This is a genomic window from Massilia sp. W12 (genome assembly GCF_037300705.1).
Taxonomy (GTDB): Bacteria; Pseudomonadota; Gammaproteobacteria; order Burkholderiales; family Burkholderiaceae_D; genus JACPVY01.
On the sequence record NZ_CP147776.1, the window covers coordinates 2,591,436 to 2,649,106 of the forward strand.

The window sequence follows — 57,671 nt, forward strand, 5'->3', positions numbered from 1 at the left end:
AGCCTCAGCCCTGTATCAGGCGCCCGGCCAGGCAAGGTTGAATATGCGCAGTAATCCATGTATTCCGCGCGGCGCCAATTTCATGCGCCGGCGCCAGCCTCACGCCGCCATTTCCTTGCGCCGCTTGAGTTGATCCAGGCAGTGCAATGCCGGCGCGGGCAGGCCCATGCGGGCGAAGGGTTCGTCCTCTTCCAGCTGACCATGATCGATCAAGAGACGCAGTTTGCTGATCTGGTCAGCCTGTTGCAGCACGCGCCCCAGCGCGGCTTGCATCACCGGATGATCCAACTGCCCGAGATGGGCGATGACTTGCTCCACGCTGGCCGGAAACTCCCAGGATTTGGCGATGCGCGAGGAAATCAAGCGCACTTTTTGCATGAATTGCAAACAGAATTCGTCCGAATCGGGTAAAAACTGCCCCTGGTAGGCGCGGTCTATCATGCGGAAGGTGACAATCAGGCCGACGTTTTGCATCAAGCCCGAGAGAAAACTCTCAAACGGGTCCGCCCCCTGCGCCGGGCCGAGAATGCTGCAGGCGTCGGCGCACAACTCGGCTTGCGCCCAGATGTGCGGCGCCGCCTGTTTGGCGAAACGCCCGGCTTGCATATTGATAATGGGACGGAACGCCACCCGCGCCACCAGTAAGCGCAAGCCATTCTGACCAAGCAGCATAATCGCGCTTTCCAGGCTGGCGATCGGTTTCGCCGGGCGGTAAAACGGGCTGTTGGCTTCATGAATCACTTCCGCCACCAACACCACGTCATGCGCAATTTGACGCGCCAGCTCATGCGCTGACATCTCTTCATCGCGCAAGCTGCGCAAAAGTTGCGGGATCACCGCCGGCACGCGCGGCACCAGATTACTGCCGCCGCCTTCGGAATCCGCCAGCATCTGCATGGCTTGCAGGATTTTTTTATCCAGCACCGATTCCGGCAATGGGGTGCGTCCCTGCTGACCGATCAACCAGCGGTAATACAATTGATCCACATCCAGCGTATGCAGGATGCGCAATGTCTGTTCGGGGTCGCTTTGCGCGGATTGCTCCAGCTCCTGCTCCAACACAGGCTCTGCAGGCTCCTCGTCACGTCCCATCAAGCGGCTTAGCCAATTACCCATCGAAGATTGACCCTCGCAATATGGATACAAACATATTGCGCGATTTACCCTGCCTTGACAAGCCAGCAGAACAAATTCAAGTCAAAGCGGATGGTTTTGGCTGCCGCAGAGGTGACTTAAGCCGCCACAATTTGCAAGGGCGATTGCGGTTTGAGCCAGGCATTGGCCCAGTCCAGGCTTTGCTCGGTGCTGCCCAGCGGAATGTATTCCGCCGCCAGATAGCCGGGATAGCCCAGTTCTTCAATCAGCTTAAACAGATAGGGGAAGTTGATTTCGCCTGTGCCCGGCTGATGGCGGCCCGGATTATCGGCAAACTGGATATGCGCAATCCGTTCTATATGCGCACTCAAGATATTGCCCAGATCGCCTTCCGCCCTTTGCGCGTGATAAATATCATATTCAATGAATAGATTCGGCTGTTGCAGCATGTCCAGATATTGCAGCGCCTGGCGCGTGGTGTTGAGCAGGAAGCCGGGGACATTGTAGGGATTGATCGGCTCAATCAAGGTCTTGATGCCGCATTTCTGCATGCGCTCGCAGGTGTAGCGCAGATTATCCAGGAAGCATTGCTCAGCCTGCGCGAACGTCACGCCTTCCGGCACAATCCCGGCCAGCACATTGAGTTGCCGCACACCCAGCGTTTGCGCGTACACCAGCCCCAATTCCACCCCGGCGCGGTATTCATCGATGCGTCCCGGGTGACAGGCAATGCCGCGTTCGCCTGCGTCCCAATTGCCGGCGGGCAGATTGTGCAAAATCATTTGCAGTTGATTTTCCTGCAACATCTCGCGCAATTGCATCGCCGGCCAGGCGTAAGGCAGTTGCATTTCCACATACTCGAAGCCGGCGCGGCGCGCGGCGGCAAAGCGCTGCAGCATGGGGACTTCGGTAAACATCAAGGTCAGATTGGCGGCAAATTTCAGCATGATGGTCTCCTGGCGGAAGTGATGCTTGAAGATGCTTCAAAAAACCCGGCAGCTTTTGCATGGCGGCGCAAGCTGTGCCGCCATTCGGGGTATCTTCATGCCTGCCCGGTCTTACCTGAGTTTCGACATTCTGGGAGGTTGGGGCCGGGCGCTGATTCAGCAAGCAGGTTTTTGGAAGTTCCCTGGTGGTGGAATCATTATTGCACACAGGCAAGCATTTGCACAGGGAATTTATTGCCGCAAGGCAATAAACCCCATGCGCATCAGACCATGGTTCTTATTCATGCTTTTTTTGCAGCATGTTTTGGCAAACGTGTTTCGCTTTGCAATAATGCCGCCAGAGCGGGCTTGCGCGCTGTGAGCGCCGGCTGCACACTGGAAGTATGTGTTGCGCGCGCGCTCTGCGGAGCGCGTTTGCGCTCCTGCGGTTTGCCATTTTGCTGCACAGCAGGGACAGGCGTACCGCCTCCAGCCGCACGCTTGGCGCCATGAACGCCGGGTTTCGGATGCGAAGCTGTCCCCGCCTTTGGGGCCGGGCGGGCCGGTTGCGGGCCGGGATGGGCTTTGTTTGGCGCGCCAGTCCTGCCCCCGGCTGGGCCGCCGTTTGCGCCTTTGAGCGGAGCCGCGTTCTGGGCTGGCGCAGCTTTCGCCGGCGCCTTGCTGCGGCCACTATTCTGTCCCTGGCGCCGCTCATTGCTGCGCAATTGAATCGGCTGCGGGGTGGCGTTGCGATCCGGCTCGAAGCCTGACAACACTTCTTGCGGCAAGGTCTGGCGGATCAGTTTTTCAATGTCTTTTAACAAATGCGCTTCATCCACGCACACCAGGGACACGGCGCAGCCGCTGGCGCCGGCGCGTCCGGTGCGGCCGATGCGGTGCACATAGTCTTGCGGCACATTCGGCAAATCATAGTTCACCACTTGCGGCAGTTGATCAATATCAATCCCGCGTGCGGCGATATCAGTGGCCACCAGCACACGCACGCTGCCGTCTTTAAAGCCGCTCAAAGCGCGTGTGCGCGCTGACTGACTTTTATTGCCGTGCAAAGCGGCGCCTTCGATGCCATCGCGCGCCAATTGTTCAACCAGGCGGTTGGCGCCGTGTTTGGTGCGGGTAAACACCAGCACCTGGCGCCAATCGCGGCTTTTAATCAGATGCGCCAGCATGGCGTGTTTTTTATCGCGATCCACCGGGTGGATGATTTGCTGCACCACAGCGGCGGTGGCGTTGCGCGGGGCCACATCAATCATTTCCGGCGCGCGCAGCAAACCGGCGGCCAGGCTTCTGATTTCATCTGAGAAGGTGGCGGAAAAGAGCAGATTTTGACGCTTTGCCGGCAACACCGCCAGCACGCGCTTGATATCGCGGATAAACCCCATGTCCAGCATGCGGTCGGCCTCATCCAGCACCAGAATTTCCACATAATCAAGATTGAGCGCTTTTTGCTGCAGCAAATCGAGCAAGCGGCCCGGTGTCGCGACCAGGATATCAACGCCTTTTTGCAGGGTCTGAATTTGCGGTTGCATGCCCACGCCGCCAAAAATCACGGTGGACTTTAAGCGTAAATATTTGCCATACACGCGCACGCTTTCTTCGACCTGGGCCGCGAGTTCGCGGGTGGGGGTCAAAATCAGGGCGCGCGGGCCGGGCTGGCGTGCGCCATCGGCCAGTAATTGCAAAATCGGTAAAGTAAAGCCGGCGGTTTTGCCGGTGCCGGTCTGGGCCCCGGCCAATAGATCCACGCCGCGCAATACAGCGGGAATCGCTTGCGCCTGGATCGGAGTCGGCGCGTCATAAGCCTGTTCGCTGATGGCGCGCAACAGCGCCTCACGCAAACCGAGAGCAGAAAATGTCATCAGTTCTTCTAATTAAAAGGAATGGGGGAATGAAGCGGCCCGGATCAGTTGCGATCCGGGCAAAGTTTATTGCTTGCGGGTTTATGCGTAAGGCGAGAGCAAACCCACCATCTGCGCATAAATCTTCGGGCTGGCGGCAATCACATTGCCTTTTTGCAGGTGCTCCGCCTCGCCGGTGAAGTCGCCCACGATGCCGCCGGCTTCCTGCACCATCAAAGCGCCGGCCGCCATGTCCCACACTTTCAGGCCTTTTTCAAAAAAGCCATCCAGCCGGCCGCAAGCGACCCAGGCCAGATCCAGCGCCGCCGAGCCTTCACGGCGCAAGCCCTGGGTTTTTTCCAGCATCAGGCGGTACATTTTGACGAATTCGTCCATGGTCTTGGCGTCGCCCGGGCCGATTCCGGTCGAAATCAGGGCCTGGCTGATTTTGTCGCGCCGGTTGACGCGCAAACGCTTGTCGTTCAGATACGCGCCGGCGCCCTTGGTGGCGGTGAATAAATCATTGCGGTTGGGGTCGTAAATCACGCCCTGGGTGATCACGCCATTGTGTTGCAGCGCGATCGAGACGCAATATTGCGGGAAGCCATGGAGGAAATTGGTGGTGCCGTCGAGCGGATCGATGATCCAGACAAAAGGCGATTCGTCATGCAGATTGGCGGAGGGGCCGCTTTCCTCGCCCAAAATCGCATGATCCGGATAGGCTTTGAGCAGAATTTCGATAATCGCCTGTTCTGCGGCTTTATCGATCTCGGTCACAAAATCATTGGGATTTTTCTCCGACACTTGCAAACGGTCGAGGTCGAAGGAAGCGCGATTGATAATCGCGCCGGCGCGGCGTGCGGCTTTAACCGCAGTATTGAGCATTGGGTGCATGACAATTCCGTAAAAGAGCATAAGCAGGACAGGTGTCCGGCTGCGGCGGGCATTTGCTGTGCTATTCTGCACAAGGCCGCAAAACGCAGTATTTTAAATCAAGATGAGCGAACCCCATACATCTCTTTTCAATCGGATACGATTTGTGCTGGTGCAGACCAGTCACCCCGGCAATATCGGCGCTGCCGCGCGCGCGCTGAAAACCATGGGCTTTTGTGCGCCTGGCAGTCTGGTGCTGGTGCAGCCGCGCTTTGCCGACGCTTTGCAACACGAAGAAGCCTTGGCTTTCGCCAGCGGCGCGCAGGATGTGTTAGCCGGCGCGCGCGTGGTGGAAACCGTGGCGCAAGCGCTGGAAGGCTGTCATTTCACCGCCGCGCTGTCTGCGCGCCTGCGCGAATTTTCGCCGCCGGTGTGTGCGCCGCGCCAGTTAGCGCAGGATTTAGCACAGCAAATGCGGCAACAAGAGCAGCTGCAAGCGGCGATTTTATTTGGCAGCGAGCGCTATGGTCTGCCGAATCAGGTGGTGCAAGACTGTAATGTGCTGGTGAATATTCCCGCCAATCCGGCTTATTCTTCGCTCAATCTGGCGCAGGCGGTGCAATTGCTGGCCTGGGAAATGCGCATGGCCGCCGACAGTGAACAAAACCTGCAAGCGCCGCGCCTGCCCGGTTTTTCCGGCGCGCCCGCCAGCGCACAGCAGGTCGAAGGTATGTACCAGCACCTGGAACAAGCCTTGATCACACTCGGTTTTTTAGATGCTGATCATCCGAAAAAACTGATGCCGCGCCTCAAACGCCTGTTCGGCAGAACCGGGCTGGAGGTGGAAGAAGTGAATATTCTGCGCGGCATCGCCAGCCATATCCTGCAAACCCGTAAAAAACCGGATTAAGGCGCCAGGTCCAGGAGCCTGTCGGGGTTAGAGAATCGTAGCGAAAAAGCAGCAGGGCGAGGATAGATTTTGCCGACTTTGCAGCGTCAATAGCGGGACTATTGATCAAAAAGACGGTGAAATATGGCCCGTTCTGATGGTTTTGCAGTAGATTTTTTCTAAGTCTGACAGGCTCCTAGGCCGGCGGCGTCTGCGCATCCAGCTGCAAGCCGCTCATAGCGTATGGCGCGGGGTCGCCTGCGATAATGCGCGCCAGAATCTGCCGCTCGCGCCGCACAATCGTGTGCACGAAAGCATGCGGCGCGCGCATCGCTTTGAAGGTGGCGAAGCCGCGCTCTAAAAATGCCTGTAAATGATGCAGATTCGCCAGGCGCGCCGGGCCGCGCATCATCTTCAGGGTGGTGGCCAGGAAACGGATGCGCACCAAATCGCATAAAGCCAGGCCCAATTCCTGCACCAGCGTGATTTGCAAACTGCGCTGCTCGTGGGTGGTGACGGCAAAATAGGCTTGCAGATATTGCGCTTCATCAAACTGCTCGCCCAGCCTTTGCGCCATGGCGGCATCCATTTGCTCTGATAAAGCGTCCAGCGTCACCGCATCAGTGATCGCCTGCAAAGCAGCAACCGGCAATAAGCGCTCCAAGGTGGGAATAATGCGTTCGACATCGCTGTCGCGCTGGGTCAGATCTTGCGGGCTGTAGAGTTCCTGCAGGAAAAACTCAGCCGCCGCGCCGGTGTCGGGGGCCGCCAGCAAATCGGCGTGGGTCAGGCTCAAGCGCGCAGATTGAAAACGCTTGAGCGCGCAACGGGCAGCATCAGTCTGTGCATCCATGCGCGCCTGCAAGCGCAAGCTTTTCACGGCGGCCAATTCGCGCCGCAAGACGGGGATCAAATCGGATTTTTGCATGTGGGCTTTGTACCAGAAATGTCTAGATGTCTGGCTCTATTTTCAACCCATGGCCGCGATTGCCCGGTAAAGTACACTGTTGGCAATATAAAACCCCGAAAATCTCAGGCAAACACCCATGGCAAGTCGCAGAACTTTTCTGAAACTGGGGCTTGCAGCCGGCCTTGTGCTGGCTGCAGGCGGCGCGCTGTATCGCAGCCGCAATCCATCTTCGTTTTCCCGCACCCCGCTTGACGCCAATGCCGACACGGTCTTGCGCGCCATCATCCCCGCCCTGCTGGCCGGCGCGATTCCCGCTGAAGGGCCGGCGCGTCAGGCGGCGCTTGAGAGTGCGCTCAAAGGCGTGCATCTGGCCGTCTCCGGCCTGCCTTTTCATGCGCAAAAAGAAGTTGGCGATCTGTTCGGCCTGCTCTCGCTGGGCCTGGGACGGCGTTTGCTGGGCGGTTTGAGCAATGACTGGCGCGAGGCCGGCGTGGCAGAAGTCAGCGCCATGCTGCAAAACTGGCGCAACCACCGCACGCAAACCTTGCAAACCGCATACCACGCCTTGCACGACTTGGTGCTCGGGCCTTGGTATGGCAATCCCGATAACTGGGCGGCGATAGGCTATCCCGGCCCGATGAAAGAGCTGTCAACTTGAGCGCTAAGGAATACAGATGAATCAAACACGTAACAGCGCGGTTGACAAAGAACCCGAAGTCAAGGGCATTATTCCCGATCCGATCAAAGCCGGTCTGGCGCAAGGCTGGAAAGTGGTGGACGCCGCCACTCTGGATGCGGATCAAACGCTGCAAGCCGATGTGGTGATTATCGGCAGCGGGGCCGGCGGCGGCGTCACGGCGGAAACTCTGGCCCTGGCCGGTCTATCGGTCTTGATTGTGGAAGAAGGCGCGCTCAAATCTTCTTCCGATTTCAAAATGCGCGAGGCGCAAGCCTATCCGCAGCTGTATCAGGAATCGGCGGCGCGCAAAACCGCAGATAAGGGCATCAATATATTGCAAGGGCGCAGTGTAGGCGGCTCAACCACAGTGAACTGGACATCCAGCTTTCGCACGCCGCAGCCGACTTTGGACTGGTGGCGCAGCCATTACGCCTTGAACGACTACACCTCAGACAGCCTGGCGCCCTGGTTTTTAATGATGGAAGAGCGCTTGAACGTCTCGACCTGGCTGACGCCGCCGAATGAAAACAATGATATTTTGAAGCGCGGTTGCGCCAAACTCGGGATTCCGGCAGCCGCCATTATGCGCAATGTGCGCGGCTGCTGGAATCTGGGTTATTGCGGCATGGGCTGTCCCACCAACGCCAAGCAATCGATGCTGATCACCACCATTCCTTCCGCGCTGGCGGCAGGCGCGCGCCTGTACACCCACACCCGCGCAGAACGCTTGCTGTTCGCCAAGGATCAGGTTCAGGCGCTGGAATGCGTGGCGCTCAAGGCTGATGGCCTGGAATTATCGGGACGCAAACTCACGATTCGCGCAAAACACTATGTGCTGGCCGGCGGCGGCATCAACAACCCCGCATTATTGCTGCGCTCGGGGGCGCCTGATCCGAATCACATGGTGGGCAAGCGCACCTTCTTGCACCCGACCGTGATTTCCGCCGCCCTGTTCAAGCAAAAAGTGGAAGGCTTTGCCGGCGCGCCGCAAACCATTTATTCCGACCATTTCTTAGGCATTGATCCTATTGACGGGCCGATAGGCTATAAATTGGAAGCGCCGCCGCTGCATCCGCTGCTGCTCTCCAGCACCATGAACGGCTTTGGCAATCAACACGCCGAGCTGATGCGGCAATTCCCGCACACCCAGGTTGTGCTGGCGCTGCTGCGCGATGGTTTTCATGAGCAATCGGCGGGCGGTGCGGTGGATCTGCGCAGCGATGGCTCGCCAGTGCTGAACTATCCCTTGAATGACTACATCTGGGATGGGGTGAGACGCGCATTCCTGAATATGGCGGAAATTCAATTCGCCGCCGGCGCCACGCAGGTCATGCCAACCCATGAAATGGCCAGGCTCTACACCTCCTGGGCCGAGGCGAAAAAGGAAATTCAAGCCCTGCCCTATGAAACCTTGCGCGCGCGCGTGGTTTCCGCGCACGTTATGGGCGGCTGCGCCATGTCCGGCAATGCCAACCAGGGGGTGGTCGATGGCAATGGCCGCTACTATGGCGTATCCAATCTCTCGGTGCATGACGGCTCGATTTTCCCCACCTCGATCGGGGCCAATCCGCAACTCTCGATTTATGGCGTGACAGCACGCATGGCGGCGGGCTTGGCGAAACAATTGAGCGGGAAGGACGCGCCCAAACTCAAGGCCCAGGCAGCATGATCGCACGTTTTTTACGCCGGCTATTGTGGCTGCAAGCCCTGGCCATACTGGCCTTGGCCGGCTGGCTCTTGTGGTTGGGGCTGGGCTGGTTGACAGCCAGCCTGCTGGCGCTGGCCGGCCTGATTGCTGTACGCATCTTGATCACCCTGCAAAATTTTGTGCTTGCCTGGCATTATGGCCGGGGCCAGACGCGCCCGGCGCACAGCAAGCTCACGCTGTGGCAAAAACTCCGCTTATTCGCCGGCGAATGGAGCGCCACGCTCAGTTCCTCGTCCTGGCTGATGATCAGCCACATGTTCAGCGAACGCGACAAAATGGAAGACCAGGGTTTGCCGGTGTTGCTGGTGCATGGCTGGGCTTGCAACAGCGGCTATTGGAGCCATCTCAGCCGGCGTTTGATGGCGCAAGGCATACGCCATTACGCCCTGGATCTGGAACCGGCCCTGGCTCCAATCGACGCCTACACCCCTTTGCTTGCGGCCAAAATCGATGCCGTGCTGGCCAAAAGCGGGGCCAAACAAGTGATTATCGTGGCGCACAGCATGGGCGGCTTGGCCACGCGCGCCTATTTGCGCGCACACGGCGCGGCCAAAATCGCGCATGTGATCACGCTCGGCAGTCCGCACCATGGCACTGGCCTTGCGAATTTCGGCATGGGTGAAAACTCGCGCCAGATGCGCTATCACAAACAAAGCGGCCCCAGTCCCTGGCTGCAAACCCTGGCCGCCAGTGAAACGAAAGACACGCGCGCCCTGTTCACCTCAATCTGGTCGCGCGATGACAATATCATCTCGCCGCAAAATTCCAGCGAATTGCCGGGCGCGCGCAATATCGCCCTGCATGGCATGGGCCATGTGGCGCTGGCCCTGCATCCGCAGGTGCAAGATGTGTTATTGCAGGAAATCGCCCATATCCGCAGCGCTGCTGAGCGCAACTGATACACGGGCGTCATGCAGATCCATGCATGACGCCCGCTGCCAGCGCATAAAAACATCCCAAGCGCAACGCAAAAAAATTTCCATGAGGCAAAATATTTGCTTGCATCGGCCGACACATATCCTTACAATGTTGACATACTGCAACGAACGAAGCAAAACTCTTGACGGGCCAGCAGTAAAACATAAGCGCATGATTGCACTGATCAAATTCAATTGATGGTGCGCATATTTGCGCATGTCATATCCATCCAGTTTGTGTTTCACCCCGAATATGTAGATAGCGCAAGCGCATGATTGCATGCATTGGGCGCAATTGCTGACGTATGAACTCTTTTCATGCGCAGAAACCGGATTTATGTTGCATCTGTTTTAAAGCAGCAAATAAGGCATCCCCCGGCAGCAACTTTGTTAACACTCTTTTTATGAGAACCCATATGCACAATTTTAAAAAAATCGCTCTTGCCTCCCTGCTCTCCGGTTTCGCTGCATTCGCACAAGCAGAAACAGTCAATTTTGAAGATGTCACGCGCTTTTCTACCGGTAATTTCACTTCCGGCAGCTTTTCTTTCTTTATGTCCGGAACCGCTTCGGTGATTTATAACGCCCAATACTGCGGCCCCAGCTGTCCGGTGAATGGCAGCAATATCGCCCTGATGCCATATGGCAATCTGAGCAACCAGCTTGGTTATTTGCGCATGAGTAAAGCAGATGGCTCGACCTTCAGCTTGAACAGCTTTGATGGCGCCGCTTCGTTCAATTTCAATGAATCAGGCACAAAGCACTATATTCCGCTGCAAATCGATGCAGTTGGCATCACGGCCAATGGCGCGCAAGTGACGCAATCCTTTGCGATTGATCGCGATACCCCGAGCGGCCCGCTGGCTTTCACCAATTTCACCTTTAACAGCGCATTCTCCAATCTGTCGTCTGTCACCTTCAGCGCAAGCGGCTCGTCCCATCCTTTTTACAATGGTTTAGCCATTGATAATATTAATACTGCCGCAGCAGTGCCGGAAGCAGAAACCTATGCCATGATGCTGGCTGGCCTGGCTGCTTTGGGTTTATTCTCCAAGCGCAAGAAAAGCGCCTGATTCACATTTCAGATGCTGAATAAAAAACGCCGGTTTATACCGGCGTTTTTTTCGCAATAAAATCTTGCGTAACAGCATCTATTCAGAGGACTTGTCTCAACGAATTAGAACGTCTGCGATCCTCTTGCATATCCCCTGTGCCAATTCCTTTATTGATCCACTGCTGTCGGACGCTGGCTTATCACGACACGCAAGCCAGCCGCCCCTGATGGCCCGAATCCGGCTGAATAATCACATTTAATGCATTACGCCCACCGGCTTCACACTGCCGCAATCATTAGCCAACCATTTCCCTTGCAAATTGACTGTATGCGTGGTCGATTTGCCCTGATGGCTGGAGGTGGTGTTCGACACCACGCTGTACTGGCTTGCACTGATCAAGCTGACTTCGCCTTCAGTTTTGGAAGGCGGCTTGCTGCACACTGTGCTGAATTTCATCTTGCCGTTGACCGCGTTCTCGATCTTGGTGCTGCACTTATCCCGGGTTTCCACCAAGCCTTTGCGCTGCTTGACCATGTCCGGCGTCAGGCAGATTTTCATAACCATGCCATCCTTGCCCATCTTTGGCAGCGGCATACCTTGCTTGGCCATCATTTCCTCAATCATTTTGCGCTGTTCGGGCGGCACATTTTGCAAATGCTTGCGCGCCTCTTCCATCGACTTGTTTTCTGCACTGTCGCTGGATTGCATCTTCGATGTCACTTCCCACAAACCGGGATTGACAGTATCAGCAGCCTGCGCCAGCGAGAGACAAGCGCCCGCGCCAAGCATGAAAGCGGCAACAGAAATCAGATATCTCATCACAACTCCCTGCAAGATGGAAATTCAGCAAGAATACCGTAAAACCGGGGCAAAATTGAGATTCAGCATACGCACTCGCCAGCCTGACCGCCGGTAAATCACAGTGTCAAAACGGCGCCAATATGCAACTGCCCGCCTTGCACCACATCAGCGCGCAAACCACCCCGGCCCACCCAATATTTGACCACTTGCGGCGCGCTGATTGCCGGCCCGGCCAGTAAATCGCCGACGATGGAACAGGGTTCGCATAACTCCACTCCGCGCAACACCAGCTCGCCAAGCTGGAATTGCTTACCGACCAAATCATTGAGCCTGACACCGCGCGTGACCAGATTGCGGCGGATCACGGACGGCTCATAAGCACGCCCGTACAGCTGACAAAAGGCTTCCAGTTCTTCGGCTTCGACCAGCGTAATGTTCTGTCCCGGCTCATCCTGCTTGCCATAATTACGATCGCCGGCAATGCCCTTGCCGGCGTCCACTTGCACGCTGTGCTGTGCAGTCAAGGGCGCACCATGTGCGGCGCTGATAAAAATGTGTTCAATCATCTCTTGCATCCCTGGGAAAGCCTGAAAAAGTGTATGCCGGCAGATAAAAACAAGCTGAAGCCCGGCCAGCTGCACAATAACATGCACTCATGCCAATTCACGATCCCGGCGCACACCCAGACCCATCTTTTTCAAGCATATGCGCGCAAGACACGGTTTTGTCATGTTTGCTCCCTATGATCTGCCATTTTCAACGCCCCCGGCATTCAACATCATGCGCGAATTCCTTTGCCTGAGCCTGCTCAGCACCCTGCTTACCGCCTGTGGCGGCAGCCAAACCACCCAAGCCAGCACATCTGCAGCAAACAGCGCCGCGCCTGCCCCGGCATATGCAGTCAGCACAGTCAGTTTTGATCTGGAAACCGAAAACCTCAGCGAAAGCATGGGCGATATGGATGATCCGGCGATCTGGCTGCATCCGCAAGAGAGCGCCAAGAGTCTGGTGGTCAGCGCGATCAAAGATGGCGGCATGCGCGTATATGATCTGCAAGGCAAATTGCTGCAAAGCATCGCCCCCGGCGCGCTCAATCACGACAGCAAGGGGAAAAGCCGCTACAACAATGTGGACATCGTGTACGGCTTTAAACTGGATGACAATTCGGTAGTCGATCTGGCCATCGCCACCGACCGTGGCCAGGACTTGATCCGGGTTTGGAAAATCGACCCGCAAAGCGCCCTGCCCTTAATCGACATCACCTCTGCCGCGCCACTGCGCCTGTTCCCCGGCGCGCCGGCGGAAGGCCGGGAACAGGACGCCGCCAGCGATGTGGCCATGAGCGTCTCCAAACAGCATACCGGCTATGGCATCGCCCACTATTCAGACAAGGCCAGCGGCAAGCATTTTGTGCTGGTGAATCAGCGCAAACAGGCGCGCATTAAACAATTTGAATTGATCGCAGAAGCCGGCGGCAAGGTGAATGTGGCGGCCCTGGCCGGGCGCGACTGGCGCTTTCCCTACACCTGGCGCGGGCAAAACCTGCGTGAAAGCAATGAACAGGACGCCAGCCGCGACTGGAGTCCGCAATTTGAAGGCATGGTGGTGGATCAGCGCAATGGCATGCTGTACGCCGGCCAGGAAGATGTCGGCATCTGGCGGATTGACTTGAAAAGCGGTCAGGCCGACACCCAGCCGGTGTACGAAACGCGCGGCAGCGGACGCGAGAGCTACAGCCAGAACGGGGCCGTGGTGAAACACAGCTTTTTCAACCCGGACAGTAAAATCAGCCGTGACCTGGAAGGCTTGAGCATTTATTACGGCCCCAATGGCGGCGGCTATCTGATTGCCTCCAGCCAGGGCGGCGCACACGGCGAAGCGCCGAATCTGAGCGATGCGCCACATGACGACAGCTTTACGGTGTTTTCCATAAATGGCGCAGCGAAACCCGTTTTGCTGCAAGGCTTCCGCCTGAACCAGGGCAGTCAAGGCAATCCCGAAGGGGTGCAGGAATGTGACGGCGCGGATGTGCTGGCCTTCCAGCTGCCGGGCTATCCTTATGGCCTGCTGGTGACGCAAGATGGTTATAACGACGACTTGAACCAGCTCAATGGCACAGTCAAACAAACCAATCTGAAATTCACCAGCTGGGAAAAAATCGCCAATGCGCTCAAGCTGGAAAAGTACAACAACTTCGATCCGCGCAAATTCTGATCCACACCCGGACGACAGACTGCCAAGCCGGCCTCTGACAGGGCAGGCTTGGCGCAGGCCGCAAACAGGCGTTTGGTGTGCATCCGACGGGCAGGCGCCGCCAGCAGCGAGGCATCCGGCCAGCTTGATAGCGCTTGCAGGCGCGGCTTTTGCCACGAATAGCCCTTGTCGCGCGCCACAGACTTGTTCGCCGCTGAATGCGCTCCCACCGCAGATGGCGAGCAGAGTCTTGGGCGGCGTGTCAGGCACAGCGGGGCAGACTGACGGCTGGACTGCCTCATTCCAGCGCGGAAACTGCCGGGCCGTATGCGGCGCCTGTATGCGCTTGCCGCCTGATGCGGCACAACAGGCGCAGCAGGCGCGAGCCATACTATAATGGCCGATTGCGCATTCCATCCGTACAACCCATGCAAGCCAATATTCCCTTGCCCAAAGCAGGCCAGCGTTTCGCCCTGCCGCCAGTCACAGGCTCTGCTGACGCCTATTTATTAGCGCAAGCTGCGCTGCAACTGAGCGCCCAAGGCCGCATGCTGACCGTGTTTGTCGCCCATGCCGCCGATGGTCAGCGTCTGCTGGAAGAAATGCAATGGTTCGCCGAGGGACAAGGCGCGGCCAAATTGCGCTGCCACTTCCTGCCGGACTGGGAAACCCTGCCGTATGACGCTTTTTCGCCGCACCAAGACCTGGTGTCCGAGCGCATGGAAACCCTGTATGAAGTGCAAATGCGGCGCTGCGATGTCTTGCTGGCGCCCGCCACCACCGCCTCCGTGCGCATGGCCCCGCCCTCCTTTCTGGCGGCCTACACTTTTTTCTTCAAACAAGGCGAGCGCCTGGATGAAGCCAAGCTCAAATCGCAATTGACGCTGGCCGGCTACAACCATGTTTCACAAGTCATGTCGCCGGGCGAATATGCAGTGCGCGGCGGCTTGATTGATCTGTGGCCGATGGGCTCAGCCCTGCCCTATCGCCTGGATTTATTCGGCGACACCTTGGAAGGCATCCGCACCTTTGACCCGGATAATCAGCGCTCGCTGTATCCGGTGCCGGAAGTGCGCATTTTGCCGGGACGCGAATTCCCCATGGATGAAGCGGCGCGCAATGGCTTTCGCAAGCGCTGGCGCGAATTTTTTGAAGGCGATCCCAGCCGCAGCCCGATGTATAAAGACATGGGCAACGGCATCGCCGCCGCCGGCATTGAATACTATCTGCCGCTGTTTTTCGATGAAACCGCCAGCCTGTTTGACTATCTGCCCGCCGACGCCTGCTTTGCCATGCATGGCGAAATTGATCAAAGCCTGCGCCGCTTCGCCGAAGAAACCGCGTCACGCTATAAATTCTTAGGCGCCCAGCGCGAGCGCCCGCTGCTGGCGCCGGAACAGATTTTTTTAAGCGCAGAAGAGTTTTTCACGCGCGCCAAGCCCTGGCCGCGCTTAGCCATCCGCCCGCAGGCCAGCCCGGAAAACAGCGAAACAGAAAACGACGAAGCCGCCGCCGGCAAATTGCCGCAATCCGGGCCGCTGCCGAATCTGGCGGTGAACCGCCATCTGGAAGACCCCTTCATCAATTTGCGCAGCTTTTTGCAGCAGGCCAAAGGCCCCAGCCTGCTGTGCGCCGAAAGCAATGGCCGGCGCGAAACCCTGCTGCAAACCTTGCGCGAATACGATATCGAACCAGCCCAATGCGAAGGCTGGCAAGGTTTTCTGGCCACAAGCGGCAAACTGGCCTTGAGCGTGGCCCCGCTGTCGGCTGGCTGCGTGCTGCAATTTGAGGGACAAACGCTCTACCTGATCACAGAAAGCGAGCTGTACGCCAACACCCCGCGCCGCAGTGGCCGCAAGCGGCAAGAGAGCGTGACCCAGGTTGACGCCATGATCCGCGACCTGTCCGAACTCAAACCGGGCGACCCGGTGGTGCATGAGAGTCATGGCATTGGCCGCTATCTGGGCTTGATCAGCATGGATCTGGGCTTTGGCGAAACAGAGTTTTTGCATCTGGAATACGCCAAAGACGCCAAACTGTATGTGCCGGTGGCGCAGCTGCATGTGATTTCGCGCTACTCGGGGGCCGCCTCAGACGATGCGCCGCTGCACAGCTTAGGCTCAGGCCAGTGGGAAAAAGCCAAGCGCAAGGCGGCCCAGCAAGTGCGCGACACCGCCGCCGAATTACTGAATTTATATGCGCGCCGCGCCGCCCGCAGCGGCCATGCGTTTGAATATTCCGCGCATGATTACGAACGTTTTGCTGACAGCTTCGGCTTTGAAGAAACGCCCGATCAGGCGCAAGCGATTCAAGCTGTGATCCGCGACATGACCAGCGGCAAGCCGATGGATCGCTTAGTCTGCGGCGACGTCGGCTTTGGTAAAACCGAAGTCGCCCTGCGCGCCGCCTTTGTCGCCGTGATGGGCGGCAAACAGGTGGCGATTTTGGCCCCCACCACCCTCTTGGCAGAGCAGCATGCGCAAAATTTCGCCGACCGCTTCGCCGATTGGCCGGTCAGAATTGCCGAAATGTCGCGCTTTCGCAGCGGCAAAGAAATCACCCAAGCCATCAAAGGCTTAGCCGCCGGCACAGTCGATATCGTGATCGGCACGCATAAACTCTTGTCGCCCGAGATACAGTTCGCGCGCTTAGGGTTGATCATCATCGACGAAGAACACCGCTTCGGCGTGCGGCAAAAGGAAGCGCTGAAAAATCTGCGCGCCGAAGTCGATGTGCTGACCCTGACGGCGACCCCGATTCCACGCACCTTGGGCATGGCCCTGGAAGGCTTGCGCGAATTTTCCGTGATCGCCACCGCGCCGCAAAAACGGCTGGCGATTAAAACCTTTGTGCGCGGCGAAGATGATTCCGTGATCCGCGAAGCCTGCTTGCGCGAGATGAAGCGCGGCGGCCAGATCTATTTCCTGCATAACGAAGTCGATACGATTGAAAACCGGCTGGCGAAATTGCAAGCCCTGCTGCCGGAGGCGCGCATCGGCGTCGGCCACGGCCAGATGCATGAACGCGACCTGGAGCGCGTCATGCGCGACTTTGTGGCGCAGCGCTTTAATATTTTGCTGTGCACCACGATTATTGAAACCGGCATCGACGTCCCCAGCGCCAACACCATCATCATCCACCGCGCCGATAAATTCGGCTTAGCCCAGCTGCACCAGCTGCGTGGCCGCGTGGGCCGCTCGCACCATCAAGCCTATGCCTATTTGCTGGTGAATGATATGCAGGGACTGGGCAAACAAGCCGAACGGCGGCTGGAAGCGATTCAACAAATGGAAGAATTGGGCAGCGGCTTTTATCTGGCCATGCACGATCTGGAAATTCGCGGCGCCGGCGAAGTGCTGGGTGATAATCAATCCGGCGAAATGCACGAAGTCGGCTTCCAAATGTATTCCGACATGCTCAGCGCCGCCGTGCGCGCGCTGAAAAACGGCAAAGAACCGGATCTCACCGCGCCGCTCTCGACCACCACAGAAATCAATCTGCATGTGCCGGCCCTGCTGCCAAACGATTTCTGCGGCGATGTGAATCAACGCCTGTCAATTTACAAGCGCTTGGCCAGCTGTGAAAACGATGACGCGCTCAACCAGATCCAGGAAGAAATGATTGACCGCTTCGGCAAATTGCCCGAGCAGGCGCAAGCCCTGCTGGAAACCCACCGCCTGCGCGTGCTGGCCAAGCAAGCCGGGGTGGCGAAAATCGACGCCAACAGCGAACAAGCCGTATTGCACTTCATCCCGCAACCGCCAATCGACCCGTACCGCATCATCAATCTGATCCAGAAAAGCCGCAATATCAAACTGCACGGCCAGGACAAATTGAAAATCAGCAGCGCCATGCCTGATCTGGCGGCGCGCGTTGCCCAAATCAAACAAACCATACGCGCACTTTTGCACTGACAACCATGAGCATGAAATTGATTTTGCAAGGCCCGTCCTGCACCCAAGCACTTGCGCAAGCCTGCGCCGCCTTATTCCCCGGCAGCACTTTACAGAATTTCGCGCAATTTCCCTACCAGACTTGGCGCATAACCGATTGCGCCGCCCCCGGCGATGCGCAGCGGCAGCAATTGCAAGCCTTGTGCGAAGGCGTATGCGACTATGCGCTGCTGCCGCAAAGCATGAACTGGGACAGCTTCGGCTTACTGGTGATGGACATGGATTCAACCTTGATCACCATCGAATGCATTGATGAAATCGCCGATCTGCAAGGTTTAAAAGCGCAAGTCTCAGAAATCACCGAAGCGGCGATGCGCGGCGAACTCGATTTTGACGCCAGCTTAAAGCGCCGCGTCGCCCTGTTGCAGGGACTGCCGCAAGCCGCTTTGCAGCAGGTCTATGAAGAGCGTCTGCGCTTTTCGCCGGGGGCGGAAAACATGCTGGCGGCCATGCGCGCGCATGGCGTGAAAACCCTGCTGGTGTCCGGCGGCTTCACCTTTTTTACCGAGCGCGTCAAAGCGCAGATGCAGCTCGATTATGCGCACGCCAATCAACTCGGCGTGGCCGATGGCAAATTAAGCGGCCAGGTCGAAGGTGAAATTCTCAATGCCGCCAAAAAACGCGACTTCCTGCAGCACTACTGCGCACAACTCGGCATCACAGCACAGCACGCGATCGCCATGGGCGATGGGGCCAATGATTTACTGATGATGGGCGCCGCCGGCCTGTCTGTGGCCTACCACGCCAAGCCGCGCGTCAAACAACAAGCCATGTGCGGCTTTGATCATGTCGGCATGGATGGCATGCTGGCCTTATTGGCGTATTGAGCGCCCCCCCCCCCCGCACCCCGCGCGCATGTGAGCCACGCCCTGCGGCCCACATGCGCGCTAGGCCCGCTTTGCTGGCCGCGCCGGCATATCTCCCCATTCCGATACGCGAAGTATTCATATCGCTGCAGCCGCTGCGCTGGCTGCAGCGCCACATTCATTTTCAATAAGTAAATCCACATCATTTTTCCCGCAATGTAATTTTCCAATGAGAAACATTGCCACACCGGATGAATAAGGCGAGTCGCATTATCAAGAAACTCATTCATTTCACAGATGTAAAAAAATATTGCTATGCATATGCATTTTTTCGCACAGACATTTTCTGCTCTGGTAAGATATGTCCACATGCTAGAACACGCCATAAACAAAATATGGCGGTTAACACCATAAAAGCCCTCCTGGAGATAATATGTATAAGCAGGCTCTTAAAACTGCCTTTTCCTATCTTTTGATTTTAGCAGCCGGACTTGGCACAGGTTATGCCGCCGTGCGCGCGCCGGATTGGTTTAAATCCCCATACACCGAAGGTAATTACAGCCAGCATTATGCTGCCGCCGGCAAACAGATTGTAGTATATGGCACACAAACCTGCCCGTTTTGCGCAAAAACCCGGGAATACTTAGCTGGCAAAAAAATCAACTTTGCTGATTTGGATGTAAATCATGACAAACAGGCTGGCAAGCGCTTCAAAGAAATGGGCGGCAAAGCGGTGCCGGTGATTTTAATTGGCAACCGCCGCATCGACGGCTTTAATGAAAAAGCAATCGAAGAAGCATTGCAAAAGGCGCAAAAACCGGTCTGATTATTCCAAGGCGGGCCTCAATCATCATCCCGCCCGCCTTTCATCTCACTATTCAATATCATATTGTCATATCTGACAATGTGAGGGCTGGATATTATCTTGCGCAGTCATTTTTATAACGTGTCTGTTCACGCTTTCGATAAAAGCGTGTTTCGACAAGTTCGGTACGAACGATTCACGGATATAAAATGAAAACCGCCAGCGGCATTTTGGCGCGCCGTTCGCCCTGAGCCTGTCGAAGGGCATGGTTGATCATGGTTCGACACGCTCACCACGAACGGCAAAACCGTGGTTCGACAAGCCCGGCGCAATGAAGCTGCAACCCGCTTGGTATATAAGACCGAATAGTTAGCGCAGTGGCTGAATAGATACATTTTTTATTGCAAATAGCGATATGACGCACGCAGTCTTGCATATCCAGCTCATACAGAAAATGCAGCTTATGCATTTCGCCTGAATGCAGGCGCAACAATTTCCGGCCAGAAGAACGCCGGCTTCAATTGGAGAGATATGATGAAAAGCAAATTCTCGCTGTTTTTATTTACAGTTGGCGTAACATTCAGCAGCCTGTCTTTTGCATATTACAGCTGCTACGATCGCTGCTCTATCGATTACAGATATTGTCAAGATGGTGCTGTAAGCTGTCTTCAGCAATATCAAGCCTGTTATATGGCATGTGATCCCTGAAAAACAGCGCAGATAAGCCGGCATCCGGCAGCGGTGGATTAAGGAATTGGAGTGAATGACAACTCCCCATGCGCCACCGCTGGCTTAACCATAAAACCCGATTGCGCGCCCACACAGAAACGGCTGTCTCATTAAACAAGCCGGAGCATGATCGCGCGCGCAATCATCCGGCAGCAGATGGCTTACACCTTTTTTTTGCGGACGCTCTTATTAAAAAAATCAGCGTCTTTTCACCCCAACCGCATCCCGCTAAACGGTTTGCACCTACTGGAGTTTTCTGATGAAAGCCAAATTATCCCTGTTCATTTTTGCCCTGGGCGTCGCCGCCAGCAGCGCATCGCACAGCATCACCATGTGCGAGCGTATTTGCCTGATTGATTATCGCGCCTGTCTGGCTGATGGCATTCCGAGCTGGAGCTGCAGCCGTGAGAAAAACATTTGCATGAACGACTGCAACGCCGCTTAATGTCCCCCCCCCAGGAGAAACCCGATGAAACGCAAAATCGCTTTATTTTTGTTTGCCTTTGGCGTAAGCACCAGCGCAATGTCCGGCATGTGGAATTGCGAAAACATGTGCTTCTATGAATATAACCAATGTGTTGCTGCTGGCGAGCCGTGGTATCAATGTGAAGACTTTAAATGGTCATGCCTGGGTTCCTGCGGCATTCAACAGCCCTGAAGCATTGCCCGTGTAAAACAGGCTTGACCCGGCATGCGCCAACTGTTGCAACAGGCATGCCAGCTTGATGTCACATACCACGCAGGTCTTTTCCTTGACAACGTATGTGATTTTTCAAATGTGTTTTTTGGATGAGAATCATGATGAAACGTAAAGTTGCCTTGTTTTTGTTTGCATGCGGCATGAGCGCCTCCGCCATTGCGGCGATGGACAATTGCTCGCATTGCTATGCCGATTACCGCGCCTGTATCGCCTCCGGCACGCCCCGTTTTCTTTGCAATGAAGCAAAATGGGATTGCCTGGCATATTACTGCGGCATTCAAACTCCTTAATCCGTAAAACATGCATAACCACACATCAGCGTGGTTATGCAGCACGGCTTTTGCCAACTGAGCAACGCCGAATTGCAGCAAGTCCTGCCTGGAAAGCTAGCGTTGCTGCATCAAATACAGCAGCGACGTCACAAGCTCTGAGCGCATTTTTTCATCCCAACACAAGGAAACAATATGAAAGCGAAACTCTCATTATTTCTGTTCGCCATCGGCTTAGCTGCTTCCAGCGCCTATGCTTATGACGAATGCCGCTATGGCTGCGACCTTGAATACCGCCAATGCTTAGCGCAGGCTAACGGCGACTGGCTGGCAGTTGATGCCTGCATCGAAAATGTCTTGAGCTGCAAAGACCGCTGCCGCACTTGATGCAACATGCAAGCTGGCGGCTAAGCGCCGCCGGCTTGCTTATTCATTCAACCAATCACGCAATTCGTAATACCAATATGTGAGCTGCGCCGCCAGCAAACCGGCCCCGGCGCCAGTCCAGGGCAAACCCCATTGGGCAAACTGCTGCAGCCGCTGCGTGTCGCCCGTCAACGCGCGCGCCAACACTTCGCCGGCGGCGGAAGTCGGCCCCACGCCATGCCCGCCAAACCCCATCGCATACCACAGCCCCGGCGCCAGATTGCCGATTTGCGGCATTTTATGCCGCGCATAACTCATCAAACCGCACCAGGCATGCTCCACCTTGACCCCGGCCAGCTGCGGATAGACTTTCAACATATCGCCATACAACAAGCGCGCCACCTGCTGCGGGCTTTTGCGCATAATCGAGATGCGCCCGCCCCACAGCAAGCGCGTATCCGGCAAGGGGCGGTAGTAATCAAAGGCAAAGCGGGTGTCATACACCGCCGCCGGGGTGCGCATGGCGTCTTGCAAACGCGCGCCCAGCGGCTCGGTGGCCATCACATAGGTGGCGATGGGCAAAATCGCGCGCGCTAATTGCGGATACAGTTTTTCGATATACCCGCCGCAACACACCAGCAAGTGTTCGGCCTCGACACTGCCCTGCGCAGTCTCAACCCGCCAGCCTGAACCGCTGCGGCTGATGTGCAATGCGCGCGAATCTTCATACACTTGCACGCCATGGCCGCGCAAAGCCGCCGCCACGCCCTGCGCATATTTGAGCGGATGAAAGTGAAAAGCGTTTTTCTCAAACAAGGCGCCAAAATAACGTTCGCTCAAGAGCTGTTCACGCAATTGCCCGCGCGATACGCTCTCCCACTGCACGCCCAGCTGATCGCGCATAAACGCTTGTTGCTGCTGCAATATCGCATCGTCATCAAACCAGTTCGCCAGCAAAATGCCGCTTTCCACCTTGTCGCAGTCAATCGCATAGCGTGCGATGCGGCGGCGGATCAACTCCACCGCTTCCAGCGTCAATTGATACAGCGCGCGGCCTTTTTCCGGGCCGGCCTGCGCTAACAAGGCGCGCTCGCCCAGGGAATAGCCGCCAAACACAAAACCGCCATTCAAGCCGGACGCGCCATGCCCGATTTGCTGCGCCTCCAGCACGCACACATCGGTTTCGCCACGCTCAGCCAAGGACAGCGCGCTGGCCATGCCGGCAAAACCGCCGCCAATAATCGCCACCCGGCAACGTTGCCCGCCTTGCAGGCGGGGATAGCGCTCGCCCGCGCTGCTGGCGCGGTAAAAACTCAGATCAGATAAAGCGCTCATGACTGACCGCCCTTGCCTGCGGATAAAGTGGGATAGCCTTGCAGATGCAGGCGCAATCCGGCATCGCTGTGTGCAAGCGTGGCTTGCGCGCCGATCGGCAAACTGGCGCGCCGTTTGATATGGCCATACGGCAGGCCGGTGAAAATCGGCGCCTTAAGCCGGCTTTGCAGATGCGCCAGCATGGCGGCAAAATCAAATCCATTGTCATAAGGCGCGAGACGATAGCCGGAAAAATCGCCCAGCACAATCGCGCGCTGGCGCTGCAACACCCCGGCATGCAAGAGCTGCAAAAGCATGCGCTCAATGCGGTAAGGATGTTCGCTGACATCTTCTAAAAACAAAATGCCGCCATCGGTTTGCGCCGGCGTCGGAAAATACGGCGTGCCAAGCAGACTGAGCAGCATGGCCAGATTGCCGCCCCATAACACGCCCTCAATCTTTTGCCCCGGCGCCAGGCTGCTGCCGGCAGCCTCGGCCTGTGCATCCAGCAGCAGGCTGTGCTGCGGCTGCTGCAGAATGGCGCAAAATTGGCTCAGCATATAGTCATTGACTTGCGGCAAGATGAAATCATCGCACAGCATGGGGCCGGAAAAACTGCAGGCCCCGGTTTGCCGCCATAAGGCCAGATTCAAGGCGGTGAAATCGGAATAGCCGAAAAACAGCTTGCCGCTTTCGGCCAGCAGATCCCATTGCACTTGATCCAGAATGCGGCTCAGGCCATAGCTGCCGCGCAAGGCCAGCACGACTTGCGCCTGCGGATCTTTGGCAGCGGCATGCAGCGCAGCCACGCGCGCGGCATCCGTGCCGCCAAAGCGCAACATGCGCGCATCATGCGCATACAGATTGCGCACGCAAAAGCCGAGTTGCTGCAGGCGGCGCAGGCCAAGTTCAAGGTTGGCGCCTTCCTGGGCGCAGCCGGAAGGGGCGCACAGAACCAGGCCGGGCTGATGTGAAAAGACGGGGGATAAAACTTGCTCGGGTTCAGACATCGGAACATCACTCATAGCACAGGGATGGGGCTTATTTTCCGGGTAAGCCGTGTAAGCGGGTTGCCCGGAGTTGATTCGCGGCTAAAGCCGCTCCTGCCAGGGCTGCTCAGGCGTCATTCGCCAGGCAGCCGCACCGGCAAAGCATTGCCGCATTGTACATGCTGCGCCTTACGGCAACACGCTTTGCCATGGCACACTGCGTCCCTGGCAATGGGCATCAATCATGCTGACAAAGTCCGGCAACAGGGCATGCGGCAAATCGTGGCCCATGCCTTCAAAAATGCGCAAACTGCTGTTTGGCAATAAGCGGTGGCAATCCTCGCCGCAAGCCAGCGGCAAGAGCGGATCTTGGCGCCCATGCATGACCAGGGCGCGCGCCTTGACTTGCGGCAGCAGCGCGACCCGGCTGCCGGAAGCGGCCACCGCCAGCAATTGGCGCGCCGTGCCTTGCGGATTGAAGCTGCGCGCCAGACCGGCGGCTATGCGCTGGCGCAATTGCGCTTCCTCAAATGGAAAACCCGGGCTGCCCAGCACACGCCACACATTCACACTGTAATCCAGCAATTCCTCCTGGCTGGCGCCGGGCTTGGGGCCGCTCAACATCACCCGGCGCGCCGCCCTGACCGGGCCGGGCAAGCCGCGCCGGCCGCTGGTGGACATGATGGAAGTCAAACTCAGACAACGCCCGGGATGCATGGCGGCAATCAATTGCACAATCATACCGCCCATTGAAGCCCCGGCCAGATGCGCTTGCCGCACGCCGGCGTCATCCAGCACCGCCAGACAATCCAGCGCCATATCGGATAAAAGATAAGGCGCGCGCAATGGCAGACGGAAAATCGATTTCACATACGCCAGCGGCAAATTGGGCCGTCCCAGATGCGGCAAATGTGACGACAGGCCGGCGTCGCGATTATCCAGGCGGATCACAAAATAACCGGCGCGCACCAGGCCCTGCACCAATTCCGGCGGCCAGGAAATGAGTTGCATGCCCAAGCCCATCACCAGCAGCAGCGGCACGCCGCCCGCATCGCCATCGGTGCGATAACACAATCGCACCCCGGCGCGCTCGACAAAGCGAAAGCCCTGCCCCGCCGCCTGCGTCAACAGGCTGTCATCTTCGGCCTGGCGCTCATAGCGCCGCTGGGTTTTATGCCACATCATGCCCTCCCGCCAATCAAGTCGCACCAGGCTCACACTTGCTGCAATGCTTGCGTAAAGTCATCCAGTAAATCGGCCTCGTCTTCGATCCCCACCGCCACCCGCAACAGCGATTCCGCAATCCCCATGCTGGCGCGGCGCTCCTGCCCCATTTCATAGAAAATCGTATGCGCCACCGGAATGATCAAGGTGCGGTTATCGCCCAAATTGCTGCTCGGAATAGCCAGCTGCAGCGCATCCAAAAAGGCAAAGCAATCCAGCTCAGGCAGCAACTCAAAACTCAGCAAAGCCCCGCTGTGGCGGAATAATGTGCCGGCAAGCGCATGCTGAGGATGATTTTCCAGCCCCGGGTAATACACCGCCGCCACCTTGGCATGGCTTTGCAAGAGGCGCGCCAAGGCCAGCGCATTGCTGCAAGTGCGCGCGGTGCGCAGGGCCAGGGTTTCCGCCCCCACCGCCAAATGATGCGCCGCCTCCGGCGCCAGGGCCGCGCCGAAATCGCGCAAGCCCTTGGCGCGGATCTGCGCCAGACCCCAGGTTTTGGGCGGATTGCGTTTGTAGTTTTCCGCGATATGCGGCCAACGCTGCCAGTCATACAAGCCGGTGTCGGTCAAGGCCCCGCCCAGGGCATTGCCATGACCGCCTATGCTCTTGGTGAGCGCATTGATCACCAGATGCGCGCGCACCGCCTTGGGTTGGAACAGCCAGGGATTGGTCATGGTGTTATCCACCACATATAACAAGCCCAAGTCATCACACAAAGCGCCGATGCGCTCCAGATCAGCGATCTGGGTGCGCGGATTGGCGATGGTTTCAACAAACACCATGCGCGTGGCCGGCGTGATGGCGGCTTTCACCTGCGCCACATCCGTCGCGTCCACCATGCTCACCGTCACCCCCTGCTGAGCGCAGGTTTGCCACAGGCTGTTGGTGTTGCCAAACAGAAATTGGGAAGAAATCACATGGTCGCCCGCGCGCAGCAAGCCTTGAAACAGCGCGCCAATCGCCGCCATGCCGGTGGCGAAGCACACCGTGCCGGCCCCGTCTTCCATTAAATTAACCTTGTCTTCCAAGGCCGCCACCGTCGGATTGCCCTGACGGCCATAGCGATAACCGGGCTGACGCCCCTGAAACACCGCCGCCAGCTCGCGCGCATTGGCATAGCCGAAAGCGACCGAATTATGCACCGGCTTGTGCAAAGAGCCATGCTCAATACCCTTTTGCCGGTCGGCATGCAAGATGCCGGTGGTAAACCCCTTTTTCTTTTGTTCCATGCCTCATCCTTGCGCCGAATTTTTCCCGGCCAATCCGGGTTTTTGGCGCGTTTGCGTCATCAAAGCGTCATATTGTAGCGCTGGCGTCGCCGCAAACGTCAGCGCCCTGCCGAATTTTTGCCAGCCATGCGCCCGGCCCGCGTCCGGCATCAAGCTTACGCGCGAAAAAGATGCCATTTTGCAAATATCCAACAAGCAATCCAGACCTTAAAAGCGCAAACAGCCCGCCTTTCCCCCCTTTTCTTTGCGCATCGGGCTTGCCAGGCGGGGGTAATAATGGCTGCAATCGACTAACGCCTAGCGCACAGATGGAGCCGAAGATGGAAAATCAGCAAACCGCCCGTGAGCCTCAAGTAAATCCTGGAATCGAACATGGCCTGCTGCTGCCGGAGCCGGAACTCGACTTGCCGACGGATGAAAATGGCCGCGCCGCACAGGAATTGCGCGCCATCCACGAAGCCATCGCCCGCGTTGAAGCCGAGGCCAAAGCCACCTTCGCCGCAGAAAGCCGGGCGCAGGCCGAAAGCCGCGCCCGCGCCATCGCCGAAGCGCGCGCCAAAGCCGACACCGAAGCCGCCGCCGCCGCCCAGGCCAAGGCCAAGGCCGCCGAAGAAGCGATTGCCGCCACCCGCGCCAAGCTCGAAGTTGAGCGCCAGGCCTGCTTAGCCTCAGAAGCGCGCACCGCCGCCGTGAATAAAGAAATCGCCGAACTGCGCGCCCGGGTGGAAGCGGATCAACAAGTCAAAGACGCCGCCGATGCGCGCGCCAAAGCCGAACAGGAAGTGCGCAAGCGCGCCATGCAGCAAGTGCAGCAAGACAGCGCCATGACCCAGCGCGCCAGCGAAGCCGCGCAACGTCTGCAAGAAGAAACCGAGCGCGCCCGCATTCAAGCCGCAGAACGCGAACAAACCTTCCGCCGCGCCGAAGAAGAAGCGCGCGCCCGCGCCGCAGTCGAAACCGAATTGGCGGCGATTGCGCGCAACCGCGAACAAATCGAAGAAAGCGCAAGAAAGAGCGCAGAACACCTGAAAAACGCCGAAGTGCAGCACCAAAAGCTGTACAAAGAGCGCACCGAACTCGATTGCGCCGCCCTCACCGATACGCTGGACCGCAGCGCGGCGGAAATCCGCGCACGCGAAGAAGCGCGCGCCCGCTTAGCGCTGGAACAGCAAAGCGAAGCCATGGCGCAAGCGCGCGCCGAGCACGAACGGCGCGCCGCCGAAGCGCTGCACCTGCGCTTGCAATCAGAATCGGAAATGGCGGAAATCGCCGAAGAGCTGCACAAAGCCGAAGGCATCGCCGCCCTCACCGCGCAAGCCCGGCGCGACGCAGACGCCCGCATCCGCGCCGCCACCGAAGCGCGCATCGCCACCGAAAAGAAATTGCAATCCGCCGCCTTGGCGCGGGTAGAAGCAGAACACCAAGCCGAACAACAAGCACGCGCCCGTTTAAGTTCAGAAGCGCGCGCCGCCGAAGAGGCGCGCCAGCGCCTGGAAGCAGAACAAGCCGCCGAACAAGCCCTGCAAGCGCGCATCGCCGAAGAACAGCGCGCCCGCATCCTGGCGCAAGAACGCGCCCAGCTGGAAGAAAGCACGGCCAAAATGGCCGCCATCCGCAACCAGGCCGAAGAACAGGCATTAAGCCTGGTGGCCGAACACGCCGCGCTGCAAAGAAAGAGCGCCGAAGCAGCCGCGCAAAAAGCCGAAGCCGCACTGGCCTTGGCCAAAGCCGAAAAAGAACGCATCGAAGCCGACCAGCAAGCCGCCGCCGCCATGCTGGAAAAGCAAGCCGCCGAAGCCGCCGCACGCGACGAAGCGCAAGCGCGCGCACGCGCCGATCAGGAACAGGCGCAAGCCTTGAAACAGCGCCAGCAAGCCGACCAGGCCCTGCGCATCGCAACAGAAACCGAAGCCGCCGCCGCCAAGCTGGCGCTGGAAAACTTAACCGTGCAAGCCGAGCAAAAAGCCGCCGAAGCCCGCGCCGCCATGCAAAAAGCGCGCGACGCGGTGCAACTGGCCAAGCTGCAACGGCAACGCGCCCAGGATGAAAAAACCGCCCTGCACGCACTGCAAGAACAATTAACGCGCGAACAGCAAGCCGCGCAAGCCGCCGCGCAAGCCGCCCAAGCCGCGCAAGAAAAACTGCAAGCGCTGGAACGCGCCCGTATCGAATCCGCCGCACGCGCCCAGGCCCAAGCCGAACACGCCAAGCTGCTCGCCGAGCAAGAGGAAAGCGAACGCGCAGAAAAGCAAGCCCTGAATGCGGAATGCCAGGCCAAAAAAGCGCTGGTGCAACAAAGCCGGGTGCGCGCCGAACTGCAAAAGCGCACCGCCGCCCTGCATCTGCTCAAAGCCAAGGAAGCCACCGACCTGACCCGCGCCGAACGCGAACGCATGGAAGCCGAACAGCAAGCCTGCGCCGCGCTGCAAGAAAAATTGCAAGCGGAAGAAAGCGCACGCCAATTGGCCGAACAGCAACAAGCGCAAGCGCAAGCCCTGGCGCGTGAACTGCGCGCCCGTGAAGAACAGCAACGCGCCCAATTCGCCCAAGCGCAAGACAAGGTGCGCGCGCTGGCCGCGCAACGCGAACAGGCAGAAGCGCAAGCCCTGCAAGCCGCCGAACGCGAAGCCCAGGCCCAAGCCGAACTGCGCCAACGCGCCGAAGAACAAGGACAGGCCCTGGCCGAAGCCGCCCTCGCCGCCGAGCGTCAAGCACAGGAAGCCGCGCGCCTGGCGGTATTGGAAAGCAAACGCGCCGCCGCCCTGCAGCAGGCACAAGCCGCGCTGCGCGCCCAATGCGAAGAAGAAGAAAAACGCATCGCCGCCGAACTCGCCGCCGCCGCCGCAGCAGCAGCCCGCGCACAACAGGAAGCCGCCGCCGCGCAAGCCGCCAAAGCGCGCGCCGCCGCCGATCAAGCCCACACCGCCCAATTGCGCGAACAGGAATTGGCCGAACAGGCGCGCGCCGCCGCCGCCCAAGCCGCCGCCGCCGCCGCGCAACAACAAGCCGAAGAAGCGCGCCGCTTAGCCGCCCTGGAAGGCGAACGCGCCGCCAGCGCACAAGCCGCGCAAGCCGCGCTGCGCGCGCAACGCGAAGCCGAAGAATTGCGCCTTGCCGCAGAAAAAGCCGCCACCATCGCCGCGCAAGCCAAGGCAGCAGAAGAAGCCGCTGCGCAAGCCGCCGCACAAGCGCGCGCCCAGGCTGAAGAAGAACAAGCCAAAGCCCTGCGCGAACAACACGCCGCAGAACAACTGCGCGCCCGCGCCGCGCAAGCCGAAGCCGCCGCCAGCAAACACGCCATGAATCAAGCGCAAAGCGCAGCGGAAATGCAAAAACGCGCCGCCCAAGCCGCCCTGGCCACCGCACGCGAAGCCTTAGCCACAGCCCAGGCTGAGCGCGAGCGCTTAGCAGCGGAAGAAAGGGCGCAAGCGCTGCATAAGCAAAAACAAGCCGCCGAAGAACAGGCGCGCGCCGACGCCGAAGCCGCCGCCCGCTTAGCGGAAGAACAATTGCGCTTAGCGCAAGAGCGCAGCGCCCGCGAAGCGCAGGCGCGCGCCGCACTGGAACAGCAAACCCAGGCCGAACGCGCCATGTTGCAACACCTGGCCGCACAAGAAGCGGCCCAGCTGCAAGCCAAGGAAGCGGCCTGCGAAAACGCCCGCGCCGCGCTGGAACTGGCCCAGGCCGAACAGGAAAAAGCCCGCCTGGAACAAGAAGCCAGCGCCCGCCTGCATCAACAATGCGTGCTGCAAGCCGAACAAGCCGAAGCCGAACGCATGCGCCTGGCCGCACTGGAAGAAAAACTGCAAAGCGAGCAAAACGCCGCTGTCGCCGCCGCCGAAAAAGCGCAAATGGCGCAGGAATTGGCCAAAGTCACCCGCGCGCGCGAATTGGCCGAAGTGGCCGAGCGCAATGCGCAAGCCGCCAAATGCAAGGCCGAGCGTGAATTGTTTGAACAAAGCTGCGCCCGCACCCGCGCGCAACAGGAAGCGGCCCGCCTGCTGCAAGTGAAAATGCAGGAAGAACAGGAATTGGCCGAACTGGAAAACCGCCGTCAGCAAGCCTTGCAACAAAGCGTGCTGGCCTTGGAGCAAAAGAAAGCCGCTGAACAGCGCGCCGCCGAGCAAGCCGCCGCACGCGCCGCCGCCACGCAAAAAGAAGCGCAATTGGCGCGCGAACGCGCTGCCGCGCAAGAACAAGCCAACGCCGCCGCGCAAGCGCGCATGCAAGCCGAGCAAAAAGCACTGGAATTGGCGCAAGCCCAGGCCCAGGCCGAAGCCGCCAGCGCAGAACTGAGCGCGAATCTGTGCGCCAAGCTGGCCGCCGAGCAAAAAGAAGCCGAAGCGCTGGCCAAGGAATTGTTGGAACGCGTCGCCCTGCAAGGCAAGAAAAACAGCGAATGGCGCGCCAAGGCCGAAGTGGTGTTAGCCGAATCCGCCCCGCCCTCCAAAAAACAGCGCGTCCTGAACGCCGCCCGTCAAAGCGTGGCGCAACTGATGTTGATGTTTGCGGTGCTGGCCTCCGTGTTCGGGGTGGCGCATTACGGCGCGCCGGGCATGGCGCAACAAGCTTTGGCCGCCTTGAGCGGCAGCGGCGTGGCGCACGCCACCGCGCCGGTGATCGCACAAGCCCCGGCCGCGCAGATCGCCGCGCCGGCGGCAGAACCGGTGTCGCGTTTGCAAATGGCTTATCAATTGATGCAATTGCCGGAAGAAAAAGCCGCCGCCCTCAAAGCCAAACCGGCAGCGAAGAAGAAGGCCCTGTCGGGCGAGGTCGAAGCACCGGGTAAAAAACTTCCGGAAGATAAATTGAATTTGGCGCAGTTGCAGGATTGAGGCCTTTGCGCGGGCGCAAAACTGTGCCCGCGCAAAACGGCTTGATTGGCGACTCAGCGCGGATTGTGGCCGGATCGGGTGGCGTTGGCGTATCGACTGCGCCAATTTTTGCAAGCCGGCGCAACACGCTTATTCCATCAGCCCGCCATGTTTTACCGCCAGCTCATAATGCATGGAATCGCTGGAACCCCAGGCGGCGCCCAACTCAAAGCCGTGTTGCGCCATTTCAAGCATGAACTCCTTGCTGGGCGTCGATCCTGTCGCGCCTGCTTGCGCCACGCGAAACCAGCCGCGCCGCAAGATTTGCCCGGCGCCCGGCTGATCGACCGATTCCCCCCAAGTGCGTTTCCTCTCCTTGTTGTAGCCAAGCCGGCCAAACAGAAACGCCCTGTCTTGCAATAACTTTCGTTTCAACTCGCCATCCCACCAGTAAGCGGCATCCTGTTCAGCCACCACCTTGCGCGCTTTCAAGCCGGCTTCAGCGCTGATGCGGCTGGCGCTCACTTGCTCCAGCAGCGCGGCGACTGCCGCCGCATTCACAGGATCGGGCAGCGTAAAACCGGCCAGCTTGGCGGCTTCGGCAATCTGCTGCTGCTCGCCTTGCGTGAGCGCCGTGGCCGGTTTTTTCGCCAATTTAGCGGCCAGCGCCTTGAGCGGCTTTTCTGCTTTCTGCAAAGGCGCGGGCTGCGGCATCGGCGCACGGAGATCGACTTTGTTCTTGGCCAGCGCCTGTTCAAGCATCAATTGTTGGTGCGCTTCGATTTTGACCAGCCAGGGGCGCAATAAACTCTCAATATCTTTCTGCACCTTGGCCAAGGCGGCCTCTTTTTCCTTGCCATCCGCCATTTCCGTGGCATCGGCCCAGGCATTGCGCAAAGCATCGAATTGCACCCAGCCGCTGCTGAGATCATCGTTTGGCAGTGGCGCAAGCGGGCCTGGCTTGGCCGCATCCGTCGCCTGTTGCGCCTCAGCCGCACCAGTTGCCGGCGGCGTATCCAGCGAATGCCGGAACGCATAACTGGCCTTGGCGGTGGCGTCAATCGCTTGTGACAGGCTGGCCAAAAAAGCCTCATCGGTCTTGGCCTGCGGCTTGGTTTGATCCATGGCGCGCACGGCTGCCCGGCGCTGTCCATAATCTTCATACTTTTTGCCGCCCTGCTGGCCGGGCTGAAACAAGGCATTCGAGCGGCCTGTCACCGCCCGGATCAGCGCCCGCGTTTCGCCCGGATTCATCATGGGTAAGTTGTAGGCGTCAAAATCAACGGCCTGACCCAGCATGTGCATATTGGCGTGTCCCACCCTTGTACCGAGTTGCAATTTATGGCGGAAAGACCAGCCAACCGAGGTATGCGGATAGGCTTTTTGCCCCAGCTCCGGATAGCGCTTTTTCATCTTCTCTTGCACCGCTTCCAAGCGCGTCGCCAACGCATCATGGGCCAACAGATTGGGTTGCCCGTCAACCCTGCGCATCTTTTGAAAATGTGCAATCGTCTTTTCATCACTGCCAAACCAGGGCCGCATAAAGTCAAGCAAGCCCAAGGCCGCCTCATCATCGCCAACCGTGGCGCCAAACTGGCGGCCTGCCAATTCGGTCTTCGCCAGCGCCTTGCGCCCATCGGCATCCGCCTGGGCTGCCAAGGCAGCGCTGTCAAGCTGCTTTTTGGCTGGCTTTTTTTGATTCGCGGCTTCGGCCCTGGCGCGCGCTTTTTCCATGATTTCATTACGCAACGGCGCTTCAGCCTGATCCAGCAGCGCCTTGACTGCGCGCAATTTGCTGATCATGGCCGGGTCCGCGCTGGCGATGGTGTGGGGCTTGAGTTTGGCGTCGTGGCCTTTGCCTTCATACGCATCCTTGAGCTGCGGCGCATGGCCAAGAAAAACGAGTTCCGACAATACCCCTTCGCCATCCGCCAGCGCAGCAGCATCCGGACTGGCGATATCCGCTGTACTGGCCGGATTGCGCGGATTGAGATCGGCGCCGGGGCCGGCATTGGCCGCAGCATTCAGCACAGGAAACACGGTCGTCAACAACTGGGCCTTGGCGCTGCCGACAAATTCCAGATCAGCCGTGCGCAGCGTCAGCTTGTCTTTGGCATGCACAGACATGATGCGCTGCGCGCTCTTGCCCGCTTGCGTGAGACCGATTTTCAGCTCTGCGCCAGCGATATCCAGCGTCATCACCGATCCCATGACGAGCGGCTTGGCTTGACTGATGGCCAGGCGCAAGCTCTGCAGCGCGCTGGCCGGGCCGGGGTCAAAAGCCTTCTGGCCTTTGGCCGGTTTTTCCGCTTCAGGCAAAACGCCTTTCACGCTGCCTTTTAAGGCCAGCCGCAAAGACAGTTCAAGCTTACGCCCGGCGAGGTTGAGCGGCCCAAATTGAAAGGCAAAATCATGCAGGCTGGTAGAAAGGGCGACACGCCGGGTTCCCGGCAGTTCTGGCGTTTTGTGCCCAGGCCCGTCTTTAGGACTGAGCGCAAGCTGCGGCGCGCCCGTTTGCTGACTGAGCCTGAAACTCTCGCCGCGCAAAAAAGCGTCGGCAAAAGCATCCGCTTCTTGCTCAGCGGCGGCGCTTGCGCGCGCCGGATTGGAGGCCGGCGGCGTGTCGCTGCGGCAGATGCGCTGCTGCAAGGTATGCGCCACCTCATGCGCAATCAAACGCTGCCCTTGGCGCGAAGCGGGATCAAATTCTCCGGCGCCAAAATGAATATTCTGCCCAAACGCAAATGCGCGCGCATTCAGCTTTTGTGCGCTTTGATGGGCCTGGCGGTCGGTGTGAATCCGCACCTGGGATAAATCATGCCCGCTGGCTTGGGAAAATTGACTCAACAAGGGCGCTGGCAGGGCGTCTCCTTGCGGCGCGCCGCTTGCGCCGGATTGCCGCGCGGCATCTGCTTGCTGCTGTGAGATTGCTGCAAAACGCTGCATACATCCTCCCTTGCGTAATCGCTGGCAGCGCTGACGCTATGCAGCATTGGCAGCCGGTGAGACAGATGGCATCGAAAGTATTGCTTGAGTGAGGCAAGCAGATTTTATCGGATATGCCGCCCCACGCGCAGGAGATTTGCCGCGCTTTGCCACTCAGCCGGGCGCGCGCGCCGGGCATTGCGGGGCGCGCAGCCAGGCTTGCCACAGTTGCGCATCCACAAACGCCGCCTCTGCCGTCAGGCCCGGCGCCGCACAAGGGCGGAAAGATTCGCGCGGCAAGCCTGAGACATGCATTAATTTTTCAGTGGGAATGCGCACCACCCATTGCGAATGCGGCAAACGCAATTCGCCCAGCGCGCCCAATAACTGCGCCATCTCACTGCCATACACCGAAGCGCCGGCGGCGGCGTGCAAGCCAATCGCCATGCCCTCGCCCATGCTGCCAGTCCAGGGGCCGGCCAACACCACCAGCCGCCCGCCAAAATAAGGCGCGCGCGGAGCCACATATTCCAGCCAGATGCGCGGCACGCCCTTGCTGCGCGCTTCTTGCACCAATTCATGCCGCTGATACGGCTGCGGGCTTGACACAAAATGCCCCATCAAAGCGCGCGCCACCAGCGAATTGCCGCCGCTTGGGGTATCGCGCAAATCCAAAATCAGCGCTTTGGCCCCGGCCACCTCGCGCATGGCCTGATCAAATGCGGGAATCAGTTTTTCATTGCCCAAGGCATTATGAATCCGGATCTGCGCCACGCCATCGCGCAAACTGCTGCTGAGGAGCGTATCCGGGGCCGGATAACTTGGCGTGAAACTGATCTCGCGCGCCACGCCATCGTGCTGTACGCGCAAGCTGATCTGCGCCCGGTTGCGCGGCCCGGCCAAAGCCTGCTGCAAACCATAATCCGCCGCCGCCGGGTCAGCGCTTTGCATAAAACGCGGGGTGAAAGCCGCGCTGGCGGCGGCGACCGGCTGACCATCAATTTCCAGCACCTCCATGCCGGCCTGCAAACCGGCGCGCGCCGCCGCCCCGCGCACCGCGCGGATCAGCGCCCGCCCCTGCTGCCAGTGCGCACGCAGATCGGTATGGCTGGGCGCCAGGCGCTGCGAGTCGGCATTCGCCGTGCCAAAGTGGGCATGTTCGTCATACAGCTCGCGCAATGCAGCCTCCATGGCCTGCAAAAAGCTTTTACGCGTATCAGCCTGCGGCGCCCGGCTTTGCAGGGCGCGGCAAGCGGCTGGCCAATCGGTTTTTTTGAGGTCGAAATAAGCGTATTCTTCAGTCACAAATTCGCACAGGGCGCGCGCATCGGCCTGTCTTTCTTGAGCGCTTAAAAAATTTTCACTGTGGGCGGGGGATGCCGTCAGACAGCAACACGCCAGGGCAAGCGGGAGTTGTAAGGTTTGCATGGGGTAGCCGGTAAAAGCGGGTGAGCAGCTGTTGTGAGGAAAATCCAAACCATACTTGAATTTGCGGCCTGCCGCCATGAAATCCGGCCCTGTCGCCTGCCACCCTGCACGCAAAAGCGGCAAGCGCAGCACAGGCCGAGATGGTGAAATGTGGCATCTTGCGCCAGTCACCGCATATGAACGCCGGCCCCGCACCTGCTTATAAACCGCCTTCCATATTCATTTCACACCGGCTTTCTCCTGATGGCTTAATCAGGTCGAACATTGGTTTGCCACCTTGAGCGAGAAACCAATCCGCCATGGCGCACAGCGCACTACCCGCGAGGCATCTGGCGCTGCGCTGAGAATGCGGTCTTATAGAGCAAGCGGCTTGCAGCTTCATTGTGCAGAGCTGCTTGAAGCACGGTTTTGGTTTTGCCGTTCGTGCTGAACCTGCCTGAGCAGCGTTTTTGCCTGAAAAAGCAGCCGCGAAACAACAGCATTCCAACAAACTCGCAGTATTTTGCACATACCGGCGCCGCAGCCCGCCCAAATCTGGCAGCATAAGCAGCAAGATCGGAGCGCCCAGCCAAGGAATGCCATGTCCAACCCGCCGCCGCCTTCACAGTTCAGCCGCCGCGCCAAAGATGGCTGGAATACGCATGAACTGCCGCCGGCCCCAAGCCCGGCGCCGGCGGTTCAAGTCAAGCCGGAAGATCAGCAAAAAAAGCTGGATGTCGCCAAAACCCTGCTGGATAAATCCGCCGAAACCAATCGCAATCTCTTAATCGCCTTTTACGCCCTGCTCACCACTTCCCTGATTTTGTGTTTGAGCGTGACCGATGAAATGCTGCTGGTCGGCAGCACCACCATCAAAATCCCCTTGATCAGCGTCGATCTGCCCATCTGGGCTTTCGCCAGCATTGCGCCGTTTTTTGTGATGGTGCTGCATTTTGATCTTTTGCATAATTTGAATGAACACAGCCGCAAACTGGGGGTGTGGGTGGCGTTGTGGGAAGCAAAACATGGCGTGGCGCAAAAAAATCAGGTAAAAAAAGCCGCGCTGTGGCGGCGGGCGGGGCGTCAAATCGGGCATTTGTGGCGCATCAAACAGATATTGCCGCGCCATCTGGCCAAAACCTATCTCTGGCCCAATCTGTTCATCCGCCGCCTGTGGCGCAAAAAATCACGCGCTGAAAAACCCGGCGCCACGATTTCAGAAAATTGCTATCCCTTTGTGTATGACTTCGCCTGGCTGTATGAAAAAGGCAAAGGCGGCAAACGCGCCAGCAGCACATTATTGCCCTTGCTATGCTGGCTCTTATATTGCTGGCTGCCATTTGTGGTGTTGATGGCGTTTATGATGCGCTTTGCGGATTTGCAGGATTATTTGTATACCAGCTTTCATTTGGCTTTGATGATTTTTGACTTGATATGGATTAAGAAATTTTGGCCCGGGTTTGTCAAGCGGCAAAGAGGGTTACGGACTTTCTTTAATGCACTGGCTTGGGCGCCGGGGATGTGGGTTTTTGTTTTGTATTGCTTGATTCAGTATTGCATGGAGACCAATGAGCATTTAGAAAACTCACTAGAATTAGATATATTTAATTCAGAAAATGAAAAAATTCAAACAATAATGGAGTTCAATGCAAAGTCAGTCACCGTCATGCAATCACTCAATTCTCGCGAATGGGTTGAGCTCTCTATTTATCTTGAATCAAAGCAGGAAAATATTATTAACATAACACTCACCCCAAGAATTGTCGTCCCAAACTTTCAAGCAAAATTACCAGAAAAATTTTTTGATATTGCCGAATTACGCAAACCAGGCATCAAAAAGGAAGAATTAATCAATGGAATGCCAAATCTGATGAATTTTAAAAACCGGCATTTTGGTTTTGCAGTTTTGGATAAAGCAAGAATCCCATATTCAGACTTTTCATTTGCCAAATTAAAATATGCAAATATGTTTGGGGTGGATTTTGACAAGAATAATTTCGAGCATGCTCAATTGCAAGGCGCAAGCTTGTATAAGGCCCAATTGCAAGGCGCACGCTTGTATAAGGCCCAATTGCAAGGCGCAAGCTTGGTTTTTGCCCAATTGCAAGGTGCAAACTTGAATTCTGCCCAATTGCAAGGCGCAAGCTTTGATTCTGCCCAATTGCAAGGCGCAAGCTTTGAATCTGCCCAATTGCAAGGCGCAAGCTTGTGGCAAGCCCAATTGCAAGGCGCAAGCTTGTGGCAAGCCGAATTGCAAGGCGCAAGCTTGTGGCAAGCCCAATTGCAAGGCGCAAACTTGGCTTCTGCCCAATTGCAAGGCGCAAGATTAGCATCCACTGAACTCCATGGCAGCGACATCGCAAACAGCAAAGGCTTAGCTGCCACAATCGGAGAATATTCCTTTTCAAAGAAGTGTGATTTTAAAAAAATAAGCCAAGAGCCCTGGGCTAAAAATAATGCTAGAATTACATTCGCAGTCAAACGCTGCACAAAATTTACTCACCCCTCCTTGCCCGCACAAAATATCAAGACATTCACTGCGGCTTGGAAAGCCCAGCTTTGCGAAAGTGAAGCCATTGCAAAAAACATGCTTCTGATGCGCCCAAGAGAAATCCCCGCCGCCGACCTACGTAAATGGATGGCCACCCAGGAAAAGTGTAAGCCATTCATTCAATATGTTGAAGAAGATCTTGTGCTTGATTAATCCAAACCCGCGCGCAGGCGCGCGGGAGAAACCGCCACCGCTGCCAGCATAAATTCAGCCGGTGGGAGCATTTTCCTGTGCTCCGCTCAACAGCCTGCGCAAGGCAAACCTGTGAGTTTGTGGTGGGAGCGACTTCAGTCGCGAAAACCGGCTGCTGATATGGCGCCGTGCATATTCGCGGCTAAAGCCGCTCCTACCGGTATTTTGTCGATTCACTGCTTGTTGTGATGGTGGTTTTTTTGGGTGTGCAGATTGGTGGGATTTCTGGCGTGCCGATTGGCTCATTTTCCTGTGCTCCGCGCAACAGCCTGCGCAAGGAAAAGCTGTGAGTTTGTGGTGGGAGCGACTTCAGTCGCGAAAACCGGCGGCGGATATGGCGCCGTGCGTATTCGCGGCTAAAGCCGCTCCCACATGTATTTTGTCGATTCACTGCTTGTTGTGATGGTGGTTTTTTTGGGTGTGCAGATTGGTGGGATTTCTGGCGTGCCGATTGGCTCATTTTCCTGTGCTCCGCGCAACAGCCTGCGCAAGGAAAAGCGGTGAGTTTGTGGTGGGAGCGACTTCAGTCGCGAAAACCGGCTGCTGATATGGCGCCGTGCGTATTCGCGGCTAAAGCCGCTCCTACCGGCCCAAATACTGCTGCGGGTAATGCCATTCGCGGCTAAAGCCGCTCCTACCAGTATTTTGTCGATTCACGGCTTGTCGCGATGGCTGACTTCAGTCAGGAAAACCGGCGCCGCCAATACCGAGCGTAAATCGCATACGCTCTGCCTGTTGCAAAAGCGCTGCGCGATCTTCGGCGAAATGCACGCCAACACCCCAGGATCGTATTTCTTCTCCGCTATATCGAACTTCTCTATAGACACCGCCTTGGTGTGTTGAGACTTCGTATGCCAAAAACGCCCGTCCATTTTCCTGCATGAATCGGTAAGTGATCGTATCTTCAAAGTCGTGCAATTGAATCGGCGCTTCACTGTAGAAAGTGGCAAGATCAATCTTGATGTGCAAATCCCGCGCCGAATGCACAAGCGCCTGCAATGCGCCGGCATATTCCAGGTCTGCGGGAATCACAAGCGCAGATGTCTTGCCGATTGAAACGATGGATTTGGGACGGGTGCTCATATTTCTATCCTGCTGGCCTGATGTTTGATGTTAGCGGCCTGCTCAAAGCTCCCCCTTAACGGTGAAGCCAAGCGGCGACAAAGATGAGGGATCATAACAGAGACATACTCAAGCAATCCGCCGCCGTCATATTCCCCACCAAGGTTTGCGGGCGCATGACCCAGACTTTGGATTGCGGCGCCAGGTTTAAGTCGCCGTGGTCGAGTACGCCGTGCACGGCTTGGCCGGCAAAGGGGAAATCGCTGCGCCATTCGCCACCGCCGGCGCGCAAGCGCTGCAAAAAGCTGGCCGCGTCTTCCCCTTCAGCGCGCTGATACAGGCGCATACCCAGGCCCTCGCGCACGCAGACATGCTGCGCCCGCGCGGCGGCGTGCAGCAAGCCGATTTGCCACATGGTGGGACGCACCCCGAGTGCGAAATAACGCATCATGTCGGGACAGATTTTGGCGATGCTGTCTTTGCTGTTTTCCACATTGTTCATGCTGAATTGGCCTTGCGCATGCACATCCAGCCAATGCATGCGCGCCTCGAAGAAATCAAACACCACCGGCAAAAACACGCCGTTGCCGCCGGACAGGGCGAAGCGGGTTGCCACACTGCGCGGATCAAACAGCTCGCCGTCGGCATCCTGGCGCAACATCACGCCGGCATACGCGCTTTCCAGCGCCTCAAACGGCGGGCCGGCATAATTGTTCACCACCATCACGGCGTAACGCACCCCCAGCGCATAGGCAAGCGGCAAATTCACATCGACAAATTCACTCGCGCCTTGCGGCCAGGGGGCGGAGGTCAAATCGCCCGCGCTGTGCGCGATGCGCCGCCCTTGCAACACGCACACCATGTCATAGTAAGAACAAACGCCCTGGTATTGCCAGTCGCTGTCATAAAACGCGACCGATAAATCCAAATCGGCGCGCTCCTGGCCCTGGTGCTGGCGCCAGTATAAAAACAGGCGCAACACTCCTTGCATCGGCAAGCTCAGGCTGGCGCCGCGCGGCAGCTGCCAGGCGTCGCGCGCGGCGGTGCGCTGATTGAATGGCGTAGCGATCTGCTCCAGGCTGCGGTCGAGCACCATGTGTTGAATCGGAGCTGCGCCGGCCATGCGTTGCAATAAACACGTTTCCAGCATGCTTTGCATGCGCTGCAGGATGGGCAGCGGCAACAGCGCGCGCTGATCGGGGGCGCTGAAGCAGCGCGCCTGGCCGCCTTTGGGCCAATACAGGCGCAAGGCCTGGGTGTGGCTGCGCGCCGGCAGGTGCGCCAGCAAGGTCAACAGCATGGGGGTGGGCAAGGCTGGCAGCAGTTCTTGACATGCCTGCATGATTTGTTCCTGCTGAGGCGGGGCGGCGCTGCGCAGAATGTGGTCAAGGCGGCGGCCAAATTCGCCCGGACGCTGGCGCAACAGATGCAGTAATTGCGCCAGATCGGCTTGCGCACGCGCTTGCTCGACCCGGCTGGCCCAGCTGCGCACCTTGGGCGCGCGTGCGCCCTGCGGACTGCGCCGGCGCACACTGGCGAATCCTTGCGCGGTATTGGGGTAGCGCGCCGCATATTCATGCGGGTGCAAAAATTCGCCCAGCCAAACCCACAGCGAGCGCTGGCGCTGCATGTCTTCCAGCATGGCTTGCGCGGGAAACGATTCCAGCGCGGCGAGTAAGGCGCGGCGCAGGGGGCGGCCCATTTTGGCGACATGAAAACGCTGGATGCGATAAGGCAACACTTTGTTTCTCTGCACATAGCTGCGCAGGTAATCATTGCTGCGCCGTAAAAAACTGCGCCCATGCTCGCCTTCCAGGCCGCGCGGATCGTTGATGCGCCGCCATTGCAGCTGCGGCATCAGGGCCGGATCAGCTCCGCAGTAAGCGGCGATCAGGCGCAGAATGTCTGTCACGCTGACCTGATAAGAGCGCGCCTGCGTCAAGACTTCCTGCGGGGGAAATTTTTTTAAGAGCGCGCCAAACACATGCGCCACATTTTCCCGCACCGGAATCGCCGGCGGCAGGCGGCTGGCCCAGTCCTCGCCCAAAGACTGGCTGAGGATCTGCAAATCTTCCACGTCCAGCGGCGTCATGACTTGCGTGCGCGCGCACAGGCGCAAAAACATGTCTTGCGCTTCATCTTGCAATTCGCCGGGGTAAATCAATTTTAAAATGGGCCGCGCCTGGCCTGGCGGACGCGCTGCCGGCGGCTGGAAAAATGCGCTCTCTGTATCCACCCTGGCGCCGCACACCGGGCAGCCGGCGTATTCGCGCCCGTCATAGCAATGCCCGCACACAACATGGCGGCATGGGCTGAGCACATGGGTGCTGCCGTGGCGGCAACAAAACAGACAGGGTTGATCCGGATCTTGAAAAAAATGGCTTAAAAAGCGCTGCGTCCACATGGCGTCCGGGTTTTCCAGGCCATGGGGAAAATTTTGGAACAGGGGCCGATGGCGCTGCGCGGCGCCGGTGATCCACGCCAGGCGCGCACTGACAAACTCCTGTGTGGCGCGCAAATCCTCTGCACTGAGCCGGGCCAGGCGCGCGCGCAAGGCGGCGTTGGCGACAAAGCCGAGCGCAGCCCATTCCAGATCCAGCGCCTGCAGCCAGGCTGCCGGCTGCGCCTGCTCAGACGCTGGAAACGGCAGACAAAGTATGCTGTGGCGCTCTAACAGCAAGCGGTGGACGGCTGAAAACATGGCAGACTCCTGCGCCAATCGAAAGGCGAAAAAAAAGCGAAGGGAAGCGAACCGACTGAATCATGGAGTAGAAGGAAGCCGGCTCTAAGCCTTCGCGCTTTGATTTTAGCAAACTTTCTCTTTTTGCCGCAGCCGCGCACGGGTGCGCGTGGCGATCTGGCTAGAGGCGGCAAGCGGCGCCAGCGCGCTGTTGCCTGCCATCATTTTCCCGCCTGTCCGTCCGCCCTGACCTGCTCCAGCCAGGCTTGACGCTTGCTTTCCCGGCTTCCTTTGAGCGGGCCGAAGCTGGAGATTTTCACTGGCTTGACGCCGCAAAATTCCAATATCGTGCGCTTCATCTGATGATGCCCCGGTTGCCGGTAAATCAGGCGGAAATACCAGGGCGGGGTGTCCATGGTCACCAGTAAATGCGCGCTGCGGCCTTGCAAGAGCCGATCCCACCAGGGCGAATCTTTGCGATATTTGAAAGCGAAACCGGGCAGGAAGGTGCGGTCGATAAACCCTTTGAGCAAGGCCGGCATGGCGCCCCACCAGATCGGGTAGGCAAACACCAGGTGTTCGGCCCAGAGAATGTCTTGTTGTGCGGCGACTAAGTCCGGCTCCAGGTCTTGCACCTTGGCGTAACCCTGGTGCAAGACCGGGTCAAACTTGAGTTGCGAAATCAAAATCTGCCGCACCTCATGCCCGGCGGCCTTGGCCCCTTCGCTGTAGGCGCGCGCCAGGGCGGCGCAATAACTGTCATCACCCGGATGGCCCAAAATCACTAAGATGCGTTTGCTCATATCGAAAAGATGCTGTTGAAAAAATGACAGGGAGGGCAACAATCATGCACGCTTAGATTGTTGCATGCGGCCTGACATGGCGACAGATCTGCCGATTACAAGAGGGAAATCGCACAACGCTGCATGCTTCTTGCCATCCCGGCCTGGCGCACAGCGCATCCGGCGCAAATGCATGTGCGCCGGATGCCTGCTTATTCAAACATGTTCGCCACCCTCGCATCTTTCAAGACTTCGCGCATGGTCCAGTCGGTGAAATTGGCGAGCAAATACGTTTGTTCCCGATTCATTTCTTGCAAATCAATGAATTTGGCAATTTTCTCGCCCTGGGTCAATTTGCTTTCCAGCGTATCGTGCACGCCGAAGGTGGCGAAGTTGGGAAACGCCGCCAGTGATGCGTCATGCGCTTTGCGGCTCCATGGCTGCTTGTCGCCGCTCAGCCCCCCCAGGCCTTGCGCCATCGCGCTGGCCGTATTCGCTGCCGTGGCATTATTCGCGCCATTGGCGCTCTGCCCCGCATCTGGCGCTTGCGCTACTAAACGGCTGCGGAATTCACCTGTCAATTGCTGCTCCCACTTTTTGCACGATTGCAGCATGACAAAACAAATATTCAGGTCTGTATATTCAGCCACCCCCATGAATCCATTTCTCACCACATCCAAGCATGTCACCGAATACACCGGTTCGCCCTTTTCCAATCGTGCTGACATTTCCCGCAGCACTTTTTGGAAGTCAGCTTTCTTAAATACTTGCGTAAGGTGACCGCTCCATTTATGCGGAAAACCCGCGCTGGACGCTTTGCTGTCATGGAAGCCAAACAGCGCCGGCAAGGCGCCGTCAATTTGCAGGGTATCGACCAAGGCTTCAAAATCCGCCGCTTTCATCTCTTCTTTTTTCTCCAGCGCTGCGCGCCCTTCTTTACTGATTTTAAATGGCGTATCGGTATTAATGAAGATGATGATGTTTCGCACTTTGCGCCGCAGCAATGGGAACAGGCCATAATTATCCAAAAAGCCGCCATCGCCGAAATAAAGATTATCTGAGCCAACGTTTTTATTTTTATCCAGATGCCAGTAATAAAAGCGCGGAAAAATCCCGCTCAACCGTTTTGCCGCTTCCGCCACGCCTTTGCCAGCCAGCAGTTTGCCGTTGATGCCATTCAAAATCGCCAAGGCGCTCAACCCGGCTGACACCAGATTCGCAGCGGACTTGATTAATAAAGCGTGAAAAGCCGGCGCGGCGCCGCTGACCGCCATCATGTCTTGCACGCTCAAGCGATTGAATTGCTGCTTGGTTTTGACTTCAACAAAATTACCCTTGAGCCTGCCAAACGGGTCTTTGGTGTCGAATCCGATATTTTCAATATAGCCGCCGCCAAATTTGAAAAACCCTTCTGTTTCCTTGCCGGAGTACATCGTGTTGATGCCGGAATACAGCGGGGTGAATTCAAAGGGGTAGAAAGGATAGTCTTTCGGGTCTTCCGGTTTGTCTGCCGCCATGGCGACCAGTGCTTCAAATTTCCCCATCAAATTCCAATTAATCGCCACCCCATTCACCAGCAAATACGGGCGTTCATGCTCGACGCAATCAAAATCATTCGCCTGCAAGGTGTCATTGCGCTTGATCACGCTTTGGCGCACATCCTTGCCCCAGGTGGCGTAGCGCTGCGCGCCTTTATGGTAGAGGGTCAGCGGTTTTAAATACGCATCGCCGATCAAATCGCCCCAGCTCTCATCTTTGGATGAATTACCAAAACCCTCGCCTTCAAAAAACACTTTTTGCAGCGCTTTTTTGTTCAGAAATTCCGCCTGCTCCAGCACTTCCATAAAATTACAGGCTTTCCCTTCGGCATATTGTTTTTGTAAATCTTCCCAGTCCAGTTTTTCCGGCGGCGTGTATTTGCCGAAAAAATCATTGTCGCTGATGCTGGCCGGTAAATATGTCCAGGGAATCGCAAACCAGGAGCCGCCGGATATACAGGCGGTGTAGCGCACATGTTTCATCAAGCCGGCTTGGTGCAAGGCGCGCGCCTGGCCGAAGGCGGCGGTGGCGGCGCGGATGCCGCCACCGGAAAAACCGATGCCCAGGTTTTTGCGCGCCTTGACTTGGGCGAAAGCCGCTTCCGGCCAGCCATTCTTTCTGATTTCTTCATCAAACCAGATACGCGCGGTGTTTTTATCAAACTTTTCTTCGACAAAAGAACCCACGGCTTGCGCTGCATCCTGCACCACATTGCCGACCGCCTGCGCCGCGTCTTTGACCGCATTGCCGGCGTTTTGCGCAGTGTTTTTGACGGCATTGCCTGCCGCCTGCGCCGCATCGCCCACCGCCTTGCCTGCATCTTTCACCGCTTCACCGGCGTTTTGCGCCGCCCCCTTGACCGCATTGCCGGCGTTTTGCGCAGTGCCTTTGACGGCATTGCCTGCCGCCTGCGCCGCATCGCCCACCGCCTTGCCGGCATCTTTCACCGCTTCACCGGCGTTTTGCGCCGCCCCCTTGACCGCATTGCCGGCGTTTTGCGCAGTGTCTTTGACGGCATTGCCTGCCGCCTGCGCCGCATCGCCCACCGCCTTGCCTGCATCTTTGACCCCATCCACGACCGAATCCACCAAGCCATCCAAACCTTTTTTCGATTTGCTGTCGCCCATTGTGCGCCCCCGTCTGATGAAAATTTGCAAAGAATACGCCTGCCCCGGACAGGCAAATCATGCCTGCCGCCACAGCAGGGTACATGGATTGAAAGCGCGCGGATCGTTTGACGCAAAACGCGCGGCGCGAATACAACGCGGCATTGGTATCAGGGCAAGTGCGCGCGCGTCTGCAGGCCAAATCCGCCGCATCCGGCTGGATGCGCTGTCAAATCAGGAAAAACCGCCGCCCGTTTTCGCCTGCGCCGCCGGTCAACAAACATATCGCCTCAGCCTGCCATGTCAGCCCGGACGCGCCAAGTTGGCGGGCAGGCATGTTATTGGCGCACAAACAACAGCAATAGCTTTATTTCAAATATAATCAAGCCAATTCTTCGCGTCGTTTATTAACTGCAGGGCAGCCAGTCTTGAACAAGAAATTACATCGCCGCGTTGGCGCCATTGTGGTGCACCCGCTTCACCTGAGCAAGCACATGTTGCATGCAATGTGGAAGCTGCAGCAGCGTGAGCGTTTGCGTTTATCACATGAGATGCATCAAATCAGCGGTTTAATGCCGCTCTTGATGAAACAGCGCAATGGTTATCGCTGGTCTGCGCAAGATATTTTGGAAATCAAGGCGCAGTTGCGCGCTTTGCTGAAGTTATGCCCTTATTTGGCGCTGATTTTGATGCCTGGCGGTTTTTTTATTTTGCCGGGCCTGGCATGGTGGCTCGACCGCCGCCGGCAAAAACGGCTGATGGCGCTGAATCAGGACGCCAAACCATCTGAATAAAGCGCCAATTCAGCCGCAGCGCCATGCATTAAGTCTGAGCAGTCTGCCGGGCGGATTTTGCAGCGTGCTTTTCAAAAAACGCCAGCACTTTGGGTTCAGCCACATTGGTCAGATTGATGCGCAGGCGGGTGCTGGGTAATTGATGCGGCGAAAATAAAGCCCCTGGCGCCAATAAAATTCCCTGATCATGGGCTTTCAGCGCCAATTGATTCGTATCCGCTGCCGCATCCAGCCATAAAAACATGCCGGCGCAAGGGTCTTGTCCGATTGTAAAACCGGCTTTTTCCAAAGCGCGCAGGCTTTTTTGCCGGATCGATTGCAAGCGGTTGCGGATGCGCTCCACATGCTTGCGATACAGCCCTTCCGATAAAATTTTGTACACAATGCGCTCGCCCAATTCTGAGGATGTCAGCGAGGCCAATACTTTGCGGTCTGTCAGCCTTTGTATGTGTTCCTGGGCAGCTGCAATAAACCCGACGCGTAAATTTGCCGCCAGCGTTTTGCCAAAGCTGCCCATATAAATCACTCTTTGCAGCTGATCCAGGCTGGCCAGGCGGGTCGCGCTTTGCACTTGCACGCCTGGGTGCATATCGCAATAAATGTCATCTTCGACTAATAAAAAATCATGTTTTTGCGCAAGTTGCAAAAGGCGGAAGGCTTTCGCCGGACTGAGTGAAAAGGATGTTGGATTGTGCAAAATCGAATTAATCACAAAAAAACGCGGCTGGTGCACTTGCGCCAAATGCTCTAATTGCGCCATGTCCGGGCCATCATGCAGGCGCGGTATGCCTATCACTTTCAAGCCCATCGCGGCAAACGAGCCAAACATTAAAAACCAGGCCGGATCATCGACAAAAACCGTGTCGCCCGGGCGGGCAAATTCGCGCGCGATCAAGTCGAGTCCTTGTGTAATGCCGGCTGTGGTCAGCACTTGCTGCGGCGGACAGGCGATTTCCAATTCGGCCAGCTTGAGTTGAAGCTGCTGCCGCAGCGGTAAATAGCCTTGCGGATGGCCGTAATGAATCAGCGCTTCCAGGCTGGGTTGTTGAAATTTGCGCATCGCCTGCCCTAACAGTCCGGCATCGAGCCAATTGAGGGGCAACAGGCCGGATCCCGGCGCCATACCAGCCGGGCCTTGATGAAACATGGCGCGCACCAGCCACACCACATCCATCTGCGGCGGGGCGGCCGGCAAGGTCAGCTGGCTGACCGATGTTTCGCGCGCCCGCACAAAAAAACCGGCCCCGCGCCTGGATTCCAGATAACCCCGTCCCACCAGCCTGTCATATGCTTGCACCACGGTTGCGCAAGAGACTTGATTTTGCTGGGCGAATTGGCGGATGGAGGGGAGCCGTGCGCCGCTGTGCAAAATTTTATCGTCAATCCGCACCATCAATTGCTGCACGATTTGCTCTGTTAAATTGCGGCCCTGCTTGTGTTGGAGTTCGATTTGCATGGCTGTATTGCCTTGTTGATGGATACAGTATCTTGTTTATCCGGAAAAGTGTACTGCAACTGTATCAGTGCCTGGCATTAGAATCAAGCTTGTCTCAACCCTTTTCATGTTTTCAAAAGCCGTCCGGCGCACGTAATCGCCGCCCGGCTCAAGGAGTAAGCCATGCGCACGCTATATGCCAATGATTCACTGGTGCTGTTATCCGGGCAATGCCTCTCACGCCGCAGCGCATCGCCCTTATGGTTGCGGGCGGAGTGTGGCCGTTTGTGGTTGACCGCCAGCGGTCTGAATGAGGATATCTGGTTGCAACCGGGAGAGAGCGTGATTCTGCCGCCCAATCCGCATCTGGTGGCGCAAACCGACGCCGGCATGGCGCGCCTGGATGCGCTTTCACCGCAAGCCTTGCAATACAGCGGGCAGACACTGTCCATGCTGCGCGCGCTCTTTCCGGATGGCAAAACATTGCGCACTAAAGCATGGCTTTTTCCATATATCTTGAGGCGGGATGCAAGTTACAATACTGGCCACGTTACAAGCGCGGCGAATGGCGCCGCATGATTGTTGCGCCGGCCTTCGATGACCTATTTTCATATTGAGGAACAAATGTCCTGTTACGAAAAACTGCAAGCTCTGGGAATTTCTCTTCCTGCCGTGGCGACGCCTGCGGCGGCCTATGTGATGTATGCGCAGACCGGCAATACCGTGTTTTTGTCCGGCCACATTGCGAAAAAAGATGGCCAGGTTTGGGTCGGGCAGCTCGGGCGCGATATGCAGACTGAAGAAGGCAAGCAGGCTGCGCGCGCGGTGGCGATTGATTTGCTGGCGACCTTGCAAGCTGCTTGCGGCGGTGATTTGACGCGCGTTGCGCGCATCGTCAAGCTCACCAGCCTGGTGAATTCCACCAGTGAATTCACGGAACATCATCTGGTGACCAATGGCGCCTCGGAACTGTTGGCGGAAGTCTTTGGCGAAGCCGGCAAGCATGCCCGCGCGGCGTTCGGCGTGGCGCAATTGCCGCTGGGTTCTTGCGTTGAAATTGAAATGATCGTTGAAATCCGTTGATAGGTTACACTTGCAAAAGCGGAATTTTCCTGTAAAAAATCCGCTTTTGCACTGCAGACGCTACCAGCCGTCAGCCGTGCCGCAGCCATAAGCTGCTCACTTGATTGCGCTTTTTGCATTGTGCATAAAGGCACGGATGGCTGACAGGCAGACATCCATAACAGACAGACCCGGGATCCGTATGAGAATTGAAAACCAAAACCCTATCGATTGGCGCTTTTCCGAACGTGCAGCACAACTGCAAAGCTCGTTTATCCGCGAAATTCTGAAAGTCACGCAGCGCCCTGAAATCACCTCGTTTGCCGGCGGCCTGCCCTCGCCTGCCACCTTCCCGGTGGAAGTGATGCGCGCGGCGTTTGACAAAGTGCTGTCAGAACAAGGCAAAGTCTCCCTGCAATATGGCCCCACCGACGGCTACCCGCTGTTGCGTGAATGGATTGCCAATTCGCTCTCCACGCCTGACAGCAAAATCCTGCCGGAACAAGTTTTAATGACCTCCGGCTCGCAACAAGCCTTGGATTTGCTGGGCAAGGTGCTGATTGACGAAGGCAGCAAGGTTTTGGTGGAAACGCCAAGCTATCTGGGCGCCCTGCAAGCTTTCTCAGTGTATCGTCCGAATTTTGTGTCGGTGGCGACCGATGAACACGGTTTGGCCCCGCAATCGCTGCCGGCGATTGCTGACGGCGCCCGCCTGCTGTATGCGCTGCCGAATTTCCAAAACCCGACTGGCCGCAGCTTGTCGCTGGCGCGGCGTCAGGAATTGGTTGAAACTTGCGCCCGCCTTGGTTTGCCCTTGATTGAAGATGATCCCTACGGCGCTTTGAATTATCGTGGCGAACCGGCCCCGAAGCTGCTGAATATGAATCCGGATGGCGTGATTTATATGGGGTCTTTCTCCAAGGTGCTCACGCCCGGCATCCGTCTGGGTTATGTGGTGGCCCCGCTGCCGCTGGCGCGCCGTCTGGAGCTGGCCAAGCAAGCCACCGATTTGCACACCGCGCAATTGACGCAGATGGTGGTGTACGAAGTGGTCAAGGATGGCTTCCTGTCGCAGCATATTCCGACCATCCGCAAGCTGTATGGCGACCAATGTCAGGTCATGCTCAATTCCATCGAGCAGTATTTCCCTGAAGGCGTGCAATGGACCAGGCCGGAAGGCGGCATGTTCATCTGGGTCACGCTGCCGGAACAGATCGACGCCATGAAATTGCTCGACCGCGCGCTGGAAAACAATATCGCCTTTGTGCCGGGTGCGCCGTTCTATGCCAATGAACCGGCGAAAAACACTTTCCGCTTGAGCTTTGTGACGGTGCCGCCGGAAAAAATCCGCGCCGGTATCGAAGTGCTGGGTCGCCTGATCAAGGAAATGATGGCGGCATAAGCGAGCAGCAAAAAAAAGCATGCTTATCAAACCGGGCCAGATGGCCCGGTTTTTGTTGCTGGCTGACAGCAAAAAGATATTTTTAAATCTATTCCTTTGTATTCAAGCAATGCCATGGTTCACAATCAGGATTGCGCCCTGCCCTCCCCAATCTAAGGACTGAAGTATGAACAAATCCGGCATGCGTCTGCTTTGTCTGCTTGCGACCATTCCCATCAGCGCCGCATATGCGCAACATGATGAAGAAGATGATTTGGAAAAAGTCTATGGTAACAAAGCCTTGGTCAGCATTGCGACAGGCAGCAAGCAGCAATTAGCGCTGGCGCCGGCAATCACGAGTGTGCTGACCTCGCGCGATTTTCAAGCCATGGGGTTGACCGATCTGGATCAGGCCTTGGCGGCAATTCCCGGTTTGCATGTTTCCCGTTCTTCTATTCTGGATGAACCGCTGTTTACGATGCGCGGCATTTCCCATGCTTTAGCGCCGCACGTCTTGTTGCTGCAAGATGGCTTGCCCTTGTCAATGTCATTTACCGGCTCCAAAAACACCACCTGGGTCGATTACCCGCTTAACAATGTGGCGCGGATTGAAGTCATTCGCGGCCCCGGTTCTGCTTTATACGGGGCGGACGCGTTTTCCGGCGTGGTGAATATCATCACCAAAAAAGGGGCGGATAAAAAAGGGTTTGAAGCCGGTTTGCGGCACAGCAATGATAAGCGGAAAAGCATTTGGCTAAACGCCGGCGCCATATGGGGCGACTGGGCGACAGCCGGCTATCTGCGCATAGGTGAGAACGGCCGCCGCGAGCGCTTGATTGATGTCGATGGGCAATTGTTGCGCGATCGGCAAAGCGGCAGCAACGCCAGCCTGGCGCCGGGCTTTGTCAACGATAACAGCCGTGCGCTGGATATCAATCTGAGTGCGCAAAACCAGGCCTGGACGCTGTTGTTTGATTTTCGCCAGCGGCGCGATATTGGAACCGGGGCCGGCGTCGGCCCCGCGCTCGACCCTGTGGGGCGCATCACGGGTGAAATGCTGCGCGCCTCAGCGCGCTGGAAGGCGGTGCTTGACAGCAATGCCCACTGGGAGCTGGAATGGCAGGCGGCCTTCAGCAAAAACAAGCAAATCATCAACCGCGATCTGGTGTTATACCCGCCCGGCGCGCGTTTTCCAACCGGCGTTTTTCCAAACGGGATGACGGGGCATCCTGATGTGTTTGAAAGACATGCGCTGCTCAGCGCCCACCTGCAGTATTCCGGCTGGGAAAATCACAGATTGCGCTTAGCCAGCGGTTTTGAAGACCATCATTTATATGAGACGCGCACAATTAAAAACTATGAATTCAATGCGCTCGGGATCCCGGTTCCGGTTGGCCAAGCCCGCGATTACAGCCTCAAACAACCCTTTTTGATGCCGCAGCGCCGCCGCTTGCACTATGTGTATGCGCAGGATGAATGGAATTTGCATCAGGGCTGGAATTTAACCTCTGGCATCCGGCATGACGCCTATTCAGATTTTGGCGCCAGCACCAATTTGCGCATGGCGCTGGTGTGGGCTGCGCGGCGCGATATGACCTTCAAATTTTTGTATGGCACGGCTTTTCGCGCCCCCTCGTTTAACGAGGCGTATTCCATCAATAATCCGGTGAATCGGGGCAATCCGGCCTTGCGCCCGGAACGCATCAGCACGCTGGAAGGCGGTTTTAACTGGCAAGCCACTGATTTATTGCAAACCACGGTGAATCTGTATGCCTATCGGATGAAAGATATGATTTTGTCGCAAGCCAATCCGGCGCCCGGGATAGGCAGCACGTTTCAAAACGCCGGACGCGCCCATGGCAAGGGGCTGGAGATGGAAGCGGTGTGGGATAACAAGCGCGACTGGCGTTTGAGCGCACATTATTCCTATCAGCGTGCGATTGATGATGTGAATCAACGTCCGATCCCCTATTTACCCCAACACCGTCTGTATCTGCGCACCGAGTGGCAAGGCTGGAACCAATGGCGTCTGGGGGCGCAGGCCAATGGCGTTTTCAAACGCGCGCGCGCAGCGCAAGACAACCGGCCCGCCATCGCCAACTACCATACGCTTGATTTATCGCTGCGCCGCAAGTTTGCGCATGGCAGCTGGGATCTTGCTTTGCTGTTGACCAATCTTGGCAATGCCGACGCGCGCGACCCTTCCAGCGCTCCTGGCGTGCTGCCAAATGACTATCCCCTGGCCGGGCGCGCTTTTGCGCTTGAAATATCGCACCACTTTTAAGTTTGTAACAGACAGCATGCCAGACTTCGTTTTCCTTTGCCTTCAGTTAAGATTGCCGCATGGCAATCCTTATCTGTATGCACAAGGGGTGTGTGATGATTGGTGAATTGGTCAGCATGAAACAGTGGACGCGGCGCGGCAGGAGCTGCGCATCGCGTGCGCTGCATGCTGCGCTGCTGCTGTGTCTGATGTTTTTTTGCTGTCAGGCCCTGGCGCAAAAAGCCATGCAAAACCACGGCATTGTGATTCTCTATCCGGATATTGCCGATCCCTACCGCAGCGTATTCGTGCGCATTATCGATGGCATTGAAGAAAAATTGCAAAGCAAGGCGCCGCAAATGGCAGTCAGCAGCAATGCCAATCCAGCCGATGTGAATGAATTTTTGCAAAAGCAAAACGCTAAACTGGTGATCGCACTGGGCCGGCAAGGCTTGCGCCAGGCGCGTCAGTTGAATAAAGACTATGCCGTGCTGGTAGGCGGTGTGCTGGTTGGAAATGAGGCGGAAGTCAAAAATCTGACGGTGCACTCCCTGGCCCCAGACCCGGCGCTATTATTTTTGCGCTTAAAAAGCCTGTCGCCAAACGCCAAGCGCATCACGGTGATTTACGATCCAAAACAGAATGACTGGCTGATCAAGCTGGCGCGCACCGCAGCCCGCGCCCAGGGCATGGAATTGCATGCGGTGGAAGCGGCGGATTTGAAAAGCGCGGTCTCGCGCTATCAAGAGTTTTTCAGTACCGCCGAATCCGGCCGCGATGCGCTCTGGCTGCCACACGACAACACCACCGTGCAGGAATCGGCGATTTTGCCGCTGGTCTTGCGCAGCGCCTGGGATAAGAGTCTGGCAGTGTTTTCCAGCACGCTCTCGCATGTCGAAAAAGGCATTTTATTTTCACTCTACCCGGATAATCAGGAAATCGGCCGCTCGCTTGCCTTAGCTGCGCGCAACCGTTTGAGCAATCCCGGCAAGGATCAGATTCTACCAACCCGCGAAGTGCTGTCCGCGCTCAACACCAGCACCGCCAGCCATCTTGGCATCAGCATCACGAACCGCAGACAGCAGTTCGATATGCTTTTCCCAGAACAATGAGGCATATCATGGGTCTGTTTTCGCAACTGATACGACGCACCAGATTCCGCCAGCAGTTAATGCTGTCGGTGATGCTGGCGGTAGTGTTTGCGGCCCTGTTGTCTTCGGTTGCGGCGTCGATTGAAGCCAGCAGCCAGATTCGCCAGACGTTGCTGCAGCAAGGCATGCGGATCGGTGAAAGTCTGGCCCAGCAAAGCCAATTGGCGCTGCTCTACAATTCCGGGGCTAACGCCAATCTGGCGGTGCAATCCGTGCTTGAATTTCCGGATGTGGAAGGGGTGGCGATTCATCACCCTGATGGCCGGATTTTGCTGGCGCGCGACAAGCTTGGCGATGTGCCCAAAAATGACCCCAAACCACCCGCCTTGCAGGGTTTGAAAGGCATCCTGGAGAAAGAAGATGCGGTGCGCTGGACATTTGTCACGCCGGTGGTCGCCTTTTCTGATGCGCAAGACCCGTTTTCCACCGGCGAAGCTTTTCAGCAGGAGTTGGGGTATGTCCGCATCACGCTCAGCAAGGCCAGTTTGGGCAAGACGCGGCTGGAAATTTTCCTGGTCAATTTCACTGTTGCGCTCTTAATCGCCCTGATGCTGATGCTCTTGATTCATTTGCTGACGCGCCAGCTGACCCAGCCATTGAAACAGCTGTCACAAGCCATGGCGGACGCTGAACATGGCATGGACGGAGTGCGCGCGCTTGCCGACGGCCCGCGCGATATTCAGGAAATGGCGCGCGCCTTCAATCATATGATGAGTGTCTTATCAGAGCGGCAACAGGCTTTATCGCAAAGTGAACAGCGGCTGCAGGCGATTTTGGACAATAGTGCAGCCTTGATCCATGTGCGCGATATGGAAGGCCGTTATTTGCTGGTCAACCGTCAGTTTGAGCAAACCCTGGGGTTGGAGCGCGGCCATGTGCTGGGGCAAACCGTGTATGAGATCCACCCGCCGAAGGTGGCAGAAGCAATCGCTTCGAATGACCGCAAAGTGTTTGAATCCAGACAAGCCGAACAATTTGATGAGCGCATCACCTTGCTGGATGGCGAGCATGTTTATCTGGTGACCAAATTCCCGCTGTATGACCGCTATGGCGGGGTGTATGCGCTGTGCGCAATTTCCACCGACATCACCGCGCGCCATCAAGCCGAAGATCAGATCCGTCAGTTAAATCAAGAGTTGGAAGCGCGGGTGCAAAGGCGCACCCATGAGCTGGAAAGCGCGAAACAGGCGGCGGAAATGGCAAGCGACGCCAAATCGGCCTTTCTGGCCAATATGTCCCATGAGATCCGCACCCCGCTCAACGCGGTGTTAGGCTATGCGCAATTGCTGTTGCGCGATCCGCGCCTGCCGCCGGAGTTGCGCAATATCACCGAGCCTATCGAAAAATCGGGCTTGCATTTGCTGCAATTGATCAATGACATTCTGGACTTATCCAAGATTGAAGCGGGCCGCATGCAGCTCGACATCCAGGATTTTGATCTCTGTCAATTGCTTGATGAGTTGCAAACCATGTTCGCGGTGCGCTGCGAACAAAAAAACATCGCCTGGAAAATGCATGTCAAGCTGCCGCGCCCGTTCCTGGTGCGCGGCGATTGCGGCAAATTGCGCCAGATTTTGCTCAATCTGCTGGGCAATGCGCTGAAATTCACAGACAGCGGGCAAATCAGCCTGCATGCGCAGTTATTGGGCGAAACCATCCGTCTGGAAGTGGCCGACAGCGGGCCGGGGATTGCGCCGGAGCAGCAGGAAATGATTTTCGCCCCCTTCCAGCAAACCGAGGCCGGCAGTAAAAAAGGCGGCACCGGCCTGGGGCTGGCGATTTGCGCGCGGCAATTGGCGATGATGGGCAGCGCTTTGCAATTGGAATCGCATGAAGGCGGCGGCGCGCGTTTTTACTTCACCCTGCAATTGCCGCGCGGGCAACAACACCAGGCGGCGGCGGCGCAGGAAGCCATCAGCGGAATCTGGGCGCGCGGCTTGCGCGCGCTGGTGGTTGACGATATTGAAGAAAACCGCGATGTGCTTTCACGCGTCTTGCAAAGCATGGGGTTTTCAGTGCGCGAAGCCTGCGATGGCCGCCAGGCTGTAGAGGCCTTGAGCGCATTTGAAGCCGATCTGGTCATGCTCGACATCCGTATGCCGGTGATGGATGGGGTCGAAGCGCTGCGCGAAATTCATCAGCGATACGCCAAGCCGCCATTGTGCATCGCCATCACCGCCTCCGCCATGCTGCATGAAAAGCAGAGTTATCTGGCAGCCGGCTTTGACGATTTTATCGGCAAGCCCTTTGTGTTTGACGATATCCAAGCCTGTTTGCAAACGCATCTGGGGCCGCGTTTGTCGGATTTGCAGCAAACCAGCGCGCATACTGATGAAACACCGGCGGCGCCTTTGCCAAGCCTGCCTTCGGCCTTGCGGCAACGGCTGTTTCATGCGATTCAGGCCGGCTGGTTGAATGAGCTGGAAACCGCCTTGCAGGAAATGGCGGCATTGGGGCAGGCCGAAAAAACGCTGGCCCAGCGTCTGCACCAGCATTTGGAGCAATATGATCTGGCGGCCATGCAAGCGGAATTGGAAGGAGTGCGCGATGCCATTTGAAAGCAAACCGGCGAAAGTGTTGATTGTGGATGACACGCCGGCCAATATCAGTCTGCTGCGCAATATTCTGATGCCGCAGGGCTATCAGATTTTTGTCGCCACCAGCGGTGAAATGGCCTTGCGCAGCGCGCTGCAAAACCGCCCTGCCCTGGTTTTACTGGATGTGATGATGCCCGGCATGGATGGCTTCGCCACCTGTCGCGCCTTTAAGCAACAAGCCGAATTGGCGCACATCCCGATTATTTTCGTGACCGCCAAAACCGAGACCGAAGACGTGGTGGCGGCGTTTAACGCCGGCGCAGTGGACTATATCAGCAAGCCCTTGCGGATTGAGGAAGTATGTGCGCGCGTCTCCACCCATATCCGCTTGCAAGAGGTGGCGAATGAGCAGGCGGCGCAAGCCGAATTGATGCGCGCGATTGTGAATAATATGGCGGAAGGCATGTTGCTCTTGCAAGCCGATGGCGTGATCCGCATGGCCAATCCGGCCAGCCACCATATGCTGGGATATTCTGAAGAACAATTACAGGGGCGGCATATTTTCGATTTGTTTGAATTAAGCCAATGCCATCAAATCCTGGCCAGCATGAATCCGCCGCCCACCTCGCGCCAGAGCTTCAGCCTGAGCGGTTTTGGCACGCGCGAAGTGAATGCGCGCAGTAAATACGGACAAACGCTGGCGCTGGACTTGACCTTAAGCCCGATGTTTATTCAGGAAGCGCTGTTTATTGCGCTCTTGCACGATATCAGTCAGCACAAAGAATCCGAACAGGCCCTGCGCCAGCTGGCGCATATGGATCGCCTGACAAATATCGCCAACCGGCGCCATTTTGACCAGTATCTGCAGAAAGAATGGCAGCGCGCCCGGCGCAACCGGCAGCCGCTCTCCCTGCTGGTGCTGGATGTGGATCATTTCAAACAATATAACGACAGCCTGGGGCACTTAGCCGGCGACAGCTGTCTGCAGCAAGTGGCGCAGGCGCTGCAGGCTTTGGCCAAACGTCCGGGCGACTTGCTGGCCCGTTTCGGCGGTGAGGAATTTGTTTTGCTGTATGCGGAAGCGGATCAGGCCTGCGCGATGAATCTGGCGGAACAGGCGCGCCAAGCCGTATTGCAATTACAGTTACAGCACCCGGCAAGCAATACGCCATTGAGCGTGAGCATAGGCTGCTGCACTTTTTATCCGGATGAGACGCGCGAACCGGAATCGCTGTTCGCCAGCGCCGACCAGGCCCTGTATCAGGCCAAGCATGACGGGCGCAACTGTGTGCGTTGCGCCGCTGACAGCCAGACCGCGCCTTCGTCTGCTTAAATCAATTTCTTCAACACTTTGGAGAGCATGGCAAAGCGCGGGCCATACGGCGGGCGTAAAAGGAACATGCCATTTAACCAGGGTTGCTGGAACACCGGCTTTTGCTTGGAGAAGGTCAGGAAACCATATTCCCCATGATAAGCCCCCATGCCGGAGGGGCCGACCCCGCCGGTGGGCACATCTTCCTGCCCGAAATGCCAGATGCAATCATTCACCGTCACGCCGCCGGCAATGGTGTTGCTCAATACATGGTCGCGCGCGCGCATATCGCTGCCCATGAAATACAAGGCCAGCGGGCGCTCATGGCGGTTGATATAGTCCAGCGCCTGTTCCAGCTTGTCGTAGGTCAGCACAGGCAACAGCGGGCC

The 57,671-nt window shown here is 57.4% G+C and carries 43 protein-coding genes (1 of these 43 only partly in view); 23 read left to right on the top strand and 20 right to left on the bottom strand.

Features of this window, described 5'->3' with window-relative positions; genetic code table 11:
• Nucleotides 1–99 precede the first annotated feature (99 nt).
• From V8J88_RS10505 to V8J88_RS10520, 4 genes are all read right to left on the bottom strand, one after another.
• On the bottom strand, nucleotides 100–1,116 hold the full coding sequence (locus V8J88_RS10505) for an HDOD domain-containing protein (RefSeq protein ID WP_338849443.1): 1,017 nt from the start codon (nucleotides 1,114–1,116) through the stop codon (nucleotides 100–102).
• Between the two features lie 116 nt (nucleotides 1,117–1,232).
• A complete protein-coding gene (locus V8J88_RS10510; RefSeq protein WP_338849444.1) occupies nucleotides 1,233–2,042 on the bottom strand; it encodes a hydroxypyruvate isomerase family protein in 810 nt (269 codons plus the stop codon).
• Between the two features lie 281 nt (nucleotides 2,043–2,323).
• The gene (locus V8J88_RS10515) at nucleotides 2,324–3,898 is read right to left on the bottom strand and encodes a DEAD/DEAH box helicase (protein WP_338849445.1); all 1,575 of its coding nucleotides are present in this window, start codon (nucleotides 3,896–3,898) and stop codon (nucleotides 2,324–2,326) included.
• Between the two features lie 81 nt (nucleotides 3,899–3,979).
• Entirely contained in the window at nucleotides 3,980–4,762 is a 783-nt protein-coding gene (locus tag V8J88_RS10520; RefSeq protein WP_338849868.1) for an inositol monophosphatase family protein, read from the bottom strand.
• Nucleotides 4,763–4,874: 112 nt separating this feature from the next.
• Between V8J88_RS10520 and V8J88_RS10525 the strand changes: the two genes are divergently transcribed.
• On the top strand, nucleotides 4,875–5,660 hold the full coding sequence (locus V8J88_RS10525; RefSeq protein ID WP_338849446.1) for an RNA methyltransferase: 786 nt from the start codon (nucleotides 4,875–4,877) through the stop codon (nucleotides 5,658–5,660).
• Nucleotides 5,661–5,835: 175 nt separating this feature from the next.
• On the opposite strand, the gene V8J88_RS10530 is transcribed toward V8J88_RS10525, so the two are convergent.
• Nucleotides 5,836–6,567: a hypothetical protein gene (locus V8J88_RS10530; RefSeq protein ID WP_338849447.1), complete on the bottom strand. Its 732-nt coding sequence runs from the start codon at nucleotides 6,565–6,567 to the stop codon at nucleotides 5,836–5,838.
• A 118-nt stretch (nucleotides 6,568–6,685) separates the two neighbouring features.
• Here V8J88_RS10530 and V8J88_RS10535 point away from each other — a divergent pair, with 118 nt between their 5' ends.
• From V8J88_RS10535 to V8J88_RS10550, 4 genes are all read left to right on the top strand, one after another.
• Nucleotides 6,686–7,207, top strand: a complete 522-nt coding sequence (locus V8J88_RS10535) for a hypothetical protein (protein ID WP_338849448.1) — start codon at nucleotides 6,686–6,688, stop codon at nucleotides 7,205–7,207.
• A gap of 16 nt (nucleotides 7,208–7,223) precedes the next feature.
• Nucleotides 7,224–8,897 carry a GMC family oxidoreductase gene (locus tag V8J88_RS10540; protein WP_338849449.1) on the top strand — a complete coding sequence of 558 codons (1,674 nt, stop codon included), beginning with the start codon at nucleotides 7,224–7,226 and terminating at the stop codon, nucleotides 8,895–8,897.
• A complete protein-coding gene (locus tag V8J88_RS10545) occupies nucleotides 8,894–9,835 on the top strand; it encodes an alpha/beta fold hydrolase (RefSeq protein WP_338849450.1) in 942 nt (313 codons plus the stop codon). Before V8J88_RS10540 ends, V8J88_RS10545 begins: the two co-directional genes overlap by 4 nt.
• A gap of 434 nt (nucleotides 9,836–10,269) precedes the next feature.
• Complete coding sequence (locus V8J88_RS10550; protein WP_338849451.1) at nucleotides 10,270–10,926, top strand: PEP-CTERM sorting domain-containing protein; 657 nt, start codon at nucleotides 10,270–10,272, stop codon at nucleotides 10,924–10,926.
• Nucleotides 10,927–11,163: 237 nt separating this feature from the next.
• Here V8J88_RS10550 and V8J88_RS10555 read toward each other — a convergent pair whose 3' ends face one another.
• A complete protein-coding gene (locus tag V8J88_RS10555) occupies nucleotides 11,164–11,727 on the bottom strand; it encodes a DUF3617 domain-containing protein (protein ID WP_338849452.1) in 564 nt (187 codons plus the stop codon).
• Nucleotides 11,728–11,825: 98 nt separating this feature from the next.
• On the bottom strand, nucleotides 11,826–12,275 hold the full coding sequence (locus tag V8J88_RS10560; protein ID WP_338849453.1) for an MOSC domain-containing protein: 450 nt from the start codon (nucleotides 12,273–12,275) through the stop codon (nucleotides 11,826–11,828).
• 214 nt (nucleotides 12,276–12,489) lie between these two features.
• Between V8J88_RS10560 and V8J88_RS10565 the strand changes: the two genes are divergently transcribed.
• From V8J88_RS10565 to V8J88_RS10590, 6 genes are all read left to right on the top strand, one after another.
• Complete coding sequence (locus V8J88_RS10565) at nucleotides 12,490–13,923, top strand: phytase (RefSeq protein ID WP_338849454.1); 1,434 nt, start codon at nucleotides 12,490–12,492, stop codon at nucleotides 13,921–13,923.
• 407 nt (nucleotides 13,924–14,330) lie between these two features.
• Nucleotides 14,331–17,816: a transcription-repair coupling factor gene (gene mfd / locus V8J88_RS10570; RefSeq protein WP_338849456.1), complete on the top strand. Its 3,486-nt coding sequence runs from the start codon at nucleotides 14,331–14,333 to the stop codon at nucleotides 17,814–17,816.
• Between the two features lie 11 nt (nucleotides 17,817–17,827).
• Nucleotides 17,828–18,682, top strand: a complete 855-nt coding sequence (gene serB, locus V8J88_RS10575; protein WP_338849869.1) for a phosphoserine phosphatase SerB — start codon at nucleotides 17,828–17,830, stop codon at nucleotides 18,680–18,682.
• Nucleotides 18,683–19,094: 412 nt separating this feature from the next.
• Nucleotides 19,095–19,487 (top strand): glutaredoxin family protein, encoded by a 393-nt coding sequence (locus V8J88_RS10580; RefSeq protein ID WP_338849457.1) that lies wholly within the window; start codon nucleotides 19,095–19,097, stop codon nucleotides 19,485–19,487.
• A gap of 967 nt (nucleotides 19,488–20,454) precedes the next feature.
• Nucleotides 20,455–20,640, top strand: coding sequence for a hypothetical protein (locus V8J88_RS10585; protein ID WP_338849458.1), 186 nt, complete (start codon nucleotides 20,455–20,457; stop codon nucleotides 20,638–20,640).
• A gap of 24 nt (nucleotides 20,641–20,664) precedes the next feature.
• Entirely contained in the window at nucleotides 20,665–20,853 is a 189-nt protein-coding gene (locus tag V8J88_RS10590) for a hypothetical protein (RefSeq protein ID WP_338849460.1), read from the top strand.
• Here V8J88_RS10590 and V8J88_RS10595 read toward each other — a convergent pair.
• A complete protein-coding gene (locus V8J88_RS10595) occupies nucleotides 20,841–21,266 on the bottom strand; it encodes a hypothetical protein (RefSeq protein WP_338849461.1) in 426 nt (141 codons plus the stop codon). The genes V8J88_RS10590 and V8J88_RS10595 overlap by 13 nt on opposite strands.
• Before the next feature lie 93 nt (nucleotides 21,267–21,359).
• Between V8J88_RS10595 and V8J88_RS10600 the strand changes: the two genes are divergently transcribed.
• Nucleotides 21,360–21,551 carry a hypothetical protein gene (locus V8J88_RS10600; RefSeq protein ID WP_338849462.1) on the top strand — a complete coding sequence of 64 codons (192 nt, stop codon included), beginning with the start codon at nucleotides 21,360–21,362 and terminating at the stop codon, nucleotides 21,549–21,551.
• Between the two features lie 39 nt (nucleotides 21,552–21,590).
• On the opposite strand, the gene V8J88_RS10605 is transcribed toward V8J88_RS10600, so the two are convergent.
• The 4 genes from V8J88_RS10605 to V8J88_RS10620 all read right to left on the bottom strand — a co-directional run bounded on the left by V8J88_RS10605 (nucleotide 21,591) and on the right by V8J88_RS10620 (nucleotide 26,289).
• Complete coding sequence (locus V8J88_RS10605) at nucleotides 21,591–22,865, bottom strand: FAD-binding oxidoreductase (RefSeq protein WP_338849464.1); 1,275 nt, start codon at nucleotides 22,863–22,865, stop codon at nucleotides 21,591–21,593.
• Nucleotides 22,862–23,854 carry an LD-carboxypeptidase gene (locus V8J88_RS10610; RefSeq protein ID WP_338849465.1) on the bottom strand — a complete coding sequence of 331 codons (993 nt, stop codon included), beginning with the start codon at nucleotides 23,852–23,854 and terminating at the stop codon, nucleotides 22,862–22,864. Before V8J88_RS10610 ends, V8J88_RS10605 begins: the two co-directional genes overlap by 4 nt.
• 168 nt (nucleotides 23,855–24,022) lie before the next feature.
• Nucleotides 24,023–25,018, bottom strand: coding sequence for an alpha/beta hydrolase (locus V8J88_RS10615; RefSeq protein ID WP_338849467.1), 996 nt, complete (start codon nucleotides 25,016–25,018; stop codon nucleotides 24,023–24,025).
• 29 nt (nucleotides 25,019–25,047) lie between these two features.
• Nucleotides 25,048–26,289: a cystathionine gamma-synthase family protein gene (locus V8J88_RS10620; RefSeq protein ID WP_338849469.1), complete on the bottom strand. Its 1,242-nt coding sequence runs from the start codon at nucleotides 26,287–26,289 to the stop codon at nucleotides 25,048–25,050.
• Between the two features lie 320 nt (nucleotides 26,290–26,609).
• Here V8J88_RS10620 and V8J88_RS10625 point away from each other — a divergent pair, with 320 nt between their 5' ends.
• Nucleotides 26,610–31,124 carry a hypothetical protein gene (locus V8J88_RS10625; protein ID WP_338849470.1) on the top strand — a complete coding sequence of 1,505 codons (4,515 nt, stop codon included), beginning with the start codon at nucleotides 26,610–26,612 and terminating at the stop codon, nucleotides 31,122–31,124.
• A 129-nt stretch (nucleotides 31,125–31,253) separates the two neighbouring features.
• On the opposite strand, the gene V8J88_RS10630 is transcribed toward V8J88_RS10625, so the two are convergent.
• Entirely contained in the window at nucleotides 31,254–34,049 is a 2,796-nt protein-coding gene (locus V8J88_RS10630; RefSeq protein ID WP_338849471.1) for a DUF4157 domain-containing protein, read from the bottom strand.
• A 153-nt stretch (nucleotides 34,050–34,202) separates the two neighbouring features.
• Complete coding sequence (locus V8J88_RS10635) at nucleotides 34,203–35,456, bottom strand: S41 family peptidase (protein WP_338849472.1); 1,254 nt, start codon at nucleotides 35,454–35,456, stop codon at nucleotides 34,203–34,205.
• A 580-nt stretch (nucleotides 35,457–36,036) separates the two neighbouring features.
• On the opposite strand from V8J88_RS10635, the gene V8J88_RS10640 reads away from it, so the two are divergent.
• Both V8J88_RS10640 and V8J88_RS10645 read left to right on the top strand, forming a co-directional pair.
• Nucleotides 36,037–38,139 (top strand): pentapeptide repeat-containing protein, encoded by a 2,103-nt coding sequence (locus tag V8J88_RS10640; RefSeq protein WP_338849474.1) that lies wholly within the window; start codon nucleotides 36,037–36,039, stop codon nucleotides 38,137–38,139.
• A 411-nt stretch (nucleotides 38,140–38,550) separates the two neighbouring features.
• The gene (locus V8J88_RS10645) at nucleotides 38,551–38,682 is read left to right on the top strand and encodes a hypothetical protein (protein ID WP_338849476.1); all 132 of its coding nucleotides are present in this window, start codon (nucleotides 38,551–38,553) and stop codon (nucleotides 38,680–38,682) included.
• Nucleotides 38,683–38,856: 174 nt separating this feature from the next.
• Here the strand turns inward: V8J88_RS10645 and V8J88_RS10650 are convergent, their stop codons facing one another.
• From V8J88_RS10650 to V8J88_RS10665, 4 genes are all read right to left on the bottom strand, one after another.
• Nucleotides 38,857–39,261: a hypothetical protein gene (locus tag V8J88_RS10650; RefSeq protein ID WP_338849477.1), complete on the bottom strand. Its 405-nt coding sequence runs from the start codon at nucleotides 39,259–39,261 to the stop codon at nucleotides 38,857–38,859.
• Nucleotides 39,262–39,352: 91 nt separating this feature from the next.
• Nucleotides 39,353–41,941: an MXAN_6230/SCO0854 family RING domain-containing protein gene (locus V8J88_RS10655; protein ID WP_338849479.1), complete on the bottom strand. Its 2,589-nt coding sequence runs from the start codon at nucleotides 41,939–41,941 to the stop codon at nucleotides 39,353–39,355.
• 200 nt (nucleotides 41,942–42,141) lie between these two features.
• Nucleotides 42,142–42,723, bottom strand: coding sequence for an NAD(P)H-dependent oxidoreductase (locus V8J88_RS10660; protein WP_338849480.1), 582 nt, complete (start codon nucleotides 42,721–42,723; stop codon nucleotides 42,142–42,144).
• A gap of 191 nt (nucleotides 42,724–42,914) precedes the next feature.
• On the bottom strand, nucleotides 42,915–45,368 hold the full coding sequence (locus tag V8J88_RS10665; RefSeq protein ID WP_338849482.1) for a hypothetical protein: 2,454 nt from the start codon (nucleotides 45,366–45,368) through the stop codon (nucleotides 42,915–42,917).
• A gap of 473 nt (nucleotides 45,369–45,841) precedes the next feature.
• Between V8J88_RS10665 and V8J88_RS10670 the strand changes: the two genes are divergently transcribed.
• Complete coding sequence (locus V8J88_RS10670; RefSeq protein ID WP_338849483.1) at nucleotides 45,842–46,141, top strand: hypothetical protein; 300 nt, start codon at nucleotides 45,842–45,844, stop codon at nucleotides 46,139–46,141.
• A 28-nt stretch (nucleotides 46,142–46,169) separates the two neighbouring features.
• Here V8J88_RS10670 and V8J88_RS10675 read toward each other — a convergent pair whose 3' ends face one another.
• Nucleotides 46,170–47,597: a PLP-dependent aminotransferase family protein gene (locus V8J88_RS10675; protein ID WP_338849485.1), complete on the bottom strand. Its 1,428-nt coding sequence runs from the start codon at nucleotides 47,595–47,597 to the stop codon at nucleotides 46,170–46,172.
• 162 nt (nucleotides 47,598–47,759) lie between these two features.
• On the opposite strand from V8J88_RS10675, the gene V8J88_RS10680 reads away from it, so the two are divergent.
• The 7 genes from V8J88_RS10680 (at nucleotide 47,760) to V8J88_RS10710 (ending at nucleotide 57,303) form a co-directional block, all read left to right on the top strand.
• Complete coding sequence (locus tag V8J88_RS10680; RefSeq protein ID WP_338849487.1) at nucleotides 47,760–48,155, top strand: DUF2917 domain-containing protein; 396 nt, start codon at nucleotides 47,760–47,762, stop codon at nucleotides 48,153–48,155.
• A gap of 45 nt (nucleotides 48,156–48,200) precedes the next feature.
• The gene (locus V8J88_RS10685) at nucleotides 48,201–48,659 is read left to right on the top strand and encodes a RidA family protein (protein ID WP_338849488.1); all 459 of its coding nucleotides are present in this window, start codon (nucleotides 48,201–48,203) and stop codon (nucleotides 48,657–48,659) included.
• A 181-nt stretch (nucleotides 48,660–48,840) separates the two neighbouring features.
• Nucleotides 48,841–50,040, top strand: coding sequence for a PLP-dependent aminotransferase family protein (locus V8J88_RS10690; protein ID WP_338849490.1), 1,200 nt, complete (start codon nucleotides 48,841–48,843; stop codon nucleotides 50,038–50,040).
• A gap of 166 nt (nucleotides 50,041–50,206) precedes the next feature.
• The gene (locus tag V8J88_RS10695; RefSeq protein WP_338849491.1) at nucleotides 50,207–52,303 is read left to right on the top strand and encodes a TonB-dependent receptor; all 2,097 of its coding nucleotides are present in this window, start codon (nucleotides 50,207–50,209) and stop codon (nucleotides 52,301–52,303) included.
• A 95-nt stretch (nucleotides 52,304–52,398) separates the two neighbouring features.
• On the top strand, nucleotides 52,399–53,394 hold the full coding sequence (locus tag V8J88_RS10700; RefSeq protein WP_338849492.1) for an ABC transporter substrate binding protein: 996 nt from the start codon (nucleotides 52,399–52,401) through the stop codon (nucleotides 53,392–53,394).
• An 8-nt stretch (nucleotides 53,395–53,402) separates the two neighbouring features.
• The gene (locus V8J88_RS10705; protein ID WP_338849493.1) at nucleotides 53,403–55,991 is read left to right on the top strand and encodes an ATP-binding protein; all 2,589 of its coding nucleotides are present in this window, start codon (nucleotides 53,403–53,405) and stop codon (nucleotides 55,989–55,991) included.
• Nucleotides 55,981–57,303 carry a diguanylate cyclase gene (locus tag V8J88_RS10710; RefSeq protein WP_338849495.1) on the top strand — a complete coding sequence of 441 codons (1,323 nt, stop codon included), beginning with the start codon at nucleotides 55,981–55,983 and terminating at the stop codon, nucleotides 57,301–57,303. The genes V8J88_RS10705 and V8J88_RS10710 overlap by 11 nt, the downstream gene beginning before the upstream one ends.
• Here the strand turns inward: V8J88_RS10710 and V8J88_RS10715 are convergent.
• Nucleotides 57,300–57,671, bottom strand: the 3' portion of a protein-coding gene (locus V8J88_RS10715) for a coniferyl aldehyde dehydrogenase (protein ID WP_338849497.1). 1,077 nt of this gene lie beyond the right edge of the window; only the last 372 of its 1,449 coding nucleotides appear in the window; its start codon lies beyond the right edge, outside the window — the gene reads right to left on this strand; it ends in the stop codon at nucleotides 57,300–57,302. The two genes, V8J88_RS10710 and V8J88_RS10715, sit on opposite strands and share 4 nt — an antisense overlap.

Bases quoted from the DNA above. Each gene is read 5' to 3' on its own strand.
- V8J88_RS10695 (WP_338849491.1), top strand. From the start codon at position 50,207: ATGAACAAATCCGGCATGCGTCTGCTTTGTCTGCTTGCGACCATTCCC.
- V8J88_RS10520 (WP_338849868.1), bottom strand. From the start codon at position 4,762: ATGCTCAATACTGCGGTTAAAGCCGCACGCCGCGCCGGCGCGATTATC.
- V8J88_RS10580 (WP_338849457.1), top strand. From the start codon at position 19,095: ATGTATAAGCAGGCTCTTAAAACTGCCTTTTCCTATCTTTTGATTTTA.
- V8J88_RS10650 (WP_338849477.1), bottom strand. From the start codon at position 39,261: ATGAGCACCCGTCCCAAATCCATCGTTTCAATCGGCAAGACATCTGCG.
- V8J88_RS10680 (WP_338849487.1), top strand. From the start codon at position 47,760: ATGCGCACGCTATATGCCAATGATTCACTGGTGCTGTTATCCGGGCAA.
- V8J88_RS10530 (WP_338849447.1), bottom strand. From the start codon at position 6,567: ATGCAAAAATCCGATTTGATCCCCGTCTTGCGGCGCGAATTGGCCGCC.
- V8J88_RS10665 (WP_338849482.1), bottom strand. From the start codon at position 45,368: ATGGGCGACAGCAAATCGAAAAAAGGTTTGGATGGCTTGGTGGATTCG.
- V8J88_RS10565 (WP_338849454.1), top strand. From the start codon at position 12,490: ATGCGCGAATTCCTTTGCCTGAGCCTGCTCAGCACCCTGCTTACCGCC.
- V8J88_RS10505 (WP_338849443.1), bottom strand. From the start codon at position 1,116: ATGGGTAATTGGCTAAGCCGCTTGATGGGACGTGACGAGGAGCCTGCA.
- V8J88_RS10540 (WP_338849449.1), top strand. From the start codon at position 7,224: ATGAATCAAACACGTAACAGCGCGGTTGACAAAGAACCCGAAGTCAAG.
- V8J88_RS10660 (WP_338849480.1), bottom strand. From the start codon at position 42,723: ATGAGCAAACGCATCTTAGTGATTTTGGGCCATCCGGGTGATGACAGT.
- V8J88_RS10615 (WP_338849467.1), bottom strand. From the start codon at position 25,018: ATGATGTGGCATAAAACCCAGCGGCGCTATGAGCGCCAGGCCGAAGAT.
- V8J88_RS10590 (WP_338849460.1), top strand. From the start codon at position 20,665: ATGAAACGCAAAATCGCTTTATTTTTGTTTGCCTTTGGCGTAAGCACC.
- V8J88_RS10685 (WP_338849488.1), top strand. From the start codon at position 48,201: ATGTCCTGTTACGAAAAACTGCAAGCTCTGGGAATTTCTCTTCCTGCC.
- V8J88_RS10645 (WP_338849476.1), top strand. From the start codon at position 38,551: ATGTATTTTGTCGATTCACTGCTTGTTGTGATGGTGGTTTTTTTGGGT.
- V8J88_RS10510 (WP_338849444.1), bottom strand. From the start codon at position 2,042: ATGCTGAAATTTGCCGCCAATCTGACCTTGATGTTTACCGAAGTCCCC.
- V8J88_RS10705 (WP_338849493.1), top strand. From the start codon at position 53,403: ATGGGTCTGTTTTCGCAACTGATACGACGCACCAGATTCCGCCAGCAG.
- V8J88_RS10620 (WP_338849469.1), bottom strand. From the start codon at position 26,289: ATGGAACAAAAGAAAAAGGGGTTTACCACCGGCATCTTGCATGCCGAC.
- V8J88_RS10525 (WP_338849446.1), top strand. From the start codon at position 4,875: ATGAGCGAACCCCATACATCTCTTTTCAATCGGATACGATTTGTGCTG.
- V8J88_RS10670 (WP_338849483.1), top strand. From the start codon at position 45,842: ATGTTGCATGCAATGTGGAAGCTGCAGCAGCGTGAGCGTTTGCGTTTA.
- V8J88_RS10625 (WP_338849470.1), top strand. From the start codon at position 26,610: ATGGAAAATCAGCAAACCGCCCGTGAGCCTCAAGTAAATCCTGGAATC.
- V8J88_RS10515 (WP_338849445.1), bottom strand. From the start codon at position 3,898: ATGACATTTTCTGCTCTCGGTTTGCGTGAGGCGCTGTTGCGCGCCATC.
- V8J88_RS10585 (WP_338849458.1), top strand. From the start codon at position 20,455: ATGAAAGCCAAATTATCCCTGTTCATTTTTGCCCTGGGCGTCGCCGCC.
- V8J88_RS10555 (WP_338849452.1), bottom strand. From the start codon at position 11,727: ATGAGATATCTGATTTCTGTTGCCGCTTTCATGCTTGGCGCGGGCGCT.
- V8J88_RS10535 (WP_338849448.1), top strand. From the start codon at position 6,686: ATGGCAAGTCGCAGAACTTTTCTGAAACTGGGGCTTGCAGCCGGCCTT.
- V8J88_RS10600 (WP_338849462.1), top strand. From the start codon at position 21,360: ATGAAAGCGAAACTCTCATTATTTCTGTTCGCCATCGGCTTAGCTGCT.
- V8J88_RS10635 (WP_338849472.1), bottom strand. From the start codon at position 35,456: ATGCAAACCTTACAACTCCCGCTTGCCCTGGCGTGTTGCTGTCTGACG.
- V8J88_RS10545 (WP_338849450.1), top strand. From the start codon at position 8,894: ATGATCGCACGTTTTTTACGCCGGCTATTGTGGCTGCAAGCCCTGGCC.
- V8J88_RS10560 (WP_338849453.1), bottom strand. From the start codon at position 12,275: ATGATTGAACACATTTTTATCAGCGCCGCACATGGTGCGCCCTTGACT.
- V8J88_RS10655 (WP_338849479.1), bottom strand. From the start codon at position 41,941: ATGTTTTCAGCCGTCCACCGCTTGCTGTTAGAGCGCCACAGCATACTT.
- V8J88_RS10630 (WP_338849471.1), bottom strand. From the start codon at position 34,049: ATGCAGCGTTTTGCAGCAATCTCACAGCAGCAAGCAGATGCCGCGCGG.
- serB (WP_338849869.1), top strand. From the start codon at position 17,828: ATGAAATTGATTTTGCAAGGCCCGTCCTGCACCCAAGCACTTGCGCAA.
- V8J88_RS10640 (WP_338849474.1), top strand. From the start codon at position 36,037: ATGTCCAACCCGCCGCCGCCTTCACAGTTCAGCCGCCGCGCCAAAGAT.
- V8J88_RS10675 (WP_338849485.1), bottom strand. From the start codon at position 47,597: ATGCAAATCGAACTCCAACACAAGCAGGGCCGCAATTTAACAGAGCAA.
- V8J88_RS10550 (WP_338849451.1), top strand. From the start codon at position 10,270: ATGCACAATTTTAAAAAAATCGCTCTTGCCTCCCTGCTCTCCGGTTTC.
- V8J88_RS10690 (WP_338849490.1), top strand. From the start codon at position 48,841: ATGAGAATTGAAAACCAAAACCCTATCGATTGGCGCTTTTCCGAACGT.
- V8J88_RS10700 (WP_338849492.1), top strand. From the start codon at position 52,399: ATGATTGGTGAATTGGTCAGCATGAAACAGTGGACGCGGCGCGGCAGG.
- V8J88_RS10710 (WP_338849495.1), top strand. From the start codon at position 55,981: ATGCCATTTGAAAGCAAACCGGCGAAAGTGTTGATTGTGGATGACACG.
- V8J88_RS10610 (WP_338849465.1), bottom strand. From the start codon at position 23,854: ATGTCTGAACCCGAGCAAGTTTTATCCCCCGTCTTTTCACATCAGCCC.
- V8J88_RS10605 (WP_338849464.1), bottom strand. From the start codon at position 22,865: ATGAGCGCTTTATCTGATCTGAGTTTTTACCGCGCCAGCAGCGCGGGC.
- mfd (WP_338849456.1), top strand. From the start codon at position 14,331: ATGCAAGCCAATATTCCCTTGCCCAAAGCAGGCCAGCGTTTCGCCCTG.